The organism is Empedobacter sp. UBA3239 (assembly GCF_002362875.1).
Taxonomy (GTDB): domain Bacteria; phylum Bacteroidota; class Bacteroidia; order Flavobacteriales; family Weeksellaceae; genus Empedobacter; species Empedobacter falsenii_B.
This window is the reverse complement of sequence record NZ_DEVJ01000090.1, coordinates 1-57671: the sequence shown is the minus strand read 5'-3', so window position 1 is coordinate 57671 and position 57671 is coordinate 1. Positions and strand designations below refer to the sequence as shown.

At 31.9% G+C, this 57671-nt stretch carries 55 protein-coding genes and 1 pseudogene (1 of these 56 running past the window's edge); 28 read left to right on the top strand and 28 right to left on the bottom strand.

The window, feature by feature from the left end; translation table 11 throughout:
* Positions 1 to 188, top strand: partial view of an NAD(P)-dependent alcohol dehydrogenase gene (locus B4G36_RS13740; protein ID WP_291064360.1) — the end only. Its footprint begins 862 nt before the window's first position; 188 of the gene's 1050 nt are visible here — the last part of the coding sequence; its start codon lies off the left edge, out of view; its stop codon occupies positions 186 to 188.
* A 61-nt stretch (positions 189 to 249) separates the two neighbouring features.
* On the opposite strand, the gene B4G36_RS13735 is transcribed toward B4G36_RS13740, so the two are convergent.
* Both B4G36_RS13735 and B4G36_RS13730 read right to left on the bottom strand, forming a co-directional pair.
* Complete coding sequence (locus B4G36_RS13735; protein ID WP_221854094.1) at positions 250 to 471, bottom strand: hypothetical protein; 222 nt, start codon at positions 469 to 471, stop codon at positions 250 to 252.
* 30 nt (positions 472 to 501) lie between these two features.
* Positions 502 to 759 (bottom strand): hypothetical protein, encoded by a 258-nt coding sequence (locus B4G36_RS13730; protein WP_286495840.1) that lies wholly within the window; start codon positions 757 to 759, stop codon positions 502 to 504.
* Positions 760 to 1064: 305 nt separating this feature from the next.
* Here B4G36_RS13730 and B4G36_RS13725 point away from each other — a divergent pair, with 305 nt between their 5' ends.
* Both B4G36_RS13725 and B4G36_RS13720 read left to right on the top strand, forming a co-directional pair.
* Positions 1065 to 2147, top strand: a complete 1083-nt coding sequence (locus tag B4G36_RS13725) for a hypothetical protein (RefSeq protein WP_291064359.1) — start codon at positions 1065 to 1067, stop codon at positions 2145 to 2147.
* The gene (locus B4G36_RS13720) at positions 2131 to 2760 is read left to right on the top strand and encodes a hypothetical protein (RefSeq protein WP_291064358.1); all 630 of its coding nucleotides are present in this window, start codon (positions 2131 to 2133) and stop codon (positions 2758 to 2760) included. Before B4G36_RS13725 ends, B4G36_RS13720 begins: the two co-directional genes overlap by 17 nt.
* Here the strand turns inward: B4G36_RS13720 and B4G36_RS13715 are convergent.
* The 7 genes from B4G36_RS13715 to B4G36_RS13685 all read right to left on the bottom strand — a co-directional run bounded on the left by B4G36_RS13715 (position 2700) and on the right by B4G36_RS13685 (position 10408).
* On the bottom strand, positions 2700 to 3257 hold the full coding sequence (locus B4G36_RS13715) for a 5-formyltetrahydrofolate cyclo-ligase (protein WP_291064357.1): 558 nt from the start codon (positions 3255 to 3257) through the stop codon (positions 2700 to 2702). The two genes, B4G36_RS13720 and B4G36_RS13715, sit on opposite strands and share 61 nt — an antisense overlap.
* A 30-nt stretch (positions 3258 to 3287) precedes the next feature.
* Positions 3288 to 4301, bottom strand: coding sequence for a radical SAM protein (locus tag B4G36_RS13710; RefSeq protein WP_291064356.1), 1014 nt, complete (start codon positions 4299 to 4301; stop codon positions 3288 to 3290).
* 384 nt (positions 4302 to 4685) lie between these two features.
* A complete protein-coding gene (locus tag B4G36_RS13705; RefSeq protein ID WP_291064355.1) occupies positions 4686 to 5594 on the bottom strand; it encodes a hypothetical protein in 909 nt (302 codons plus the stop codon).
* 35 nt (positions 5595 to 5629) lie between these two features.
* Complete coding sequence (gene rnhA, locus B4G36_RS13700) at positions 5630 to 6103, bottom strand: ribonuclease HI (RefSeq protein ID WP_038336544.1); 474 nt, start codon at positions 6101 to 6103, stop codon at positions 5630 to 5632.
* A 3-nt stretch (positions 6104 to 6106) separates the two neighbouring features.
* Positions 6107 to 7957 (bottom strand): M1 family metallopeptidase, encoded by a 1851-nt coding sequence (locus B4G36_RS13695; RefSeq protein WP_291064354.1) that lies wholly within the window; start codon positions 7955 to 7957, stop codon positions 6107 to 6109.
* On the bottom strand, positions 7954 to 8700 hold the full coding sequence (locus tag B4G36_RS13690) for a lysophospholipid acyltransferase family protein (RefSeq protein ID WP_291064353.1): 747 nt from the start codon (positions 8698 to 8700) through the stop codon (positions 7954 to 7956). Before B4G36_RS13690 ends, B4G36_RS13695 begins: the two co-directional genes overlap by 4 nt.
* A 55-nt stretch (positions 8701 to 8755) precedes the next feature.
* Positions 8756 to 10408 (bottom strand): alpha/beta fold hydrolase, encoded by a 1653-nt coding sequence (locus B4G36_RS13685; protein WP_291064352.1) that lies wholly within the window; start codon positions 10406 to 10408, stop codon positions 8756 to 8758.
* Positions 10409 to 10545: 137 nt separating this feature from the next.
* Between B4G36_RS13685 and pgi the strand changes: the two genes are divergently transcribed.
* Positions 10546 to 12198, top strand: a complete 1653-nt coding sequence (gene pgi, locus B4G36_RS13680; RefSeq protein WP_291064351.1) for a glucose-6-phosphate isomerase — start codon at positions 10546 to 10548, stop codon at positions 12196 to 12198.
* 46 nt (positions 12199 to 12244) lie between these two features.
* Here the strand turns inward: pgi and B4G36_RS13675 are convergent, their stop codons facing one another.
* The 8 genes from B4G36_RS13675 to B4G36_RS13640 form a co-directional block, all read right to left on the bottom strand.
* A complete protein-coding gene (locus tag B4G36_RS13675; protein ID WP_291064350.1) occupies positions 12245 to 13483 on the bottom strand; it encodes an MFS transporter in 1239 nt (412 codons plus the stop codon).
* Positions 13483 to 15216 carry a thiamine pyrophosphate-dependent enzyme gene (locus B4G36_RS13670; RefSeq protein ID WP_291064349.1) on the bottom strand — a complete coding sequence of 578 codons (1734 nt, stop codon included), beginning with the start codon at positions 15214 to 15216 and terminating at the stop codon, positions 13483 to 13485. The genes B4G36_RS13675 and B4G36_RS13670 overlap by 1 nt, the downstream gene beginning before the upstream one ends.
* A gap of 233 nt (positions 15217 to 15449) precedes the next feature.
* Positions 15450 to 15971: a plastocyanin/azurin family copper-binding protein gene (locus tag B4G36_RS13665; RefSeq protein ID WP_125349193.1), complete on the bottom strand. Its 522-nt coding sequence runs from the start codon at positions 15969 to 15971 to the stop codon at positions 15450 to 15452.
* A 96-nt stretch (positions 15972 to 16067) separates the two neighbouring features.
* Positions 16068 to 16715 (bottom strand): 7-carboxy-7-deazaguanine synthase QueE, encoded by a 648-nt coding sequence (locus tag B4G36_RS13660; RefSeq protein WP_052217917.1) that lies wholly within the window; start codon positions 16713 to 16715, stop codon positions 16068 to 16070.
* A 4-nt stretch (positions 16716 to 16719) separates the two neighbouring features.
* Positions 16720 to 17595: a bifunctional 5,10-methylenetetrahydrofolate dehydrogenase/5,10-methenyltetrahydrofolate cyclohydrolase gene (locus B4G36_RS13655; RefSeq protein ID WP_125349219.1), complete on the bottom strand. Its 876-nt coding sequence runs from the start codon at positions 17593 to 17595 to the stop codon at positions 16720 to 16722.
* A 149-nt stretch (positions 17596 to 17744) separates the two neighbouring features.
* Positions 17745 to 18167: a hypothetical protein gene (locus B4G36_RS13650; protein WP_291064348.1), complete on the bottom strand. Its 423-nt coding sequence runs from the start codon at positions 18165 to 18167 to the stop codon at positions 17745 to 17747.
* Positions 18168 to 18290: 123 nt separating this feature from the next.
* Positions 18291 to 18704, bottom strand: coding sequence for a hypothetical protein (locus B4G36_RS13645; protein WP_038336563.1), 414 nt, complete (start codon positions 18702 to 18704; stop codon positions 18291 to 18293).
* A gap of 1 nt (position 18705) precedes the next feature.
* The gene (locus B4G36_RS13640; protein WP_291064347.1) at positions 18706 to 19707 is read right to left on the bottom strand and encodes an NAD(P)H-dependent glycerol-3-phosphate dehydrogenase; all 1002 of its coding nucleotides are present in this window, start codon (positions 19705 to 19707) and stop codon (positions 18706 to 18708) included.
* Between the two features lie 96 nt (positions 19708 to 19803).
* Between B4G36_RS13640 and B4G36_RS13635 the strand changes: the two genes are divergently transcribed.
* The 8 genes from B4G36_RS13635 to B4G36_RS13600 all read left to right on the top strand — a co-directional run bounded on the left by B4G36_RS13635 (position 19804) and on the right by B4G36_RS13600 (position 28624).
* A complete protein-coding gene (locus tag B4G36_RS13635) occupies positions 19804 to 21222 on the top strand; it encodes a lipopolysaccharide biosynthesis protein (protein WP_291064346.1) in 1419 nt (472 codons plus the stop codon).
* Positions 21223 to 21224: 2 nt separating this feature from the next.
* A complete protein-coding gene (gene dut, locus B4G36_RS13630; protein ID WP_291064345.1) occupies positions 21225 to 21659 on the top strand; it encodes a dUTP diphosphatase in 435 nt (144 codons plus the stop codon).
* A gap of 98 nt (positions 21660 to 21757) precedes the next feature.
* On the top strand, positions 21758 to 22780 hold the full coding sequence (locus B4G36_RS13625) for a sugar nucleotidyltransferase (RefSeq protein ID WP_291064344.1): 1023 nt from the start codon (positions 21758 to 21760) through the stop codon (positions 22778 to 22780).
* Positions 22781 to 22785: 5 nt separating this feature from the next.
* Positions 22786 to 23574 (top strand): DUF4292 domain-containing protein, encoded by a 789-nt coding sequence (locus B4G36_RS13620; protein ID WP_291064343.1) that lies wholly within the window; start codon positions 22786 to 22788, stop codon positions 23572 to 23574.
* Positions 23574 to 25241 (top strand): murein hydrolase activator EnvC family protein, encoded by a 1668-nt coding sequence (locus B4G36_RS13615; protein ID WP_291064342.1) that lies wholly within the window; start codon positions 23574 to 23576, stop codon positions 25239 to 25241. The genes B4G36_RS13620 and B4G36_RS13615 overlap by 1 nt, the downstream gene beginning before the upstream one ends.
* Before the next feature lie 37 nt (positions 25242 to 25278).
* Positions 25279 to 25461 (top strand): twin-arginine translocase TatA/TatE family subunit, encoded by a 183-nt coding sequence (gene tatA, locus B4G36_RS13610; RefSeq protein ID WP_291064341.1) that lies wholly within the window; start codon positions 25279 to 25281, stop codon positions 25459 to 25461.
* Between the two features lie 81 nt (positions 25462 to 25542).
* Positions 25543 to 26154 carry a DUF4254 domain-containing protein gene (locus tag B4G36_RS13605; protein ID WP_291064340.1) on the top strand — a complete coding sequence of 204 codons (612 nt, stop codon included), beginning with the start codon at positions 25543 to 25545 and terminating at the stop codon, positions 26152 to 26154.
* 268 nt (positions 26155 to 26422) lie between these two features.
* Positions 26423 to 28624, top strand: a complete 2202-nt coding sequence (locus B4G36_RS13600) for a M1 family metallopeptidase (protein ID WP_291064339.1) — start codon at positions 26423 to 26425, stop codon at positions 28622 to 28624.
* 498 nt (positions 28625 to 29122) lie between these two features.
* On the opposite strand, the gene B4G36_RS13595 is transcribed toward B4G36_RS13600, so the two are convergent.
* Positions 29123 to 31261: a S9 family peptidase gene (locus B4G36_RS13595; protein WP_291064338.1), complete on the bottom strand. Its 2139-nt coding sequence runs from the start codon at positions 31259 to 31261 to the stop codon at positions 29123 to 29125.
* A gap of 9 nt (positions 31262 to 31270) precedes the next feature.
* Positions 31271 to 31618, bottom strand: a complete 348-nt coding sequence (locus tag B4G36_RS13590) for an arsenate reductase family protein (RefSeq protein ID WP_038334703.1) — start codon at positions 31616 to 31618, stop codon at positions 31271 to 31273.
* A gap of 110 nt (positions 31619 to 31728) precedes the next feature.
* Here B4G36_RS13590 and rluF point away from each other — a divergent pair, with 110 nt between their 5' ends.
* The 3 genes from rluF to B4G36_RS13575 all read left to right on the top strand — a co-directional run bounded on the left by rluF (position 31729) and on the right by B4G36_RS13575 (position 36011).
* Positions 31729 to 32643: a 23S rRNA pseudouridine(2604) synthase RluF gene (gene rluF / locus B4G36_RS13585; RefSeq protein ID WP_291064337.1), complete on the top strand. Its 915-nt coding sequence runs from the start codon at positions 31729 to 31731 to the stop codon at positions 32641 to 32643.
* Between the two features lie 114 nt (positions 32644 to 32757).
* Positions 32758 to 35202: an alpha/beta hydrolase family protein gene (locus B4G36_RS13580; RefSeq protein ID WP_291064336.1), complete on the top strand. Its 2445-nt coding sequence runs from the start codon at positions 32758 to 32760 to the stop codon at positions 35200 to 35202.
* A gap of 86 nt (positions 35203 to 35288) precedes the next feature.
* Positions 35289 to 36011, top strand: a complete 723-nt coding sequence (locus tag B4G36_RS13575) for a GLPGLI family protein (RefSeq protein WP_114998385.1) — start codon at positions 35289 to 35291, stop codon at positions 36009 to 36011.
* A gap of 54 nt (positions 36012 to 36065) precedes the next feature.
* Here B4G36_RS13575 and B4G36_RS13570 read toward each other — a convergent pair whose 3' ends face one another.
* The 3 genes from B4G36_RS13570 to B4G36_RS13560 are packed head-to-tail and all read right to left on the bottom strand — an operon-like array spanning position 36066 to position 38887.
* Entirely contained in the window at positions 36066 to 37010 is a 945-nt protein-coding gene (locus B4G36_RS13570; protein WP_291064335.1) for a pseudouridine synthase, read from the bottom strand.
* 10 nt (positions 37011 to 37020) lie between these two features.
* Positions 37021 to 37944, bottom strand: coding sequence for a UbiA family prenyltransferase (locus B4G36_RS13565; RefSeq protein ID WP_291064334.1), 924 nt, complete (start codon positions 37942 to 37944; stop codon positions 37021 to 37023).
* 25 nt (positions 37945 to 37969) lie between these two features.
* On the bottom strand, positions 37970 to 38887 hold the full coding sequence (locus tag B4G36_RS13560; RefSeq protein ID WP_291064333.1) for a mevalonate kinase family protein: 918 nt from the start codon (positions 38885 to 38887) through the stop codon (positions 37970 to 37972).
* Positions 38888 to 39130: 243 nt separating this feature from the next.
* Here B4G36_RS13560 and B4G36_RS13555 point away from each other — a divergent pair, with 243 nt between their 5' ends.
* The 8 genes from B4G36_RS13555 to rfbD all read left to right on the top strand — a co-directional run bounded on the left by B4G36_RS13555 (position 39131) and on the right by rfbD (position 46980).
* Positions 39131 to 39787: an HPP family protein gene (locus B4G36_RS13555; protein WP_114998381.1), complete on the top strand. Its 657-nt coding sequence runs from the start codon at positions 39131 to 39133 to the stop codon at positions 39785 to 39787.
* Positions 39787 to 40671, top strand: a complete 885-nt coding sequence (locus B4G36_RS13550) for an NAD kinase (RefSeq protein WP_291064332.1) — start codon at positions 39787 to 39789, stop codon at positions 40669 to 40671. Before B4G36_RS13555 ends, B4G36_RS13550 begins: the two co-directional genes overlap by 1 nt.
* 118 nt (positions 40672 to 40789) lie before the next feature.
* Positions 40790 to 41581, top strand: coding sequence for a DUF6089 family protein (locus tag B4G36_RS13545; RefSeq protein WP_291064331.1), 792 nt, complete (start codon positions 40790 to 40792; stop codon positions 41579 to 41581).
* Between the two features lie 7 nt (positions 41582 to 41588).
* Positions 41589 to 42338, top strand: coding sequence for an isoprenyl transferase (locus tag B4G36_RS13540; protein WP_291064330.1), 750 nt, complete (start codon positions 41589 to 41591; stop codon positions 42336 to 42338).
* Positions 42339 to 42358: 20 nt separating this feature from the next.
* Positions 42359 to 44881: an outer membrane protein assembly factor BamA gene (bamA, locus tag B4G36_RS13535; RefSeq protein ID WP_291064329.1), complete on the top strand. Its 2523-nt coding sequence runs from the start codon at positions 42359 to 42361 to the stop codon at positions 44879 to 44881.
* A gap of 61 nt (positions 44882 to 44942) precedes the next feature.
* Positions 44943 to 45530, top strand: a complete 588-nt coding sequence (locus B4G36_RS13530; RefSeq protein ID WP_286495463.1) for an OmpH family outer membrane protein — start codon at positions 44943 to 44945, stop codon at positions 45528 to 45530.
* Positions 45531 to 45556: 26 nt separating this feature from the next.
* A complete protein-coding gene (locus tag B4G36_RS13525; protein ID WP_291051903.1) occupies positions 45557 to 46072 on the top strand; it encodes an OmpH family outer membrane protein in 516 nt (171 codons plus the stop codon).
* Between the two features lie 53 nt (positions 46073 to 46125).
* Positions 46126 to 46980 (top strand): dTDP-4-dehydrorhamnose reductase, encoded by an 855-nt coding sequence (rfbD, locus tag B4G36_RS13520; RefSeq protein ID WP_291064328.1) that lies wholly within the window; start codon positions 46126 to 46128, stop codon positions 46978 to 46980.
* 69 nt (positions 46981 to 47049) lie between these two features.
* On the opposite strand, the gene serS is transcribed toward rfbD, so the two are convergent.
* From serS to B4G36_RS13495, 5 genes are all read right to left on the bottom strand, one after another.
* Positions 47050 to 48318: a serine--tRNA ligase gene (gene serS, locus B4G36_RS13515; protein WP_225539597.1), complete on the bottom strand. Its 1269-nt coding sequence runs from the start codon at positions 48316 to 48318 to the stop codon at positions 47050 to 47052.
* Between the two features lie 315 nt (positions 48319 to 48633).
* The gene (locus B4G36_RS13510; RefSeq protein ID WP_291064327.1) at positions 48634 to 48921 is read right to left on the bottom strand and encodes a hypothetical protein; all 288 of its coding nucleotides are present in this window, start codon (positions 48919 to 48921) and stop codon (positions 48634 to 48636) included.
* Between the two features lie 21 nt (positions 48922 to 48942).
* Positions 48943 to 50067 carry an ATP-binding protein gene (locus tag B4G36_RS13505; RefSeq protein ID WP_286495459.1) on the bottom strand — a complete coding sequence of 375 codons (1125 nt, stop codon included), beginning with the start codon at positions 50065 to 50067 and terminating at the stop codon, positions 48943 to 48945.
* An 18-nt stretch (positions 50068 to 50085) separates the two neighbouring features.
* Positions 50086 to 50763: a copper homeostasis protein CutC gene (locus B4G36_RS13500; RefSeq protein WP_291051890.1), complete on the bottom strand. Its 678-nt coding sequence runs from the start codon at positions 50761 to 50763 to the stop codon at positions 50086 to 50088.
* Positions 50760 to 51440, bottom strand: a complete 681-nt coding sequence (locus B4G36_RS13495) for an isoaspartyl peptidase/L-asparaginase family protein (RefSeq protein ID WP_409410934.1) — start codon at positions 51438 to 51440, stop codon at positions 50760 to 50762. The genes B4G36_RS13500 and B4G36_RS13495 overlap by 4 nt, the downstream gene beginning before the upstream one ends.
* 430 nt (positions 51441 to 51870) lie before the next feature.
* Between B4G36_RS13495 and B4G36_RS13490 the strand changes: the two are divergent.
* From B4G36_RS13490 to B4G36_RS13475, 4 genes and pseudogenes are all read left to right on the top strand, one after another.
* Positions 51871 to 52792 (top strand): annotated as a pseudogene (locus tag B4G36_RS13490) (IS982 family transposase).
* Positions 52793 to 53012: 220 nt separating this feature from the next.
* On the top strand, positions 53013 to 53291 hold the full coding sequence (locus B4G36_RS13485) for a hypothetical protein (RefSeq protein ID WP_291064326.1): 279 nt from the start codon (positions 53013 to 53015) through the stop codon (positions 53289 to 53291).
* 82 nt (positions 53292 to 53373) lie between these two features.
* Entirely contained in the window at positions 53374 to 53790 is a 417-nt protein-coding gene (locus B4G36_RS13480; RefSeq protein WP_291064325.1) for a Fur family transcriptional regulator, read from the top strand.
* A gap of 58 nt (positions 53791 to 53848) precedes the next feature.
* The gene (locus B4G36_RS13475; RefSeq protein WP_291064324.1) at positions 53849 to 55783 is read left to right on the top strand and encodes a heavy metal translocating P-type ATPase; all 1935 of its coding nucleotides are present in this window, start codon (positions 53849 to 53851) and stop codon (positions 55781 to 55783) included.
* Between the two features lie 32 nt (positions 55784 to 55815).
* Here B4G36_RS13475 and B4G36_RS13470 read toward each other — a convergent pair whose 3' ends face one another.
* Positions 55816 to 56571 (bottom strand): tyrosine-protein phosphatase, encoded by a 756-nt coding sequence (locus B4G36_RS13470; RefSeq protein WP_221857002.1) that lies wholly within the window; start codon positions 56569 to 56571, stop codon positions 55816 to 55818.
* Between the two features lie 177 nt (positions 56572 to 56748).
* On the opposite strand from B4G36_RS13470, the gene B4G36_RS13465 reads away from it, so the two are divergent.
* Complete coding sequence (locus tag B4G36_RS13465; RefSeq protein WP_291064323.1) at positions 56749 to 57591, top strand: siderophore-interacting protein; 843 nt, start codon at positions 56749 to 56751, stop codon at positions 57589 to 57591.
* Positions 57592 to 57671: the final 80 nt, after the last annotated feature.

Below are 57671 nucleotides of genomic sequence, written 5' to 3'. Positions count from 1 at the left end.
TGGCAGGATCTTTAATTGGAGGAATCAAGGAAACACAAGAGATGTTAGATTTTTGTGGAGAACACAATATTGTATCTGATGTCGAAATGATCGATATTCAAAATATTAATGAAGCATACGAACGTATGATGAAATCTGATGTGAAGTACCGTTTTGTGATTGATATTAAATCATTGAAAGAATCTTAATCTTAGGTATAGAAACAAAAAAATCCGCTTAACGAGCGGATTTTTTTTTAGTTTTTAAGTTCTATTTCGCAACAGAATCTTTTGTTGTTCCTGCTGGATTTACAGTTTTCGAAGAATCTACCGTAACTCCTTCTACAGAATCTGCCGCAGGAATCTCTGCTTTTTCAACATTTACAGAATCTTCAATAACTGTTGTTGGTTCTCCTACACTTGTTGGTTCTTGTTTACAAGAAATTGCTGTGAAAGAAATCGCTGCGAAAGCGAATAACGCTAATTTTTTCATTTGATTTTTTTGTTTAATCTATTCTACAAATTATTTTTTCTCTGTTGTTGTAGTCGTAGTTGTTTCAACTTTTACAGGAGTTTCTTTTACAACTGCCGAATCTTTGATAACAACAGAATCTTTTCCTACAGAGTCAATTTTTACAGAATCTTCGATTGTTGTAATCGTGTCATTTTTTACTTCTGTTTCAGTTTTTGTTTCTTTCGATCCAAATAAATTACAAGATGTTAGACCAAATGAAGTTCCGATTACTCCTAATACGATTACGTTTAATGCTAATTTTTTCATAACTTTAATTTTTTAAATGTTTAATTGATTTTTTTTTCTTGATTTTTTCAATCATTTTGTTGAACCAAAGTTAAGCAGACATCAAAGTTTTTTGAAGTAAAATAGTTGTAAGATGATTGTAATCCAATCATCTAATATTCAACAAATGTTTTACAACAAAAGAAATCATTTAATAACGCATTAATAAAGAAATACAACTCAACATATCAAAAAAATTATTTTATTTGTAGTTGTATTAAAAGACAATTTGTAAAATCGAAATTATTTTACAAAATACTGAAAACCAACTTTATAAATTTATTTTTTTGAGCAAATTTACAGATATAGAAATTTTCGAAATTCTGAAAAAAACGATTTCAAATCGATTTTTAGAAGAAAATTCTGCTCAATCCGAAAATATCTCCGATTGGAAGGGGCAAGAAATTACATCTTTTCAAGACGATTTATTCAATAAAACCAGATCTACCGTAAGTGAAAAGTGGTTTTATACGTATTTTAAGTCAGATTTTAAGAAACTTCCTCGTATTGATATGCTGAATCTTTTGGCGCAATATTGTGGATATAAAAATTGGGCACACTTTCTTAATGTTCAGAAAATCGAACATTTTGGTCCAAATAAGACTGAAGAATCGACGATTGAAGCAACAGAAAACGAAAATTTTTCATCACAACATATAATTCCTGAAGAATCTGAAGTAGAGATTCCAGTAGATGTTAAACCATCAACAGAAAAAGAAATAATTCAGTTAAAAGAGAAAGTTGCTAAAACAAAACCTAAGCTAAAATTGATTTCAATAATAGCAGCTGCAGTTGTTTTGTTGAGCGGAATTGGCGCAACTATTTATTTTTCAATTTTTGGTCAGCGAGAATATGAATTTTGTTTTGTAGATTCGGATAGACAAGCTGCAATTATCAATTCTGTTGAGGTTACAATTATTAGAGATGGTTTTACGCCACTTTATTTATCAACGAAAACAGGTTGTATCAAATTTGAATCGCAAAAAGATACAATCAAGATGTTTGTGAGTTCGCCTTATTATAAACAAGATACGTTTAAGGTTAATTTACATCAATATAATCAGCCTGAAAAGCTATTGTTAGAGCCAGATGATTATAAGATTATGCTGTATTATTATTCGAATTCAGCAAAAGATTTGAAACAACGAATTTCTAAGCTAAATCAAATGATTGCGGATGATGCGTTGATTTATCAAGTGTATGACAATGATTTTTTTGGTGTAGAGATTCTTTCGAAACAACAATATATCAATTTAGTTACAATGCCTACGACATCGTTAAAGAATTTTTCTTTGATCGAATCGGAAAGGAAAAATGGAAAAATTGTGAAATTAAAATTTAAAATCCAGCAAGATGAGAACGATAAGTAAAATAGTTCAGTTTAGCATGATATTGCTGATGAGTGTTTGGATGATATTTTCGTGCAAAGACGATAAATATAAAGGAGATTATAACCCAGAAGCGATAAAAGGTTACAAAAACGAAGCATCGACAGTAAGTAATAAAATGGATTCGGTAGAAGCTGTAAATTTTATTGCAAAGCAAAAATTGCGCGAGTTTTTCGAGCTTTCGGCGCTGGCATCTAATACCAATGATACGGTTGTTGATAGCTTGTTGAGAGATCAATTGTTATCTTATTTTCCTAAAAAAGATACGACCGAAATATTTTCGTTATTGAGAGAACTTCGTTCAAAAAAAGTAACATTTACTTCCATTTCTAAATTTGCAATTTTACCAAAAGATTCGATTACACCAGACTCTATCAAGCGAATTGCGTATACAATTAATTATTTCAATTCGGATAAAAAGTTAATCGAAACCAATAATCATGTTGGTGTATTTGTGTTAAAACAAGAGCCGATCAAATTTCAGCGAGAGTTTAAATTCTATTTCAGAACACTAAATGATAAAAAAGACTCGATTCAGAAAGATTCAATTCCATCTGGAGTAATACAAAAATCAAGAGGAAAATCGCCGAAATAAGCGTCTTCAATATATTCAATAGGTCTAAAATAAGTTAGACCTATTTTTTTTGAATCAGCTCTACATCTTGCCAAAAATTTATCATAATATCCCCCGCCGTAACCTACACGATTTCCTTTTTTATCGGCAACAAACATTGGAATAAAAATAACATCAATCGCTTTAGAATCAATTTCTGAATACTGAGTGGGTTCTGGAATTTGAAGTGAATTTAAAACCGTTTCGAAACCTTTTTCTACTTTACAATTAATCATATCATCGCCAACAACCAAAGGCAAAACCACCTCTTTTTGCTGTTGAAATAGCCAATTTATGATTGGATAAGTATTGATTTCGTTATTTTTTTCGATAGGTAAGAAAATATGAAATGTCTGATCTGTAGAAAAATCTAACTGTTTGATATGTTCAAAAATTTGATCACTCAAGTCATCCACTTCTTCTTTAGTGAATGATTTTCTCAACGTTCGGTAATATTTTCTAGCTTCAGATTTTGTCATTTCTTCGTAGTTTGATACGAAGTTAAGATCTTACTCAATAATATTATAATTTAAAGAAGTTTTTGTTTTGAGTTTATCCATTTGTTTTTTACTCGAAAAAGCATTTCTCAAAAGTTCTTTTGATAGACCTATTTTTTTAGAGAAATCATTAAAAGTATCCTTTTTGTAATCAAATTCATCTTTCCACGTATAACCAGGTCGTATGTAACAATAGGTATAATTATAAACTAAACTTTCTACGTTTGTTGCGTTTACTAATTCATCGTAAGTTGAAGTTGCTAATAAAGTCATTTCTCTATTCTTTGATTTAGTTTTAATTTCTCTCAAAACCGAATCATAGCTATCTTTCAGGCTCGAAATATCTGTATCTTGATATTCGGTATCACCCATGCTTTTCATTGGACGAATTTGAAGAATATTTGGTTCGTATTTTCCGTATAATGAGAAAAAATCCCTTAGTTCTAAGAAATTATCTTTATTGAAAGTATAATTGATTCTCAAAATAAGATTCGGATTATTTTTCTTTTCTTCATAAATTGCTTGCAAAGCTTCGTGAAATTTATCGAAAGAGGCTTTTCCCATAAAGTTTTCGTAAACTTCTTGATGTACACCATGCAACGAAATAGTGAATTCATTCAATCCATTACCTACAAGTTCTTTTACCTTTTCTTTGGTTAACAAATTTGCATTAGTTGTAAGCGATATATAAGGAACCTTGTGCGTTTTTCCTAAAGAAACAATTTGCGCTAGATCTTTATACAAAGTAGGTTCTGTACCACAACCAATTTGCAGTTTAAGAGCTCTGCCAAACATTTTATCAGCTAAAATTGATAAATCTTCTTTTGGAAAAATACCTTTAGTTTTCTTTACATAATTTTCATCTGTAAAATAACACATTTTGCAACGTAAATTACAAGCCATCACAGGATCAAAATTGACAGCAATATATCTTTGATTTGTTTTATGCAAAAGATACATTCCTAAAAATTTTATCCGATGATTTTTAATTAACCAATTTAATTTTAAAAGCTTGTAAACGTTCATATCTTAATAGTGTAATTTGATTCTTACAAATATACTTTAAAACGAACGTGATGAAGAATTATTTCTTTTTCTTTGAAAGAACTTAATTGTAATTATTTTAAGAAAAATACGACAAAAATAAAACAAGCGATTGCCATAAATAGTAATAAGTTTACCGGTTTTACTTTCATTTTACTGAATAAAGACTTTTTGTAAGTTTTGTGAATTCTTTTCGGTTTAGACATTTTCAATTTCATTACTAATTCTACAATACAGATGCAAATTTCTTAAAAAGGTTGCCTATAGAAAAGTTAAAAAATACAAATAACAAGTATACTTCTGTTTCTCAATTAAATAAAAATGTTAAAAAATGCTTTCAGATTCTGAAAGCATTTTTTTGAGTTATCAACTAAATTTTTTCATTCTCTTTGCAGCTTCGTCCAACCAAGGTTGATAATTGCAGTGTTTTTGTATCGCTTGATAAATTCCGTTGCTATTCGGATCTTTTGGATCAAGTTCATAGATTAATGAATTAATAAAACCATTTTTAATTGACTGACTTTTGATATTTTCTAACAAAGCATCAGCAGAAATTCCTTGATATAATTTTTCTTGTAAGTTTGTTAAGACAATATTACGGTAACTCTGATACGTTCTATAATCCTCGTCATTATCTAGATCGATTTCGTCTAATTCTGTCAAAAAATTAACAGGTAATTGCTGAGAAGCAGGATTGTAGTAAGTGTAAGAATCCTTGTACATGTACAACAAATTGATAAAATCGTAATCTAAATTCGTTTTTTCCGTTTTGATGAACGAAGAATTAACTTCTAATTTCTCTAAATCTTTGAAAACTTTTTGATGAAACTTTTTGATTTGATTTTTGAAATCTGGCGGAGCAAGTTTAAATAATTCGGTATGTTCAGTTAAGAATTTATCCATTTTAAAACTTTTGTCAACCAAATAATTGTTTCGATTTTTTCCTATTCCAGAGAATTTGAAATTATTCTCCAAATGTTTTAAATCTGTATTTAGAATCAAACTATCACCTGGAATCAAATAAATTGTAAACTCTTCGCGCTCAATAGAAAGTGTTTTGTAGCCTTCGTCAACTAACTGAACTGTATCCGAAAAATTTCCATCAAAATCTAAAGCAAAAGCCTTTTCACGATTATTCAATAATAGGTAAATGCTATCTGTTTGTGCATTGGCGATTCGTCCACTAAAGTAGACAAGTTCACCTTTTTCTTTTTTAGGCGAACAACTGTAAATTGTAATTAAAATTAGTGGGAGAAATCTCCACAACTTCTTCATTTTCATTTTCCTCTCTGCCTCACAAAAGTAGAAAATTATTCTTCGTTTTGATGAATTTCGAAGTAAGAATCTATCTTAAAATTTTCTGGTTTATTTGCTGCTGCAACCGCCAATTTATCAGCTTCTTCGTTCCAATGATGTCCAGCATGACCTTTTATCCATTGAAATTTTACGCGATGAATTTTATAAACTTCTAAAAATCTTTTCCACAAATCAGCATTCTTCTTTCCTTTGAAATTCTTTTGCACCCAACCAAAAACCCAACGTTTTTCCACAGCATCTACCACATATTTAGAATCGGTCACAATAGTAATCTCCGTGTTGGTGAACTTTAGCGTTTCCAAAGCCGTAATAACTGCCAACAATTCCATTCGATTATTGGTCGTTAGTCGAAAACCTTGAGAAATTTCTTTTTTGACTTTTTTCTCGGTTTCCAACAAAATACAACCAAATCCTCCTGGACCAGGATTTCCCAACGACGAACCGTCTGTATATGCTACAATCGCCATGTTTTATGGTTTGTAATTTAACATTGTATCAATTGTTTGACGCGCAACAAAATGATAATTTGGACGCGCATCTTTGTAAATATTCTTCGCTAAATCCAATTGATTAGATTCTTTTAAAGCTAAGTATAAAGGCTCTAAAAATTTACGACGACCAACATTTACCAAGAATTCTTTTGCATTTGTATTAACTTTATCGTAGTGCATTAAAAATGCTTTTTCGTACCAAGCACATTCAATTTCTGGATTTTTTGAATTTGTAAAATCATAAATAGCATCCAAATAAGCAAAATCTTCTTTCGTGTTTTTAGTCGTATCAATTTGACGAATAAAATGAACCCATTCGTTTGTAGATCTCGTAGATATCGCCACTTTTTTCGGAGCAACTTTATTTCGCCCGTTTTTAATATCTTGCTGTAACTGTGCTTCTGCTAAATCGAATAATTTTGAAGTAGGTTTTTTCAAATCTTTTGGCCAACCTGTGTTATAAATCCATTCTTGAACAAAAGAATCGTCTCCATTTGTCAAATTAGTTTTCAAATACTCCACAAATTTTTCTGTCGTCATCGTTTGGAAAGCGTGCGAAGAAAAATATTGATTCAAGAATTTATCAAATTTTTTACGACCATATTTATCTTCTAACATTTTCAAAAATAAATAACCTTTATCGTACGGAACATCAGAAAAAGCATCATCAGGATTTGCACCTTTCATGTTCACTTTTAATGAAGTATATTTTTCTGGAATATTTTTCATCGACGTTTCCAAATCTTGAAAACCGATTACCGAAATCATATCTGCATAATCTTTTCCTTCTAATTCTTCCATAATTCTACGTTCGAAATAAACTGTAAATCCTTCATTTACCCAGAAATCATCCCAAGTAGAATTCGTTACTAAATTTCCAGACCAAGAATGCGCCAATTCGTGTGCAATCAAATTCGTCATCGAACGATCACCTACAATTGCAGTTGGTGTTGCGAATGTTAAACGCGGATTTTCCATTCCACCAAAAGGAAACGAAGGTGGTAAAACCAATACATCAAATTGTTCCCAAGGATATTTTCCGTACAATTTCTCGGCAGCCGTTACCATTTTTCCCATGTCGGCAAATTCCCACGCAGCAGCTTTCAATAAGCCAGGTTCTGCATAAACTCCCGTTCTGTTATCGATTGGTTGATATTGTACATCACCAACAGCCAAAGCAATCAAATAAGGTGCAATTGGTTGAGGCATTTTGAACGTGTAAACACCTTCTGCATTTTTCTCTTTCGGATTGATTGCACTCATCAAAGGCAACAAATCTTTTGGCGTTTTTACTTTTGCATCATACGTTAAGCGAACACTTGGTGTATCCTGAATTGGAATCCAAGAACGCGTTAAAATCGCTTGTCCTTGCGACAATAAAAACGGATGCTTTTTATCGTGAGTTTGTTGTGCATTTAACCATTGTAAGGCATTTGCGTCTGGAGAAGTTTTGTAGAAAACTTTTACAATTGTATCATTTGGCGTAACATCAATGATTAAGGCTTGACCTTTAATAGAATCTTTTTCACCTAATTTGTATGTTGTTTTTTTTCCATTCGCTAATAAAACTGAATCAATTATTAGTTTTTCGGTATCTAAAATCAATTGTTTTGCTTGATTATTTTCGAATGTATAAGCCGCAGAACCTTTAATTTGATGCGTATCAAAATCGGTTTCGATATCCAAACTCAAATGTTTGATGCGAGCTTTATCTAAATCAGCAAAAGTTTGATTATCCTTTGCTTCTATTTCGGTAGATGATGAAGTTTGTTTATTACAACTTGCCAGCGTTAATACAGTTCCTATTGCAATATAAACTAAATTTTTCATTGTTCTAAATCTTTTAAAATCATGTTGTAAGCAGCTTCTTTCAGCGCCACTTTATCTTTTTTAACGTCTAAATCTTTGGTTTCGAAAGTAGCTAATAATCGAACTTTTATTTTCCCTGGATATCCTCGAAACCAATTGAATGGAAACATTTTATTAACACCATGAATCGCCAAAACAGCCAAAGGTGTTTGTGTTTCAATCGCAATGTTAAACGCTCCATCTTTGAAAGGATCCAAATAAATTTTGAATTCTTTGTCGTTTGTAACGCCGCCTTCAGGAAAAATAAAAATACTCAGATTTTTGTCTAACTTTTTCTTTGCTTCGGGATAAACAAGTGCTTTACTACGTGCACTTTTTCGGTCGACAGGGATACAAATTCGTTCGAATATTCGTCCAAAGATAGGGATTTTGAGTAACTCTGCCTTGCCTACAAATACGATTGGATGATGTTTTAGAATCGTCAACATCAACATAATATCCATCACCGAAGTATGATTAGCTATAAAAACATAATTTTCTTTCGGCTCGAGTGGAACAAGTTTTTTGTAATCTATTCTAAATCCTGTTCCATACAAAACAAATTTTCCCCAATATCTTATAAATGGGTAGATGTAAGGAAATGTTTTATCGAAGTTTGCTAAAGGTAATACGATAAAAACACCAATTGTTAGGACATAAATTGCGGCTAATAAAATCATCCAAATGCGCCAAATAAGGACGAAGAAACCTGTGATGTATTTCATTGAGTTGGTTTAGTTGGGTAAAGATATGGAGAAAATGAAAACTAAACCTATGTTCCTATTTTTTCAAAAACTTCAAAATGGCTTCATTTAATACTTTTGGTTGCTCGAAAGGAACATAATGTGTCGAATTTGGAATAATCAATAACTCTGCTTTTGAAATATTTTGTTGAATTTCTTTAGTATGACTCTCTTTTACTTCATCTTTTTCTCCAGCAATGACCAATACAGGATTTTGAATTTTATTTAATTCTAGTTTAGTAATTTTTGGTTCATTTAACATCAATTTGATTAAGCGTAAATTCGTATTTTCTGAAGATCTATTTACTAAACTTTTCAAATTCTCAATCAGTTCTTCGCTTACTCCATTTGGATTAAGAACTGCTCCAATTGTTATAATTTTATTAACTAATTCAGGATGTTGAGTATTGAAAATTAAAGCTGTGTTTCCACCATCACTCCAACCAACAAGATTTACTTTCTTTAGATTAAGTTTTTGTATCACTTGAAGTAAATCGTTTGAAAATTCTTCATAAGTGTAAGGTGTATTTGTCAAATCTGTACTTCTCCCTTGTCCGCGCGTATCAAGAACAGTTACTCGATAATGCTTGGCAAAAAATGGAATTTGTCGATAAAAATCTTCTATACTTCCGTTATTTCCATGTAAAAAAATCAAAGGCTCACCTTGTCCATATTCTTCATAATAAATCTTTGCATCGTTTATGTCAATATATTTTCCTAACTTATTTTTTCCATAAATCAACTTTTTAGCATTCTCTTTATGTTGATAATATGAAATTAATTCTTTTGTTTTTGTATCAATTTCTACAGGCTTTTCCTCATTTATAGTCAATTTATCTTTTGAATATAAAAGATCTAAGTTGGCGATAAAAACGCCTTCGGAAGCTTCCCAATTACCTTGACTTTGATACCTAAACAATAAATCTTTTGCTAAAGATTTTTTAGCCGAAACACCAAAAACAAAATCTTCTTGATCTAATTTTTTATAACCAACTAATTGTAGTGTTACAGCAATTTGATCAACATTTTTGAATCGAAATTTATAAGGTGTTAAATTAATTTTTTGCCATCCTGTTGTAGAAGTTTTATAAATAATGTTTTTATCTAAAATGGATTCTACGGGTAACCCATTTTTGACCGAATAAATATTTACTTTCAGCGTTATTTCTTCAAATTTAGAACTTGGAATAATATGAAAATTAAACGCATTCAGTTTTGTAGTTGGGTAAATTTCAAAAATATTTCCTTGTTCAATTGTAGGTACATTTTCATCAAACATTTTAGAAAAAGTAAGCATCGGACGAGTTTTTTGTCCAATAATTTTCTCTTTCATTTTTTCTGTTTTCAGTGTCACCTCTGACAATGAAATTGATTTTTCAGTTAATATAACAACAGAACTTTGTTGAATATCATGAACCGATTTTGAAGTTAAATTATAACCTGACGCATCAAAAACTAAATGAGTTTTAGTTAAATTTTCGGGAATTTCGATAGAAAATTGACCATTTTCATCTGTAATTGCTCCAACTTCTGAATTTTCTATTCCAATAGAACAGTATGAAATTGGCAAATTATTACTGTCTTTTACAGTTCCTTTCACTTGAATTTGGGCTTGAACGATTGTACAAATACTTAAAATTAATCCAAAAAAATAGTTGCGCATGACTTTGTTGTTTGCTATATGACGCATTGTTTTTAAAAAGGTTACATGATAAGATAGATAATTATTTCTTAAAATTTTTCTGCTACAACGTTATCGTGATAATATTGATTTTGACATGAATTTGAAATGATTAAATTTGTTAAGGAAAGAATACTAAAAATATTATGGCTTTAAATACAATCAATCCAACAACTACAAAGGCTTGGAATGCGTTAGAGAAACATTTTCAAACGATTCAGCATACATCAATCAAAGAACTATTTGCTCAAAATTCAAATCGTTTTGAAGAATTTTCGATTCAATATCCTTCATTATTAGTGGATTATTCGAAAAATAGAATTAATGCAGAAACGATTCAACTTTTGGTTGATTTGGCGAAAGAAATGGATGTTGATACGGCAATTCAGCAAATGTTTGAAGGAGATGTCATCAACGTAACAGAAAAACGTGCTGTTCTGCATACAGCTTTACGCAATCGCTCTAATGAAGAAGTTTTGGTTGACGGAAAAGATGTGATGCCTCAAATTAATGAGGTGTTAGATCAGATGAAATCATTTTCGGAGAAAGTAATTTCTGGTGAATGGAAAGGTTTTTCAGGAAAAGAAATTACAGATATTGTCAACATCGGAATTGGTGGTTCGGATCTTGGACCTGTGATGGTAACGGAAGCGTTGAAACATTATAAAACTCGTTTGAATATTCATTTTGTTTCGAATATTGATGGAACGCATTTAGCAGAAACTTTTAAAGAAATAAATCCAGAAACAACCTTATTTATTGTTGCTTCAAAAACATTTACAACGCAAGAAACGATGACAAATGCTTTTTCAGCAAAAGAATGGTTTTTGAATTCTGATGCTCAAGAAGCTGATGTAGCGAAACATTTTGTGGCGTTATCGACAAATGCAGAAGGTGTTGCTAATTTCGGAATTGATACGGCAAATATGTTCCAATTTTGGGATTGGGTTGGTGGTCGTTATTCATTGTGGAGTGCGATTGGTTTGAGCATTGCTTTGGCAGTAGGTTTCGATAATTTCGAAGAATTGTTAGAGGGAGCGCATGAAATGGATGTGCATTTCAAAACAGAAACTTTAGATCAAAATATACCAATAGTTTTGGCGCTTTTAGGAATTTGGTACAACAACTTCTTTGGTGCAGATTCGGTTGCTTTGTTACCTTATGAACAATATTTATCGCGCTTTGCAGCATATTTTCAGCAAGGAGATATGGAAAGTAATGGTAAATATGTTGGTCGTGATGGAAAGAAAGTAGATTATGAAACGGGACCAATTATTTGGGGAGAACCAGGAACAAATGGACAACATGCTTTTTATCAATTAATCCATCAAGGAACAAAATTAATTCCAGCCGATTTTATTGCAGGAGCTAATTCGTTGAATGTTTTAGGCGACCATCATGCAAAATTATTATCAAACTTTTTTGCTCAAACAGAAGCTTTAGCTTTTGGAAAAGATGAAGAAACGGTTGTTGCTGAATTAGAAAAAGCAGGGAAATCGAAAGAAGAAATTGATTTCTTAACTGCTTTCAAAATTTTTGAAGGAAATCGTCCTACAAACTCAATTTTATATCAAGTATTGACTCCAAAAGTTTTAGGAAATTTAATTGCGATGTACGAACACAAAATTTTTGTGCAAGGTGTTATTTGGAATATTTTCTCTTTTGATCAATGGGGAGTAGAGTTAGGAAAACAATTAGCAAATGTGATTTTACCAGAGTTAGAAAATGATGAACAAGTTACTTCTCATGATGCTTCTACAAATGGATTAATCAATGCTTATAAATATTGGAGAAAATAATTTATCAATATAATTACTCAAAAATCCGCTCAATGAGCGGATTTTTTTATGAATTTTTGTGACCAGTTTCTTTTAAAAATAAGGTTAGAATAATGGCAATAAATATTCCAATGATCCAAAACCAAATTGCTTGATGATAATGTACAGTTTTATCTGTAACATTTACAATTTCGTTTCCATATAATTTAGCAAAAACAGGATTAACTAGAGAAGTTACACCAAATGTCAAAAAGTTTTGAACTCCAGTTGCAGAGCCTTTTACATAATCTGGATTAGCTTCTTTGCTAACCGAATATGGGATCATTGCGACTCCAGAGAAAAGCCCAAAAATGAAAAATGTAACTTTTATTGGAATTAAATCTGAAAGATAAATGAGTTGTAAAAACATCAGGATCATTCCGATACAACCAAAAAGAATAACAGGTTTTCTTTTTCCTATTTTATCCGTTATATAACCCATTAATGGACATCCAACTACCCAGCCTAGTGACGCCATAGCAGCAGTCATAGCAGCATTGTGAGCATCAAAACCTAAGTCTAATTTGAAAAAAGGAACAGCCCAAGTCATGGCAAAAATTGTTGTCGGTATAAATAATAATCCAGAAATAATACCAGTTAACCAAGAATTTGGATTGCTGAAAATAATTTTGAAAGGTTCAATAAAAGAGGTTTGTTTACTTTTTTCGATCTCTTCTTCAGACGATTTTGGAGTTATGAACAGCATTGCTACAGCTGGAATTATACATAAAACTCCAGCAATTATCCAAAATGTTTTATATCCAAAACCATTTTCTAATAATGGCGCAACCACAAATTGTCCTGCCGCTCCACCAAGCATTCCTATACATTGAGAGAAGCCTATTGCTGTTGCTAAAGATTTTGATGAGAATCCTTTGGTTGCTAAATAGACACAACCAGGAAAAGCAAATGCGCTACCTGCTCCTTGTAATAATCTGCCTGTTGTTCCAGCGAATTGGGAGGAAGCGATAAATAAAATACATCCTATTCCGAGTATAAAACATCCTGCAAACATCGAATATCTTGCACCAAATTTGTCTAAAAATATTCCAGCAATTAAAGCGAATATCGAATAGGTGTAATAATATGTTCCAATGAGAGAAACTAAATTTTCTTTAGAAATGTTGTAATTCTGAGCCAAATCTGTGATCATTAATGAAGGCGCAGAACGAGTTGCGTAATCAATGAAATAAAAGATTAAGCCTAAAACCCATGCAATGATGAAAAGTTTTTTACTTGATTGTGTGATAGATGATGGTTGATTCATTATAAATCTTTTAAATGTTTATAATTGGATTTAATCGTTTCCATTACCTCATTCATTTTTCCACCTAACATTAGTTTCGCCATAGATTTTGTCATTCCAATCATTTGATCAAGATCTACTTTTGGAGGCATTGCTAAAGCGTTTGGATTTGTAAATACATTTAATAAATACGGTCCATTATACGCAAAAGCTCTTCCGATTGCATCAGGTAAATCATCAGGATTTTTAACCGATTCGCTTTCTATTCCCATTGCTTTTCCAATCAAAGTAAAGTCAGGATTTTCCATATCTGTTTCATTGTCAGTTAAACCAGCAACTTCCATTTCCAATTTAACCATTCCTAATGTTCTATTATTAAAAATAATTAGTTTAACAGGTAGATTATATTGTTTGATGGTTGCTAAATCTCCTAATAACATTGAGATTCCACCATCTCCACACATCGCAATAATTTGTCTATCAGGATATGCCATTTGTGCACCAATCGCTTGAGGCATTGCATTTGCCATAGAACCATGATTAAAAGATCCTAACATTTTCCTTTCCCCCGTACCCGTTATATAACGTGCTCCCCAAACACAACACATTCCTGTATCAACTGTAAAAATAGCATCTTTTGTAGCTAACTCATCTAATAAATAAGCTGCATATTCGGGTTGAATGGCATTTTCTTTTCCTTTTTCATGAACAAATGTCATTTTGCTTTCAAGAACTTTCTTGTACATTTCTAATTGACTATCCAAAAAATCTTTGTCTTGCTTAGGTTCTAATAACTCAATTAATTCGTTAATTGTTTCTTTTGCATTTCCGACTAATCCTAAATCAATTTTAGCTCTTCGTCCAAGTTTAGAGCCATCTGAATCAATTTGAATGATTTTTTTATCTGTTGGAATAAAATCTTTATAAGGAAAATCGGTACCAATCAAAATAATTAAATCAGCTTTGTGCATAGCATGATAAGCAGATGGTTGACCAAGTAATCCTGTCATTCCTATTTCATTTGGATTATTGGGTTGAATACTCATTTTTCCTTTGAACGAATATCCAACTGGAGCATGCAAATGACGAGAAAGTTTTATAACTTCTTCATTTGCTTGAGATGCGCCAATTCCACAGAATAAGGTAATATTATTAGCATCATTTATAATAGAAGCAGCTTCTCTTAATTCAGTTTTATTTGGAGTAATAATAGGTTGATTGAAATAGAAATTCGAGGTATAATTACTTTCAACGGCTTCCATTTCTGCAATATCTCCTGGAAGTCCAATAATTGCAACATCTTTTTTTGAAATAGCATGTTGTATTGCTGTTTGTACCATTCTAGGAACTTGTTCTGCTCGAGTAATAATTTGATTATAACAACTACAATCATCAAAAAGTTTAATAGTATTCGTTTCCTGAAAATAATCTGTACCAAATTCTATTGTAGGCAGAGTAGAGGCAATTACAACTAAAGGAGTTCTTGATTTATGTGCTTCATAAACTCCGTTGATCAAATGTACATGACCAGGACCAGAACTTCCAGCGCAACATCCAATCCCATTCAATTCTGATTCGGCAGTAGCAGCTATTGCTCCAGCTTCTTCATGTCTTACATGAACCCAATCAATTTTGTCACTTTGTTTAACTGCAATATTAAAAAAATTGAGACTATCACCAGTTACTGCATAAACACGTTTTATATTCGTTTTTTCTAGTAATTCTACAATTTGATGTGCTACATTCTTTCCCATAATAAAGTATTTTTTTGATTGTGACTAACAAGTTATGAAATTATAGAATGAAAATATTTGGAATAAGTGTTAAATATTTGAACAATAAATTTTTGTAAAATAAAAAAGCCTGTTAAGAAACAGGCTTAAAATTAACACATGAGGACAAAATTTACTCTACTAAATCTTATACGATTAATATAATTCAATATTTGTGCCAATATTATATTTGACATAAAAAATAATTGCACAATCTATTTAACCGCTTTTATTTTTCCATTCATTGTGGCAAAATGACCAGGGAAAGAACATAAGAAATCGTATGTACCTTCTTCTAAAGTAAATTTGATTTGATCATTTTCTTTACCACCTAACAATTTTGTGTGCGCAATAATTTCTGATTGTAATTCGGTCGGAATATAATCTGTCGCCTTAGCAGAAGCCGCTGTATTTGCAAAAGCAGAAGCATCAGAACCTGGTTTTAATAAAATAAAATTATGTCCCATTGCTTCTTTTGACATTTCACCAGCATTCATTAAGATTAAAGTTACTTCTTCACCAGCTTTTACTGTAAATTCAGTTTTATCGTAGCGCATATCATCACTCGCTTTCAAAACAATATGATTGTTTGTAGCAGGCGTAGCTGTAGAAGTTTCAGCATCTTCTGATGGAGCTGTACTATAATCTATTTCTGGTTGAGTTGATTCATCTTTCTTAGAATCTCCGCAGCTCATCATCAAAATTGCCGCGAAACTCATCAAAGCTATTTTTTTCATTATTTCAATTTTTTGTTTGATGTAAAAATAATGAAATTCAGTAACTTAAAAAAATTTACTCAGTCTAAATAGAACTGATTTTAAACAGATAAATTTCTAAGGAATATCCAAATATTTGTGTGTTTGTAAAGAATAACGCCATTTTGGATTTTCTTTTACATATTCCACAATCAATGGAAGGTTTTTGTCGCGTTTGCTCCACTCTGTTTGTAAGAAAAGCGTACAATCTTTTCCAACTCGAGCAGCTTGTTCTTCAGCAAATTGAAAATCGTGATTATTGAACACAATACATTTCAATTCATTTGCAGCTTCGCAAACTTCGTCTAACGGCAACATTAATTTCTTCGGAGAAAGACAAACCCAATCAATTTCTCCGCTCAACGGATAGGCACCCGAAGTTTCAATATGGATTCTTGCACCTTTTTCGTGTAGTTTTTTTGTCAAATAAGTCAAATCCCACATCAAAGGTTCTCCTCCTGTAATGATGATTGTTTTGGCTTGAGAAGTTGCCAAATCCACCAATTCATCAACATTAGTTAAGGGATGCTTTTCAGCATCCCAACTATCTTTTACATCGCACCAATGGCAACCAACATCACAACCTCCTAATCGAATAAAATAAGAAGCCACACCTGTGTACATTCCTTCACCTTGAATTGTGTAAAAATGCTCCATAACAGGCAATAATTTCCCTTCTTGTATCAATTGTTGTTCTTCTGCAGTTGTTGATGCAATGTGTATCATAATTTTATTTTTTGTTGTTGTATGCCAACAATGTGTTTTTTAATAACATAGCGCGTGTCATTGGTCCAACTCCTCCTGGAACTGGCGTTATCCACGATGCTTTTTCTTTTACATTATCAAAATCTACATCACCAGCTAATCTAAATCCTCGTGGATTAGTTTCGTCATCAACGCGTGTAATTCCTACGTCAACGATAACCGCTCCAACTTTTACCATATCAGCTTTTAAGAAACCAGGAACACCTAATGCAGTGATCACAATATCAGCTTCTTTTGTAAATTGTTCTAAATTTTGAGTTTTCGAATGAGTTAATGTTACTGTACTGTTTCCGGGATTTCCATTTTTACTCATCAAAATACTCATTGGGCGACCAACGATGCGAGAACGACCAATCACAACTGTATGTTTACCAGCTGTATCAATGTTGTAACGCTCTAACATTTCCATAATTCCGTAAGGTGTAGCAGGTAAAAATGTTTCCATTTCTAACGCCATTTTACCAAAATTCATCGGATGAAAACCATCTACATCTTTCTTAGGATCAATTGCATTGATAACCGCTTCTTGATCGATGTGTTTTGGTAATGGCAATTGCACGATAAACCCGTCCAATGTATCATCATTGTTCCATTTTTCAATTTCTGCAATCAAATCTTCTTGAGAAATTGTATCAGGCAAACGTAATTCTGATGACTCGAAACCTACAAAATGACAATCCTTGATTTTATTGTCAACATAGGTCTGAGAAGCACCATTACTTCCTACTAAAATTGCACCCAAATGTGGTACACGAACTCCTTGGTCTTTGTAATTCTGCACCAGCTCCTTGATCTCTTGTTTGATCTCTTTTGCCAGTTTAATACCGTCTAAAATTTGCATTGTTTTGTTGTGTTTGCGCAAAGATACGGACAAATTGGAAAATAAATCATTAAGTTTTGAGTTGATGATTTTCTGATTAAATAGAAAAACCACTTCGTTGTGAAGTGGTTTTAGATTATTGATATTTTTTCTGCGATTCTTTTAAGTAATTAAAAACTTGTGTTGTGTTCATTTTTTTTAGAATTTATATTAAAAATAAACATGCCAGTTTCGAAATTGAAATAATAATCTTTTTCTCCATTTTTCAATTGAAACCATTCCAACAAACCATTTGTAAGATTAACACCAATCCAATTGATTTGTGAAGTTTTCAGATCGAAAATAAAATTATCATTCGGATTATTTGTGGTGATATAATGTGTTTTGTCGTCCAAAACATATAAAACACCACTTCCTTGAAACGCTTTCATTTTTAAGAATTTTGATTGTAGATTTCCAAAGTTATAACGCAAAACTGCTTTAAATTCTACATTTGGAGGAACTTGTGTTAACAAAGCATTTTGTTTCTTTTCGCGTGATTTACATGCCCAAAAAGTTATTCCAAGAAGTAGTGCAAATGGAGAAAAAAACAAAATAATGATGATAGTAATGAAAGAATGTTATCCATAGTAGGTTGATTTAGGTTGTGTTAAGATACAAAAAAAAGCTGTTAGTTTTCTAACAGCTTTTTTGAAATTTTATAAAGTTTGATTTTATTACAAATTACTCATTTTTTCTTCTACAACTTTTCGTTCTTGTACAATCAAATGATCTTCTTCTGTCGGAAATTGAAAAATTCCAGAATTGATGCTTTCAATGCGTTTCAAGACTTCGTAAGATGCTTTTGCTTTTGTAAAATCTTCTCGATTGAGATAAATACGAATCGCTTTCATAAACGTCAAAATATTTTTCTTTTTCAATTCATCTGCCAACAAAAATTGATCGCGTTCTTCGTTTGCTTCCAATAAAGTCGACAAATTATTATCATCAATTTTGTAATACGATTGTAACATTTGATTGAAAATAATCAAAAAACCTTCATCTGCATTTCCAACTTCTAACGAAATGATTCGAGCCAATGTTTTGTTTAATTCTTGAATATATTTTGAAATAAAATCTTGTTTAATCATCTTAATTTAATTTTTTAGACAACTTTTCGAAAGTTTTTTTTGCGTTTTTATCTTCGTATAAAATCTTATGAACAGCGTTGATAATTGGCGCTTTTATTTGGTATTGCTCATTCATAATTGCCACACCTTTTGTCGCATAGTAACCTTCGGCAACCATATTCATCTCCAAAATAGCAGATTTTACGGTGTAACCTTTTCCAATCATATTTCCGAACATTCGATTTCGTGAAAAGAACGAATATCCTGTTACTAACAAATCGCCTAAATAAGCCGAATCGTTAATTTTACGCTTCATTGGACTTGCAGTTTTTAAAATATGATTCATTTCTCGAATCGCATTACTCATCAAAACTGCTTGGAAATTATCTCCATAACCCAAACCATGCGCTATACCTGCTGCAATCGCGTAAATATTTTTCAATACCGCGCCAAATTCAGTTCCGTAAATATCGTTTGAAAGTTTCGTTTTGATAAAATCACATGCTAAACAATCCGCAACAACTTGTGCTTTGTTTTCGTCTTGCGCCGCAATTGTTAAATAAGAAAGACGCTCCAAAGCAACTTCCTCAGCGTGACAAGGACCACTTACAATTCCTAATTGTTCTTCTTTTACATCGAATTTATCAAACAAATATTGCCCAACCAATTGATAATGATCTGGAATAATTCCTTTGATTGATGTTACTACAAATTTATCTGTCAACGGAACAGTTAATTTACTCAAACAATCGGCAACGTAAATAGATGGCACAACCAAAAAGATTATATCCGAATTCATGACAACTTCGTTGATATCCGTTGAAATTTTAAGCTTTTCTGACTTAAATTCGACATCAGTTAAATAATTTGGATTGTGTCTATTTCGCTCCAAATATCCTTTTACGTATTCATCTTTTACCCACCAGTTGAAAGTTTCAAGGTTTTTATTCAGCATTTTTGCAATCGCAGTTGCCCAGCTTCCGTTCCCTATTAATCCAACTTTACGATTAGATAACTCTATCATAATATATGTATTGAACAGACAAAGTTAATTAATTTGTAGCTTAGGTATTTTGAATTTTACGAAAAGAAACTCAATTTTGTAAAAATTTTAACGACTTTGTATAAAAAGCTTTTTAGTGAGACCATTATCTACGGTATTGGCTCTATATTGCCGAGGGTAATTATTTTAGCATTGAATTTTTTTATTATCAAGCAAGTTGATAATTCAGATTTTGCAATGTTTTCTCAATTATATTCTGCGGTTTCTTTCCTGAATGTCATTTTAACATTTGGTTTCGAAACAGCCTTTTTTCGTTACGCAACCGAAGAAGGAATGTATCAAAAAGTGTTGAATACAGCTTTTTGGTTTATGGTGATGAGTTCTACTGCGATGCTCGTTTTGGTTTTTCTTTTTTTACAGCCTTTGGCAGATTTTGCAAATTATAGCGATCACCCAGAATATATTTTGTGGTTTGCGTGGATTGCGTTTTTTGATGCAATTTGTGTGATTCCTTTTGCGGTTCTTCGTTTTAAAAATCGACCAATATTATATACAGCAATTCGCGTAATTCAGAATGTTTTTCAAGCAGTTTTGACAATTGGTTTGTTGTATTATGTTTCGAAAGATTTTATGCTAAGCCTTGGTTTTGATAATGCGATTTCGTATCCGTTTATTGCAAATTTATTAGCGAGTATTTTAGGTTTTGTATTATTAATAGGCGTTGTACGCCATGTTCAATTCAAATTTGATCAACCTCTTTTCAAGCAAATGTTTTTGTACGGATATCCGATTATGATTGCTGGTTTGGGTTATATTTTGAATGAAAATTTCGATAAATTAGTTCAACGACAATTAATAGATCCAGCAGCAGCGGGTTCTTATGGTGCTTGTTACAAATTAGCAACATTGATGACGCTTTTCGTTACAGCTTATCGAATGGGAATAGAACCATTTTTCTTTAAAGTTGCTAAAAAAGGAGATGCAAAACAGACGTATGCGAATATTCTGTTCTTTTTCAGTATCATTTGTAATATTGTGATTCTTGGAATTTTAGCAAATATAGATTGGATTAAGAAAATATTTGTTCCAAATTCAACGTATTGGAATGCTTTAGATATTGTACCAATTATTTTAATTGCGAATTTATTTTTCGGAATTTATTACAACCTTTCAACTTGGTACAAAGTTACAGATAGAACAAGTATCGGAACTATAATTTCATTGGTTGGTGGTGCAATCACTATTATTTTGAATGTTTTTTTATTGCCAAAATATGGTTTTATGGTTTCTGCTTGGACAACTTTATTAGCGTATGGTGTAATGATGGTGATTTCGTACATTTGGGGGCAGAAAGTTTATCCAATTCCATATAAGGTGAATAAAATTCTACTTTACATGGGAATTGCAATTGCTCTAGCATGTACAAACTACTATATGCTCGATTCTAATTTGATTATTGGTAATCTGATTCTAATCGTGTACATTTCGTTTATTGCGTTTGCGGAAAAAAACACACTTAAAAAACTAAGAAAATAAAGATGAAAGTAAAAGTTATCAACATCTCGAAACACGCTTTACCAGAATATAAAACAGCTTTATCTGCTGGAATGGACTTAACAGCTAACATTGATGCACCAATCGAATTAAAACCTTTGGAAAGAAGATTAATTCCAACAGGATTGAGCATTGAACTACCAGCAGGTTACGAAGCACAAGTTCGTCCTCGTAGTGGAATGGCATTAAAATATGGTTTAACTTGTTTGAATTCTCCTGGTACAATCGACGCAGATTATCGTGGAGAAATTGGTGTTATTTTAGCGAATGTTTCAAACGAAGCAGTTACAATCGACGATGGTGAGCGAATTGCACAATTAGTAATCGCAAAACATGAAACGGTTGAGTGGGAAGAATCAAACGCTTTAAATGAAACTGAACGCGGAGCTGGAGGTTTCGGAAGTACAGGAAAACAATAAATAATATTTTTTGTTATTCTGAGCCTGTCGAAGAATCTAAAAAAGAATTAATCCAATAATAAAATATCAATCTAACAAAAAATATTTTTAGAAATAAAATGAAAATTATTATCCCAATGGCAGGACGTGGTTCACGTTTACGCCCTCATACATTAACAACACCAAAACCATTAATTCCAATTGCTGGAAAACCAATCGTCCATCGTTTGGTAGAAGATATTGCAAAAGTTTGTTCAGAAAAAATTGACGAAATTGCTTTTGTGATTGGTGATTTTGGAGCTGAGGTTGAAGCTGATTTAATTGCAATTGCAGAAAAATTAGGAGCAAAAGGAACAATTTGTCATCAATTGGAGCCGCTTGGAACAGCACATTCTATTTGGATGGCAAAAGAAGCTTTGGATGGACCAACAGTTGTGGCGTATGCAGACACATTATTCCGTGCAGATTTCAAATTAGATATGGAGTCGGATGGCGTTGTTTGGGTAAAACAAGTTGATAATCCTTCGGCTTTTGGTGTAGTGAAATTGGATGATAATAATGTTATTACAGATTTCGTTGAAAAACCAAAAGAATTTGTTTCTGATTTGGCAATTATTGGGATTTACTTTTTCCGTGATGGGCAAAAGCTATATAAAGAAATTGAATATTTATTGGAAAATGATATTCAAAAAGGTGGAGAATATCAATTGACAGATGCATTAGAAAATATGCGTGCTGCGGGTGATAAATTTACGCTTGGAAAAGTGGACGAATGGATGGATTGTGGTAACAAAGCAGTTACAGTTGATACCAATACACGTGTGTTGAATCTGGATAAAGAAGATTTCAAAACGATTCATTCTTCTGCAAAAATTGACAATTCATTAATTATTGAACCATGTTTTATTGGAGAAAATGTCGTGATTAAAAATTCGAAAATCGGACCTTTTGTTTCATTAGGAAATGGAACGGTTGTTGAAAACTCGAATATTGATAACAGTTTGATTCAAGAAAATTCAATCATCAGTAATGCAAATCTTACAGATACTATGATCGGAAATAATGCCAAATATTATGATGTTTCGCGAAGTATCAGTTTAGGAGATTATTCAGAATTGGATTTCAAATCACACAAAGCATAAAAATTATGATCAAAAAATTAACGTATATCTTTTGTTTAGGGGTTCTTGCAACAGCTTGTAACACTCAGAAAGCAGCAAAAGTAGATAAAGATAATACAGAAGTTGTTTCGGCTTCTTCAAAAATTATTCAGCAAACCTTGTTAAAAAAATCATCATTCAAAGATGTTATTGTTAGAGGTAAAGCTTCTACAGATTTAGGAAATGTTAATGCAACTATTTCAATAAAAAATGGACAAAAGATATCAGTTAATTTGTCAAAATTAGGATATGTTGGTGCCAGTGCATTAATTACACCTGAAGGTTTCGCTGCTTATGAAAAATTAGGTAAAACATATTATGAAGGAGATTTTTCTATTGCAAATAAATTATTGAAAGTTGATTTTATCGATTATCAAAAATTACAAAATTTGATGTTAGGAAAAGTTTTCGTTGATTTAAATCCAACAGATTATACAGCGACTTTTGCGAATAATCAATATACAATTACATATAATAAAAATCAAGCGATTGCAACTTCTGCAAAAGAAGGCGAATACATACAAACATATGTTTTTGATAACGGTTTCCGATTGAAAGAAGCACATCTGAAAGATCCAAAACGAAAAATGGAAGTTGATTTGGCTTACGACAATTGGGTAAAAGCTGAAGCAGAGGAATTTCCGAAAAATGTTAAAATTATTATAAAAGAGAAAAAAACGCGTCAAATAGACTTGGAATATAATAGTTTTACGTTTCAGGAAACGAACACACCGTTCTCAATTCCAGATGGGTATAAGAAAAAAGAAATAAAATAATGAAGTTTGTTTTATCAACTGTACTTTTAACGTTGTCATTATCAGTGTTTGCGCAGGTTCCGTACAATAAAGCGAACTTACAAAAACAGAATGCTCAGCTTAAAAAAGAGATTATAAACTTAAACAAACAACTCGAGTTTAATAAGCAAAATTCGAAGTTAAATGTTGATTTTGTGCAGAATTTGACGAAAAAAATTCAGGTACAAACAAAATTAGTTAACAACTTATCGAAAGAAAAACGCTTTATCGAGGACGAAATTTATTTAACTCAATTAGAGATTAATAAACTTTCGCGCGAGTTGGTTGAGCTAAAAAAAGACTACAAACAGGTTTTGGTTCGAGCATATAAGAACAAATCTGTTGAAAATAAATTACTTTTTGTGCTTTCTTCTAAAAGTTTGGGAGAAGCATATCGTCGTATCAAATATTTAGAAAAATATTCGGCTTTTCAATTAGGACAAGCAAATGAAATTATCGGTAAACAAACTGATATTCAGACGAAAAAAGCAAAAAAAGAAAAAGCGAAAGACGAAAAAGAAAAAGTACTTTCTCAGCAAACTTTGTTTAGTCAAAATCTTGAAAAAGAACGATTAACAAAAGAGAAAGCGGTCGAAGAATTCCGTAAAAACGAAGGTGTTATTGCTGCTGAAATTAATGCAAAAGAAGCACAACAACGCCAAATTGATGCACAGATTAAAGCAATTATTGAAGAAGAGATTCGACAAGCGAAAATTCGTGCAGAAAAAGATTTAAAAGATTGGAACGAAGCCAAACGAGGAAATACAATTGCATCTTATAATGAGTATTTAAGAGATAACCCAAAAGGAGATTATGCGAAATCAGCTCGTACAGCTATTTTAAGAATTGAAAATGATGCCAAAGCATGGAATATTGCACGTTCAGCGCATACAAAACAAGCGTATCAATCTTATTTAAATCATCATCCAACAGGAAGTTTCGTATCTACAGCAAAAACAGAAGTTGCTAAATTTGAACAATTAGAACGCGAAGCTGAAGCAGAACGTCAACGCATCATTGCACAACGTAAAGCAGAAGAAGATGCTCGTCTAAAAGCTCAAAAAGAAGAAGATTCTCGTAAAATTGCAGCAGCTAAAGCTGAAGCTGAGCGTAAAGCGAAGATAGAAGCTGAGCAGAAAGTTGTTGTAAAAGTGCCAGAAAAAGAACGTGTTGTAAAAGTAGATGCAGTAAAACCGGCTGAGACTTTTGCAGAACGTCCAGATTCTGAAGGTATTTCGGGAGAATTCTCATCAAACAAAGGTCGTCTACCTTGGCCTGTTGATAAAGGAACGGTTGTAAGTAGATTTGGAGCTAATTCACACCCAATTTTATCTAATATTACAACTATGAATAGCGGTGTTGATATTTCGAGTTATCGCGGTGCTCATGCGCGTGCAGTTTATGAAGGAGTCGTTACAAAAGTGATGGCTGTACCAGGAGGAAATAAATCTGTTTTAATACGCCATGGATCTTATTTCTCTGTGTACACAAATTTATCAAGCGTAAGTGTTTCGCAAGGAGATGAAATAAAACGAGGTCAATCTATAGGAATAATTGATACAACTCCTAATGGTGAAACAGTCATGAATTTCCAAATTTGGAGCGGAATAACAAAACAAAATCCTGCTTCTTGGGTAGCGGGAATGTAATAAATTAATTATATATTTGCATTAAAATCAATTCAGTATGGGATTAGGAGGTAAAGAATGGATCGTAATCGTACTTGTTGTGTTATTATTATTCGGAGGAAAGAAAATTCCTGAATTAATGAAAGGATTAGGTTCTGGATTAAACGAATTCAAGAAAGCAACAAAAGATGATAACAAATCAGAAGCTACAAAAAGTACTTCTGACAAAAAAGAAAATTAAAATATATTTTTAATTAGATAATAGAGCATTGTAGTTGCGTATACAATTACAATGCTTTTATTTTATAAACTAAAACAAAACATGAAATTCACAGATAAAGCTTGGTCTATTTTTAATCAAAGTATCAATGATTATCACAAATATGATGATGTAAATCGTCAAATCGAAAATCCATATAGCGAAGAAGATTTAATCGCTCATTTATTGTACAAAAAAAATTGGATTGATACAGTTCAGTGGCATTTAGAAGATATTATTCGTGATCCACAAATTGATCCTGTTGAAGCACTAAGTTTAAAACGTTGGATTGATAAATCAAACCAAGAACGTACAGATATGGTAGAATATGTGGATAGCTGGTTTTTACAACAATATGCAAATGTTGATGTAAAAGCAGATGCAACATACAATACAGAATCTCCTGCGTGGGCTGTAGACCGTTTTTCTATTTTATCGCTTAAGGTTTATCACATGAAACAAGAGGTAGAACGTGAAAATGCAACACCGGAGCATAAAGCAGCTTGTCAAGTGAAATTAGATGTTTTGAATCAACAACATCAAGATTTATCAACAGCGATTGAAGAATTGTTGGCTGATTTTGAAGCAGGTAAAAAATACATGAAAGTGTATAAACAAATGAAAATGTATAATGACGAGGATTTGAATCCAGTTCTTTATGCAAACAAGAAATAATTTTCAGAAAAATTAATAAAATATAGAAAACTCATCTTTTTTAGATGAGTTTTTTTATTGCCTACAAATGTGTTAATTTCATCTAATCAAAATATTAGAATGGAAAAACTGAAATTTATTACTTGCTTTACCTTATAATCAACCTAAAAATTAACACCATAAGAATTTAAAAAGCTTCAAACTAAAAATTTTAAAATAATTATAAAGTTGAAATTACCTCATATTGAAAAATATGAGGTAATTTTATAATTACTGTAAAATTTTACACATGAAGAAAAATTATTTCAAACCCTTACTTTTAGGAATAAGTTTATTCTCGATTTCGGTTTTTGGTCAACAAGAAAAACCAAAATACGATTATCAAGAAGCTTTCAAACCATTTTTTTATCAGAATAATGCAACAGAAACTCGTTCGGCGAGTGGAAAACCAGGTCATAATTATTGGCAAAATCGTGCAGATTATAATCTGAATGTTAGTTTGAATGAAGAAAAAAATGAAATTTCGGGAACATCTGAAATTACATATACCAACAATAGTTTTGATGATTTAGACTTTTTGTGGTTACAATTGGATCAAAATTTATTCAAAAAAGAGTCTCGTGGAAGCGCTTTATTACCGATTTCTGGAAGCCGTTATGGCGATTCAACTTCTGAATTTGAAGGAGGTTATAAAATTAAATCTGTTCAAATAGACGGAAAAGAAGCGAAATACAGTGTTTCGGATACACGCATGCAAATTGATTTGATTAATCATTTGAAAGCTCGTGGAGGAAAAACAAAAATAAAAATCGAATATTCATTTGTTTCACCAGATTATGGAGCCGATAGAATGGGTGTAGAACCAACTAAAAATGGAAAGATTTTTACGATGGCGCAATGGTTTCCTCGCATGGCGGTTTATGATGACATTATGGGATGGAATACGTTACCATACTTAGGACCAGGCGAATTTTATTTAGAATATGGAGATGTAACAGCAAATATTACAGTTCCATCAACGCATTATGTGGTTGGTTCAGGAGAATTATTGAATGAAAACGAAGTCTACTCGAAAGAAGAAGTGAATCGTTGGAACAAAGCAAAAGCGAGTGATAAAACCGTTATTATTCGTTCTGCTGATGAGGTAAACAAAGCGACAAAAGTTGCAAAAGGAACAAAAACGTGGAAATTTAAAATTCAGAATACACGTGATTTTGCTTGGGCTTCATCATCTTCGTTCATCTTAGATGCAGCAAAAATTAATCTTCCAAGTGGTCAAAAATCGTTGGCAATTTCGGCTTATCCAGTAGAAAGTGACGGAAATGATGCTTGGGGAAGATCGACAGAATATATAAAAGCTTCTATTGAGCATTACTCGAAACAATGGTTAGAGTATCCTTATCCAGCGGCGACAAATGTGGCAGGAAATGAGGGTGGAATGGAATATCCCGGGATTGTTTTTTGTCATATGACTTCGAAAGGTGAAGGACTTTGGGGTGTTACAGATCACGAATTTGGACATATTTGGTTCCCGATGATTGTTGGTTCTAATGAGCGTGTTCATGGTTGGATGGACGAAGGTTTTAATACGTTTATCAATGATATTTCGACGAAGAATTTCAACAATGGCGAATATTACAAAAAGCAATCTGCACAACGAATGGCGGGTTATTTATTCAGCGATAATCTTGAGCCTGTAACGACTCAACCAGATAATATGCGCGAAAGAAATATCGGTGCATTGTTGTATTATAAGCCAGGTGCTGGAATGAAAGTTTTGCGTGAAACAATTTTGGGTGAAGAAAAATTCGATAAAGCATTGCGCCAATACATCAAATATTGGGCATATAAACATCCAACGCCAGAAGATTTTTTCCGCACGATGGAAAATGTTTCAGGAGAAGAATTATCTTGGTTTTGGAGAGGTTGGTTTTTGAATAAATGGACAATTGATCAAGGAATTAACAGTGCAAAATATGTAGATGGAGATTACAAAAAAGGCTTGATTTTGAAAGTGGAAAATTTTGGACAATTACCAATGCCAACTACTGTTCAAGTGAACTTTAAAGATGGGACTTCTCAAGAAGTTAAATTACCGATTGAAGTTTGGAAGCGTAATACAGAATGGACATTCAAAGTGCCTTCAACAAAAGAAGTTTCGACGATTAAATTGGATCCAAATGGAGCTTTACCAGATATTGATTTAAAGAATAATACATATAATATGGGTGATGCAAAACCTGTTGAAAAGATTAATCCAAAAGAATATGAAGGTACATTTACGAACAAACAAATCAATGCAGAATTTGTGTTGAAAGCTGAAAACGATAAATTGAATTTAGTTTTTGGAGGACAAACTATTCCGTTAGATTATCAAGGTGATGGTAAATTTGTGAATGAACAAGGTGGTTTGGAATTGACTTTTGCAAAAGATAAAAAGACATTTTCTGTAGAAGAAGCTGGACAAAAATTCGAGTTTACAAAGAAGTAAATTTGTTCTAAGTTCTAAGTAGTCATGCTGAACTCGTTTCAGCATCGCATCAGAAACTTGTTGATAATATTATTTTTTGGGTTTTGAATTTATTAAATTTTCAATTTGAAAAACTATAAAACAAATATTTTATTTATTATAGCATTATTCTTTTTGGTATTTTTTCTACCAAAAATTGTTGAGATCTATAGAATATCTGATTATAATTGGATTTATAGATTAGGAATTTTTAGTACTTATATTTTTCTTTATATAAATATATTTTTAGCAATTTGGAATGTTATATTAATTATCCTTAATAAAGAAAGTAGAATAAATAAATTAGTTTTTATATTAATATCATTATTGCCAATTTATGATATTTTGTATCTTTCTATTAAAAACTGAGTATAATATTAATTGAAGTAATAACACTACATTTCTAAATAAAAAAATTGATATTTTTCAACATAAAAATAACAAAAAACCACTTCGCAAGAAGTGGTTTTTTGTTGACTATTATTTTTGAGATGGAACTTCTGGTTTAAGATATAAATCGAAGTAATCTGTAATTTTTTGCATCAAATGAACGCGGTCTTTTCCACGAACATTATGCTCATGTCCAGGATAAACAAAGTAATCCATTTGAACACCATTTTTCACTGCTTCGCGAATAAAATCAATTGAATGTTGCCAAACAACCACATTATCTTGCGCTCCGTGAATCATCAATAATTTACCTTTTAAGTCTTTTACACGATTAATTAAATTTGTGTTTTTGAAACCTTCAGGATTATCTTGTGGCGATTCCATGTAACGCTCTGTGTACATAATTTCGTACTGTGTCCAATCTAAAACTGGTCCACCAGCAACTCCAACTTTGAAAACGTCAGGTTTACGCAACATGAATGATGTTGTCATAAATCCACCATAAGACCAACCATGGATTCCCATACGTTCCGCATCTACGAAAGGTAAAGTTTTCAAGAAATCAACACCTTTCATTTGGTCATTCATTTCTGTTGTTGCTAAATTTCCGTGAATCGCTTGCTCAAATTTAAGACCTCTATTGGCCGATCCGCGTCCGTCCATTGTAAATACAACATAACCTTTTTCCGCTAGGTGATCGTACCAAAGATTTCCTGTTGCAGGAAAACGATTCGTGATTAATTGCGCGTGAGGACCATTGTACAAATAAACGATAACTGGATATTTTTTCGAAGAATCAAAGTTTGTAGGATAAATCAATTTTCCATACAAATCTGTTCCATCATCTGCTTTTAATGTTACATTTTCAACTTTCGCTGTGTTGTAATTTGCTAAAGGATTTTGAGCAGTTAAGATATTTTGTTTGAATTTTCCATTCGCATCCAACACATCAATCTTACGCGGCGTGTTATCATTGCTCCAATTATCAATTGCATATTCTCCGTTCGTTGAAACCGAAACATTGTGCGTTCCTCCATCTGTTGTTATTTTACGCAATTTTCCATTCTCCCAATTCACAGCATATAAATGACGATCTTTCGGAGAATCCTTTGTTGTCATGATTAAAAATTCTTTTTTCTTCGCATTTTCTCCAACAAGATCTGTTACAATCCAATCTCCTTTTGTGATTTGGTTTAATAATTTTCCATCTGTATTGAAACGATATAAATGCATAAAACCATCACGTTGCGACCACCAAACAAACTCGTTATTTTTTCCTGGAATAAAATGTAATTCATTTTGAGGTTCTACATATTTTGCATCATCTTCTTTGAATAATGTTTTAATCAATTTCCCTGAAACAGCATCATATTGATTCAATTCCATGTGTTTTTGATTACGAGAAAGTAACGCGATATAAATATGTTTTTCATCTGGTGACCACGTAACCGAAGTTAAATAATGATCAACCTCTGGATGAGTTTCTAAGAAAGTCGTTTTTTGAGTGGTTGGATTATAAACGCCTAACGTAACGATATGATTTTTTGTTCCAGCAAATGGATATTTGATGTTTTTGTTCACTGCAGGTTGTACCGACCAATCGATAATTGGATAATCTATAACCGCTGTTTGATCCATTCTATAAAACGCCACTAAATTTCCTTTTGGCGAAATAAAAATTCCTTTGTGAATCCCGAATTCATTTTGATGAACCGATTTTCCATTCACGATTTCATATTTTCCATCTTTGGTAATTTGATGCGTTTTTCCAGCTTTATCAACAAAAAATAAATTGTTATCAACCACATATCCAACTTGATTATTTGTTGCATCAAATTCTACATTTTCTGCATTATCAGGTAATTTCAACCAATCATTTTGTTGACCAGCAGTTGTAATTGTTTTGTAACCCGTTTTTGTAGAAAAATAAGCTTGCTCATCATTGATCCAATTCAAAGAAGGAATTCTTTTATTCTCAAATTGAGAACTTCTAAAAATTGTATCCGTTTTAAGAGATGGAACTTCTTTCTTGATTAAAGCTTCTCCGTATGATGTTTTTACATTTTGCGTGTACGCATTTTGATTCGGAATCCATTGTACTTGATTTAGATTTTCGATACGTAAATTCGTCGATAATCCAAGTACAGCGTCTTCCATTGTGACGTTCTTTTTCTGAGCTAATAAACTCGCGCTCATCAAAAGTGTACTCAATAAAATTGTTTTTTTCATGTGTGATTTCTATTTCAAATATTGCCCAAGGGCTTCTAAGTTTTTCTTTTCGTTCCCAATAAAAATTTTGTCTCCGTCTACAACCACAGGACGTTTTAGGAAAGTATAATCTGATAAAATATAATTTTTGATATCATCTTCAGAAAGCTGTTGATCTTTCAATCCTAATTTTTTGTAATTCTGTGCACGACGTGAAAATAGAGCTTCGTAGTTGCCAGCTAAATTCTTCATTTCTTCTAATTCTTCTGCTGTTATCGCAGTCGATTTTATTTCATGCAAATCAAAACCTGTAAAATCAAACTCTTTCATAATACGTTTGCACGTATCGCAAGTTTTCAAAAAAAATATTTTTTTCATTTCTCAAAATCTTTGGTTTTGTAAAGATAAATAAGTTTCATCGTTTTGCAGAATGATAAAGAATTTTGTCAAAATATATTTCAAATCGATAAAAAACTATCTTTGCAAGTATGGAAGAAACTAATTTTTTGCGTTTAAACAAATATATTAGCGATAGTGGTTTTTGTTCGCGTCGCGAAGCAGATCAATACATCGAAAATCGTTTGGTACAAATTAATGGACGAGTTGCTAAAATTGGGCAATTTGTAGGACCAAATGATGTGGTGACTGTAAAAGGTGTCGAAATAGAACCGCGCGAAAAGGAGCATGCGGTTTATATTATGCTGAATAAACCTGTGGGCGTTACGTGTACAACAGATCCTACAGATCCAGATAATATTATCGATTTTCTTTCGTTTGGAGAACGAATTTTTCCGATTGGTCGTTTAGATAAAGATTCGCAAGGATTGATTTTATTGACAAGCGATGGCGATATTGTGAATAAGATTTTACGTGCAGGAAATAATCACGAAAAAGAATATATCGTAACCGTTGATAAACCAATTACGGATGAATTTTGCGAAAGAATGTCGAAAGGTGTTCCGATTCTTAACCAAGTTACGAAGAAATGTAAGATCGAAAAAATAAGTACAAATGTTTTCAAAATTACATTAATCCAAGGTTTGAATAGACAGATTCGTCGTATGTGCGAATATTTTGGATATGGTGTAAAAAAATTAGAACGTGTTCGAATTATGAATCTAACATTGAATGTAGGAATTGGTCAACACCGAGATTTAACAGCAGAAGAATTAGCAGAAATCAATCGCTTGACGAAAGATTCGGAAAAACACGAAGAAAAGAAACCAGCTTCAAAATCAAAAAAATCATCAACGAAAAAAACAAAAGAAATTTCTCTAGATTTTAAAGATTCGAAAGGAAAATCAATTAAAAAGCCAGTAAAAAAATCAACAACTCAAGCCAGAGTAGGAAAAAGTAAACCACCTACAAATACGAAAGGAGGTAAATTTGGTAAAAGAAGATAAAATCTAAAGACGAATATTTTTCGTCTTTTTTTATACATTTTGGTCAAAACTAACTTCTATCATATCATTTTACCAAAGATTCAATATCTTTATAAAGTAAAATCTTAAAAACACATGAAGAAAATTGTTTACTCGTTGCTTTTTATAGCGATGACTTTTGGTGCGTCGGTAAAAGCGCAAGAAAATGTTACTTATCAATTGCCTCCGCAAGAAATTTTACAATTGGCAGACGCGGATATGCCACCCTCAATTAGTACAGATCGCAAGGCAGAAAATGCATTTTTGTCTTATAGAAGTCGTTACAAAACGATTAATGAATTGTCAGAAAAAGAATTACGTTTAGCTGGATTACGAATTAATCCAGTGACAAATATTAATTCGCGTGAAACATTCAGTGAGAAAATTACTTATTTTGATCTGAAAACTTCAAAAGAAAAAACAATTGCTGGTTTACCTGCAAAAGGTCGTTTTTCTAATCAATCTTGGAATACTTCTCAATCGAAATTTGCCGTTACAAATACAACAAATAAAGGTGTAGAACTATGGATTGTTGACGTAAAAATGCAAGCTGCCACAAAAGTTTATGATGATAAATTAAACGCAAACTTAGGTCGTCCTTTCAATTGGATTTCAGATACAGAATTAATTGTGAATGTAATTCCAGCTTCTAAAAAAGCTTTGATTGATACGAAAGACGCAATTGCGACTGGACCTACAGTTTCTGTTGCTGATGGAAAAGAAGCGCAAAACAGAACCTATCAAGACTTATTGCAAAATAAAAATGATGAGTTTAACTTCGAACAATTAGCAATTTCTGAATTAGTAAAAGTTAATATCGAAACAGGTGCAAAATCGAAATGGAAAGATGCTGCGATGTACACGGATATTTCGACTTCTCCAGATGGACAATATGTTTTGGTAAACGAAATCAAAAAACCTTTTTCATATTTAGTAACGTACAATAGTTTTCCTTCAACTGATATTGTGTATGATATCAACGGAAAATTAATAAAAGAAGTAGATCATAAAGAGTTACAAGAAGTTGTTCCGAAAGGTTTTTCTTCGACGATTATGGGAAAAAGAGGTTTGAATTGGAGAGCAGATAAACCAAATACTTTATATTGGGTTGAAGCTTTAGATGGTGGTGATGCAAACAAGCCTGCGGAATATCGCGATGCGCTTTATCAAGTTGCTGCGCCTTTTACAGCGAACAAAGAGTTGTTGGTAAAAGTAAAAGATCGCTATAGAGGAGTGACTTGGGGGAATGATGAGGTTGCGATTGTGAGAGATGCTTGGTATAATACACGTAACGAAAGTAGTTATTTGTTCAATCCGTCAAATCCAGCTCAAGAACCAACACGTTTTTTTAGTAGAAATTCGCAAGATGCTTACAATAATCCTGGAAGTTTTGTAACTGAAATGAATGATTATGGTTACAATGTTTTAGCGATTAACAAAGGAAAATTGATGTTAGTTGGAGAAGGGGTTTCTGCTGATGGAATCTTACCTTTTGTTGATGATTTTGATATCAAAACGCAAAAAACTTCTCGTTTATGGAGAGCACAAAAATCAGATAAATTAGAAACAATTGCTCGTGTTATCGATCCGAAGAAAGGAATCATTTTAGAGCAAATTCAATCGAAAACAGATTATCCAAATTTATATGTTCGTAATATTTTTCAGAAAGGAGGAAAGCCAAAACAAGTGACGTTTACAAAAAATCCTTTTGAAGCAATGAACAAAGTTTCGAAAGAGTTAATTACGTACAAACGAGCTGATGGTGTAGAATTATCAGGAACTTTATACTTGCCACCAAATTATGATAAAACGAAAAAGGAAAAGTTACCAATGTTGATGTGGGCTTATCCTCGCGAGTTCAAAGATGCATCTACGGCAGGTCAGGTTACAACTTCTGAGAATAAATTTACTTCTCCTTCTTACGGAGGTCCTATTTATTGGGCGTTGAGAGGATATGCGGTATTAGATGATGCGGCTTTCCCAATTATTGGAGAAGGAAAAGAGGAGCCAAATGATACGTTCGTTCCTCAATTAGTTGCCAATGCAAAAGCAGCGATTGATGCAGTAGATAAATTAGGTTATATCGATCGTGAAAGAGTTGCGGTTGGTGGACATTCTTATGGTGCATTTATGACAGCGAATTTGTTAACGCATTCTAATTTATTTGCGGCAGGTATTGCACGTTCAGGTGCGTATAACCGTACATTGACGCCGTTTGGATTCCAGTCAGAACAACGTAATTATTGGGAAGCTCCAGATGTTTACAACACAATGGCGCCTTTCCAAAATGCAGATAAAATGAAAACACCATTGTTGTTAATTCATGGTGAAGCAGATAATAATACAGGAACTTTCCCGATGCAATCTGAGCGCTATTTCAATGCATTGAAAGGCTTGGGAGCTACAACTCGTTTGGTTTTATTACCAAAAGAATCTCACGGATATGCAGCTAGAGAAAATATTCTTCACATGTTGTGGGAACAAGATCAATGGTTAGAGAAATATGTGAAAAACAAAGGAAAAAATTCTGAAAAGAAATAATTCTAAATATTACAAAAGCGATTCAAAATTGAATCGCTTTTATTTATTGTAAATAATTATTATATTTAGTTCATAATTAATCAACTATGAAATTAAAAGCTTTACTCTTCTTTCTAATGATTTTTTCTCCATTTCTATTTGCTCAAAATTTGTGGAAAGTAGAATATGAAACCTATGATAAAATGTTTTTTGACGAAAAAGATCCTGTTTTTAAGGCAGAATTAGATAAAAACAATTCTACACCAAAATACTATCAATTACTTTTTAATGAAAATCAGTCGTTTTTTTCTGAAATTGTAAGAATTGATAATAGTCAAAATCAATCATCTATGTCGATGAGTACAATTGATGATAATATTTACATCGATTATAAAACTTCACAATATAAAATTGAAGGAAATTATGTGAACAAGAATATTTTAATAATAGATAATTTGCCTAAATACACTTGGACAATTAGTAGAGAATCAAAAGAAATTTTGGGAATTAAAGTAAAAAAAGCAATAACCGAATACAAAGATTCTAAGATAGAAGTTTGGTTTGCGCCAACTTTACAACCAAAAGGAGGACCAATATTTTTCAATGGGTTACCAGGTTTAATTTTAGAATTGAAAGCTGTAACAACAATGAAAGACGAAAGTTATGAAACGATTTTCAGAGCAATTAATATAAAAGAAGCATCTAAAAACGAAGTGATTAAAATTCCATCAAAAGGTCAGAAAATGACACAAATTGAGAAAGATGATTTTGTGAAAGAAGCAAATAAAAAGATGATGGAAGCTTATAATAACAAGGTTTCGAAAGATTAAAACATAAAAAAACCACTTCTAAAGAAGTGGTTTTTAAATTTTATAGCTGAGGTATTATAACATTTTCAAGAAGTTAACTTCTAATTCCGTTAATCTTCTAAAATCACCTCTTTGTAAAGTTTTCTTTGTAAGTCCTGCAAAAGAAACGCGGTCTAACGCTTCTACTTCGTATCCTTTTGTTTCGAAAATACGACGTACAACGCGGTTCCAACCAATATGTAATTCTACACCAACTTCATTTTTCGGTCTACCTTCGATAAAAGAAATTTCGTCAACAACTGCAATTCCTTCAGGAATTAAACGAACACCTTTTTTGATGTCAGCTAAATCATTTGCTGTTAACTTTTTGTCCAATGTAACGTGATATATTTTTTTGATATCATGACTTGGATGCGTTAATTTCTTAGTTAAATAACCATCGTTTGTAAACAATAAAACTCCTGTTGTTTGTCTATCCAAGCGTCCTACTGGGAAAATTCTCGCTGTAGTTGCTGTAGACATTAAGTCCATTACAGTTTTACGTCCTTTTTCATCATTTGATGTAGAGATAAACCCTTTTGGCTTATTCAACACAAAATATACATTTTTCTCTGAAGAGATTTTACGACCATCGAAACGAACTTCATCATCGGGTTGTACTTTATAACCCATTTCAGTAATCACTTGACCATTCACTGTAACGATTCCAGTTTTGATCAACTCGTCGGCCTCTCTTCTGGATGCAATCCCTGCATTCGCTACATATTTATTTAAACGAATAGTCCCGTCATCAACTGGTGCTTTTTTCAGTCTTTTAACAAATGGTTTTTCACCAGGTTTGTTAAACGGTTTCTTTGGTCCAAAACTTTTCTTTCCTTCTTCTGATGGTTTTTCACCAAAAGTTGGTTTTCCTTTCCCTGAAGATGGTTTAGAAGAAGAATTTCCTCTTGCTCCACCTTTTCCACGATTGTTCCCGCCTTGGGAATTTCTGTCGTTGGATTGATTTCGTCTGTTATTCATCTGAATTTGATTAATTTATGCGCTGATTAAAATTTTGCGCAATAGTTTGCAAAGTTAAGGGATTTATTTCGATTAATACGATACTAAATACACCCGCAACAATCATTCCCTTAAAAAAATAATGTAAAATCTTATATGCTTGTGTCGATTTTATTCTCCAAATGATAAATAAAATCACTGTGAAAGCGATATTCGCAGCAATAAAAAAGTACTTCATCGCACCAACATCATTTTTCATAATGATAATAATTCCAATGATTAATTCTGTAATAATTAAACATGAAATCAAAACTTTTGTAAAATCGATTCCATATTTAATTGGAATTGAATCATAATTATAAATCAAATCTGCTTTTTGAGAACTCAAATCTTTTACAATATCAGTAATCAATAATAAAATACTCAAGAAAGTAGCATGTAAAGCCAAATTGAACGTGAAATGATCAAAATAAACCAATAAGGCAAAAAATGGCATGACACGAATAACAACCAAGTAAAAGTTTTTGATCAATGCAAAACGATTGATTTTGTGACTATAAAACCAAACTAAAAATTGATAAACCAAAAAGAAAACGAAAACTTTCCACGAAATTAAAGCTGCAATAATCAACGCTAAAGCATTTAGAACAATGTAAACGGTTAGTTTGAAACCTTGCGAAACTTGTTTTTGAAGATAAACTTGTAAAGGACGTTTGAGTTCGTCTTTTTCTAAATCGTAAAAATTATTGATGATATATCCCGCAGCCACACAAAGTATCGAACAAAGAATAAGCCCGTCCAACTTTGGATTTGTCAACAATTGACGATGACCAACTTCTGGCGCAAAAATAAAAAGCGCAGCAAGATATTGTGCCAAAATAAGCACAATTAAATTATAGCCACGTACAACAGAAAATAATGCAAAAACTTTTAAGATTATTTTCTGAACGTTCATTGATTATATTTTTATAAATTATTTTTTAGAATTTGTAAATAACTTCGGTCTGGAAGTCTTTTAAGTAGCTTTTCGCTTTGTCATAATCTTGTGTAAAACCAAGAACATAACCGCCTCCGCCAGAACCACAAAGTTTTAGATAATACGTATCTGTATCAATTCCAGTTTTCCATGCGTTCACTAATTTTTGAGGAATCATAGGTCTAAAATGTTCATAACCCCAAGCTGACAATTTTTGAAGATTTGCAAAAAGTGGATTGTATTCACCTTTCACAAAGTTTTCTATACATGCGTTGTTGTATTTAATAAACTCTTCTTTCAATGTTTTACGGAAACCTTCTTTTTTCATTTTTTCAAAGAAAATATGAATCATTGGTGCCGTTTCTCCTGGTGTACCAGAATTGATTAAGAAAACAGCTCCTTTTCCGTCAGCATTTGCAGAAGGTAAACCAATTGTCGAGATATCATTTTTTGATTGAATTAACAAAGGAATATTCATATAACAAATCAAAGGATCAATTCCAGAACTTTTTCCATGAAAATGAGATTCTAAATTTCCGAAAAGCGCTTTTAATTCGCTGATTTTTTCTTTGTTTAGATTTTGATTGATATCAATTTTATTCAAGGCATATTTGTCATAAATAGCGGCAACCAAAGCGCCAGAACTACCTACACCATATCCTTGAGGAATGTTAGAATCGAAGTACATTCCGTTTGCAACATCTTCCGAAAAAGATTTTGTATCAAAAGTATCAGCAAAATTTTCTTCCAAAAATTTTGCATAATTTTTCAAGTGAGCATTTGATGATTCTGCTATTTCAGAAGGCTCAAATTTTAATGCACCTTGGTAAAAATTATAAGGAATTGTTAATCCTTTCGAGTTCTCAATAATTCCATATTCGCCAAAAAGTAAGATTTTGGCATAAAATAATGGGTTCTTCATTCAATGCTAAAATTGGTACTGCAAATCTACAAAATTTAAGCCATACTTTTTTGAATTTGAGGAAGAGTTTTGTTTTAAAAAATTGTAAATCAAATTATTTTTTGATTATTAGTAGATTTTGGAATATATTTTGACTAAATAATTTAAAATAAATTGGTTAAATTTCAATTAATAATCAATGATTTTAACCGAATTAGCATTAAAAATAGAGAATTAATGTATTAAAATATATAAATTTGTGCCATGTATATCACCGAATATCTATCGAATGAGATAAAACCAGGGAAAGTTAATTCTTCTCCAAGTCAGCTTTTAGAAGTTGTGCAAGAGAATAAATTGACGCATTTACCTTTGTTTAAAGGGTTGGATTTTGTTGGAAATATCTCGGAAGAAGATTTGATTGAATTATCAATTGATGATGAAAAAGTAGATTATACTTCATATTTGGAGAGTTTTTATCTTTCTGAATCGAGTACGCTTTTAGATGCAATTCAGATGATGTACACGAATCAGGCGAATATCTTACCGATTATTAACGAACAATCGCGTTATGTTGGTTTTATTACGGAAACGGATATTATCAACACGTTTGCAAATTTCCCTTTTGTCGCTGCACAAGGCGTTTCGATGTTAGTTTCGATTGCGGAAAAAGACTTGTCGATGACGGCGATTTCTAATATTATAGAAGTGAATAACGGAAAAATATTGGGAATGATGATTGTTGGAAATAAAGAAGATAGCGTTTATGTTTTGCTGAAATTTAGTTCATCAAACTTGTTAACAATTGGTGAAACATTTGAGCGATATGGATATCAAGTGATTCAAAAATTTTATAACGACGAAAAACAAGAACTTCTGCAAAGTCGTTATGCACAATTGTTAAAATACATGAATACCTAATGATAAAAGTTGCACTTTTTGGACAAAAAACAAGTACGTCTTTAACGGATATTATTCCACCATTTATTAATTATTTAATTCAGAACGAAATTGCTTTTTGTGTTGAGCAAAATTTTCTTCAAATCTTAAAAGAAACAACTGATTTTGAACCTGATAATGTAGAAACCTATACTTCTCATGATGATTTAGACAAATCGGTTAAATTCTTATTCAGTTTTGGTGGAGACGGAACAATTTTATCAGCAACTACAATTGTTAGGGATTCTAATATTCCAATTATTGGTGTAAATACGGGACGTTTAGGCTTTTTAGCAACAATTAATAAAAGTGTGTTATTGGAGCAAATGGATAGTTTTTTCAATGATGATTATAACATTATTCCACGAACTTTATTAACCGTTAAAAGAAGTGATGGTGTAGAAATTGAAAATAATTTTGCGATTAACGAAGTGACTGTAGTTCGCCGTGAAACAACGAGTATGATTACGGTTGATGCTTATTTAAACAATGAATTTTTAAATTCTTTTTGGTCTGATGGTTTGATTATTTCTACGCCAACAGGTTCTACAGGATATTCGTTAAGTTGTGGTGGACCAATTGTTCATCCGTCTAATCAAAATTTTGTCATCACCCCTGTTGCGCCACATAATCTAAATGTGCGTCCATTAGTTGTGTCAGAAAACGAAAAAATTGACTTAAAAATACGTAGTAGAGCTAATGAATATTTCCTTTCGTTAGATTCTCGTAACTTTCCTTTAACAACTGACGTGGAATTGACAATACAAAAAGCTGACTTCAAAATCTTAATCGTTGAAGCTATTGACGCGACTTATTTCACAACATTGAGAGAAAAAATGCTTTGGGGTTCAGATAAAAGGAATTAAAATTTACAATAAAACTTCTTAATTTTTGTTAAATCAGTTACGTTGAATTGACTTTTGTTTATATTTGTTCGAATTTAAAAGAAGATAAAAAGCAAAAGCCGAAAAAATAACACAACTTATGAGGAGATTATTTTTGTTTGTTTTTATATTATGTTTTTCGCAATTAACTTTTGCGCAAAGACATGAACTCGGAATTTTTGCTGGTGGAGCAAATGTGATTGGAGATGTTGGTAAAGCCAGTTATATCAATCCATTTCCTACGAAAACAGAACCAGGTGGGAAAATTTATTTACCAATTTCAATAGGAGCATTGTATCGTTTTAATATAAATCCGCAAATGGGTTTTAGAGCAAATATCTCTTATTCAAAAGTTGGTGCAAGTGACCACCGCTCGAAAGAATATTATAAATTAGAAAGAAATAAAAATTTTCGAAATAATATTGTAGAAGGATCTTTGATGTTTGAGTATAATTTCTTTAATATCAATGATGATCAAGAAAAAGCGCAATCACCTTATATTTTTGTAGGAGTTGGAGCTTTTTCTGCAAAAGGAAAAGAATATGATTATGATTCAACAGTTTCAACAGAATACCCAAGTGGAAAAATTATAAAAAAATCAAAATACAAAACCAATTTATCTCTTCCTTTTGGAGTAGGATATAAAGTAAGGTTTAATTACAGTTGGATTTTGTCTTTCGAAACAGGTATTCGTTATACAAGTGTCGATTATTTAGATTACAATGTAGGTGAATTTTCAACAAATTTTACTGAAGCAATAGATAATGGAGATTTATCTTCTGAAGAGTATAAAAAAAGAATATTTGGAAATACATCGAATAAAGATTGGTATGTATTAACAGGAATTTCCTTAACGTATAGTTTCGGACGACCTGCATGTTATTGCGATTAAAAATAAAATGAAAGACAGTTTAGAAGAACAAATAGATAAAAACAATCTACCTCATCACGTTGCAATCATAATGGATGGTAACGGAAGATGGGCGAAGAAGAACGGAAAGGAAAGAACTTTCGGACACAAAAATGCGTTGGGAGCTGTACGATCTTCAATAGAAACTTGTCGAAAATTAGGTATAAAACATCTTACACTTTACGCATTTTCTACTGAAAATTGGAACCGTCCAAAATTAGAAGTCAATGTTTTAATGACTTTATTAAGTTCTGCAATTAAGGACGAAATAAATGAATTACATAAAAATGGAGTTCGCTTGAATGTGATTGGAGATTTATCAAAATTACCAAAAAAAGCATTCAAAGATTTGACTCAAGCAATGGAAAAAACGAAAGACAACACAGATTTTGTTTTGACTTTAGCATTAAGTTATGGTTCGAAAGAAGAACTATTACACGCGATGAAATCTATTGCCAAAAAATACAAAGACGGAGAAATATCCGACAATGATTTTAATGAAGAATTAGTTCATCAAAACTTATATACACACGATTTACCAATGGTAGATCTTATGATTAGAACAAGTGGCGAAACCAGAATTAGTAATTTCTTGTTGTGGCAAATTGCTTACGCAGAATTATATTTTACAGAGGTTTTTTGGCCTGATTTTAACGAGGAAGAATTTTATAAAGCAATTTTAAATTACCAAAATCGAGAACGTAGATTTGGTAAGATAAGCGAGCAACTAACGAACTAATCGAACTGAAATAGAGGATTATGAAGAAAATTTTTTGGACAATGTGTATGCTTGGAGCTTACATGGCACAAGCGCAAGTCGTAGATTCTACGAAAACCATTGATTCAACACAACAAGATAATTTTGTCTTAGATTATACCAATGCACGAACTTTCAAACTGAAAGATATCGTTGTAACAGGAGATTCTAAATATTCTAAGAATCAAATTATCCGTTATGCAGGTTTTGCTATCGGTGAGGAGATAGAATTACCAGGTACGAAGGTAAATAATGCTGTAAAAAAATTATGGAGATCTAATATTTTCTCTGACATCGACTTGTATGTAGATAAAATAGAAGGTAACGAAGTAACATTAGAGCTTGCCTTGGTTTCAGTTCCTAGTTTAGGAGAAATTAAGATTAACGGCGTGAAAAAATCACAACGCGAAGATTTAATCAAACAAAATAAATTAAATCCAGGTGTTAAGATTACGCAAAGTTTAATCAATACGACAAATAATAAAATCAAAGATTATTATACTGGAAAAGGTTATCCTAATACAACAATTAATGTAGAACGTCAACCAATTGCTGGTAAAGAAGACGAAGAAAACATTACATTGAATGTTAATCGTGGAGAGCGTGTAAAGATCAAGAAAATCATTTTCGAAGGAAATGAAAACTTAACTGCTGCTCGTTTACGTAAAAAAGGGATGAAAAATACCAAACAGAAATCTATCAATATTTTCAAGTCATCTAAAATGATTCCTGAAAAATTCCAGGAAGATTTAAAAACTTTGGTTGATGAGTACAAATCTGTTGGTTTTAGAGATGCTAAAGTTGAGTCATACAACATCGAAAAAGTTGATGATAAAAACTTATTAGTTAAAATTAAAGTTAACGAAGGGAAACCATATTTCTTAGGAGATGTAACGTTTTCTGGAAACTCAATTTATACTTCTGAACAATTACAACGAATTTTTGGTTACAAAACAGGAGATCGTTACGATGCAGTAGGTATCAATAAAAAGATTTCTGGATCAGAAAAAGACGATGATATTTCTACGTTATATATGGATAGAGGGTATTTGTTTGCTCGTGCTATTCCTGTAGAAAAAAGTGTAAACAATGATACAATCGATCTTGAAATTAAAGTTTTCGAAGGTACACAAGCTACACTTAATAAAGTAACGATTAACGGTAATACAGAAGCACACGATCATATTTTATACCGTGAGTTAAGGACTAAACCAGGAGATTTATTCTCTAAATCGGACATTAAGCGTACGATGATGGAGTTAGCTTCTTTAGGATACTTAGAGCCAACGCAAATAGTTCCAGATATTCAACCAAATCAAGATAATAATACAGTTGATGTGGAGTGGAAAGTTGCGCCAAAATCATCTTCTCAAGTAGAATTACAAGGAGGATATGGTGCAGGGACTTTCATTGGTACATTAGGATTAACTTTTGGAAACTTCTCATTGAAGAATTTTTTCAATAAAAAAGCTTGGAAACCAATTCCAATGGGAGATGGACAACAATTATCATTAAGAGCACAAGCTGGTAACGGATATAAAAATTATAGTTTATCATTTGTTGAACCTTGGATTGGAGGAAAACGCCCTACAGCTTTATCAACGTCTTTTTATTATTCGCAATATGATTACCGTGATAATTATGGAGAAAAAGCGAAATTGGATATCTTAGGAGCTTCAGTTGGGTTAACTAAGTTATTAACTTGGCCAGATGATTATTTCCGTTTATCAAACTCAATTTCTTATCAGTTATATAACTTCGATAATTATGCGATGTCTGTTGGTAATATGCAATATGAAAATGGTTCGTCAAACAACTTAAACTACACATTAGGTTTAACACGTAATTCTGCTGGACCAGACCCTATTTTCCCACAATCAGGATCAGAAATTAGTTTATCGTTTACGACAACATTTCCTTATTCAGCTTTTAATAACAAAGACTATACAAACATGTCTGACGTAGAAAAATTCAAATGGTTAGAATATTATAAATTCAAAGCTAAAGCATATTTCTACAAAGAATTAACGGGTAAATTAGTTTTAAAAGCGGGTGGAGAATTTGGAGTTTTAGGAACATATAACCGTAAAATTGGAACAATTCCTTTCGAACGTTTTTACTTAGGAGGAACAGGTCTTACACAAAATCGTTTCGATGGACGTGAGATTATTTCATTAAGAGGTTACGAAGATGCAACAAATTCTGGTGGACAAACAGGAGATATTACGCCAGAAGGAGGTGGAACAATTTATAATAAATATTCATTAGAATTGCGTTATCCAATCACAATGAGCCAAACAGCCAAAATTTATGCATTAACTTTTGCAGAAGGAGGTAATGTTTGGAACAATACAAGTGAATTTAAACCGTTTGAATTAAAACGTTCTGCAGGGGCAGGTGTTCGTATTTACATGCCAGCATTTGGTTTATTAGGATTCGATTTCGGATATGGATTCGATAAAGGATTTGGACAAACAGAACGCTCAGGATGGCAAACTCACTTTATTATTGGACAACAATTCTAATAAATTGATTAATTTTGCTTAGAACGTTTTGGCATAATTTTAGAATTAACACATCACAAATATGAAAAAATGGATTAGCTTTATAGCATTGTTCTTTGGATTAGCAAGTTTCTCTTTTGCGCAAAGATTTTGTTATGTAGACAGTCAGTATATTTTAGAAAATTTACCAGAATATACATCGTCTCAAAATAAATTAAAATCTCAAACAGAGTCTTGGCAAAAAGAAATTGAGCAAAAACAAGAAAATTTAGCTAAATTACAAGCCGAATTCGAAGCCGAAAAGATTTTATTAACGGCAGAACAGGTGAAAGAGCAAGAGAAAAAGCTAGCTGATGAAGTAGCGGCTGTAAGAATTTTGCAAGATAAACGTTATGGACCAAATGGTGATTTAGTTAATCTGAGAAGATCAATGGTAAAGCCTTTACAAGATCAAATTTATAATGCGACAAAAGAAGTTGCAGATAAAAGAGGATATGGTTTTGTATTTGATAAAGGAAGTGATTTAATCATGATTTACACAGATCCAAAGTTTGACATAAGTAGAGAAGTATTAATGACTTTAAGACCAGAATTGAAACCAAATAATTCAAAAACATCAACTTCCGGAAATAATAAAACTAGCAATAGTAGCAATAAAACAAGAAAATAAATTTTAAAAAACAAATTAGACTAGAAATGAAACAAATTAGATTGATAGCAGTATTTACAATGATGGTTTTCGGAAGCGTTTTATCTTACGCTCAAGAAATTGCACATATAGATACGCAAGCAGTAATTGAATCAATGCCAGCTTACAAAAAAGCAGAGGCTGATTTACAAGCATTAGGTAAAAAACACGAAGATGCTATCGCAAAATTACAAGCAGACTATAAAACTTTTATGGAAACTGCTCAAAAAGATTTAGCTGGTAAATCTCAAGAAGAAGCTCAAAAATTAATTGCAGCGAACAAATACCAAGAGAAAGAGCAAGAAATGCAAAAGAAATACGAAACTTATGCAAAAGCTGCTCAAGATGAAATGCAAGCAAAAGAGAAAGCTTTAATGGATCCAATCGAGAAAAGAGTAATGGATGCAATTAATGCTGCTGCTGCAAAAAAAGGAGTTAAATATGTTTTACCTGCTGGTGTTTTAGTTTACAAAGCTGGAGGATACGACTTATTAAACGATGTGAAAAAGGAATTAGGATTATAATTTTAAGAATTATTAATATCTTCAAGCCACTATTTTAGTGGCTTTTTTTATATATGAAAAGAATTTTAGTTACCGGAGCGAATGGTCAGTTAGGTCAATCGATCTTAGAGCAATCAAAAAACTACAAGGAAATTGAATGTTTTTTTGTCACTCGAAATGAATTAGATATTACGAATGAAGAATTAATTAATCATTATTTCGAAAATAAATCATTCGATTTTGTTGTCAATTGTGCAGCTTATACAGCAGTTGATAAAGCAGAAGATGATCAAGAGAATGCTTATTTAGTAAACGCAAAAGCAACAGAATTTTTAGCAAAAATAACGAATCAAAAAGGAATTCCTTTTATTCACGTTTCGACAGATTATGTGTTTGATGGGACTGAAGCTCAACCTCGTTTAGAAACTGATCAAACAAATCCTATAGGGGTGTATGGTCAAACAAAATTAGATGGAGAGAATTTAGCATTAGAAAACAATCCTAAAACGATTATTTTACGTACAGCTTGGGTTTATTCTCGATTTGGAAATAACTTCGTTAAAACGATGCTTAGGTTGTTTAATGACAAAGATTCAATATCTGTTGTGGCAGATCAAATTGGTTCGCCAACAAATGCAATAGATTTGGCTGATGCAATCTTAACGATTATTTCGAAAGATGATTTAACGTATGGAATTTTTAATTATTCGAATGAAGGAGAATGTTCTTGGTTTGGATTTGCACAAAAGATTAAAGAATTTTCTAATTCGACAATCGAAATTAATCCTGTTCCTACTTCAGCTTATCCAACAAAAGCGAAGCGTCCTGCGTATAGTTTATTGGATAAATCAAAAATAAAAGAAGTGTATCAATTTAATATTCCGACTTGGGAAGATAGTTTGAAAGAAGAATTGAAGTATTTGATTTAGTTTCAGTTTTAATAACATAAAAAAAGCTCGAGAATTCTCGAGCTTTTTATTTATCTGAAAGATTATTAATTAATCTAAAATCTCAAAACGAGTATAAGGTTGCAATGCTTTCGGAATTTTTACTGTTCCATCAGCTTGTTGGTGATTCTCTAAAATTGAGGCTAAAATACGTGGTAAAGCCAAAGCAGAACCATTTAAACTATGTGCTAATTGAGTTCCGTTTTCATCTTTGTAACGTAATTTCAAACGATTTGCTTGGAAAGTCTCAAAATTAGAAACAGAAGAAACTTCTAACCATTTTTCTTGCGCCTCAGAGAAAACTTCAAAATCATATGTAATTGCAGATGTAAATCCTGTATCACCACCACAAAGTCTTAAAATACGGTATGGCAATTCTAAATTTTCTAAAATTCCTTTTACGTGCTCAATCATTCCTTCTAAAGCAGCGTAAGAATTTTCTGGTTTTTCGATACGTACAATCTCAACTTTTTCAAATTGGTGTAAACGATTCAATCCTCTAACATCTTTTCCATAAGAACCCGCTTCACGACGGAAACATGGTGAATATGCAGTCAACGTAATTGGTAAATCTTCTGCTTTTACAATTGTATCACGGTAAATATTCGTCACAGGAACTTCCGCAGTAGGAATCAAGTACAAATCATCTTCTCCAATATAATACATTTGTCCTTCTTTGTCTGGTAACTGTCCAGTTCCATAACCAGAAGCCTCATTCACAACGAAAGGAGGAACAATTTCTGTATAGCCAGCATCAGAATTTTTATCTAAGAAAAATTGTGTTAAAGCACGTTGCAAACGAGCACCTTTTCCTTTGTAAACAGGGAAACCAGCACCAGTAATTTTAACACCTAATTCAAAATCAATGATGTCAAATTTCTTAGCAACTTCCCAGTGTGGCAAATTGTTTGGTTTTGCAGTTGCATCTCCGTGTTCAAAAACGATTTCATTATCATCAGCATCTTTTCCTGCTTTTACGATTTCGTTCGGAATATTCGGGATTTGATACAAAATATCTTTAACGGAGGTTTCGTAAGACGATAATAAATCTTGTAACTCTTTTGATTGAGTTTTTAAATCAACCGTTTTGATTTTTAATTCATTAGCCTCTTCCGATCTTCCATCTTTAAACAAATTACCAATTTCTTTTGCTAATTTGTTGGATTCAGCTAATACATTATCTAATTCAAATTGTGTTTTACGACGAAGTTCATCCACATTTAAAACTTCATCAACAAGATCTAATTGTTTGAAGTTACGTTTTTTAAGTCCTTCAATTACACGATCTTTGTTTTCTTGAATGTAAGAAACTACTAGCATACTTTTATTAAATTTATACAAATGTATAAATAATTAATTTTTTTAAATAAAGATTAAATGATTTAGGATCAAAAATTAATCAAAATCAATTAATTTTTAAATTTAACTGTCTTCATTAGATAAATAATTAACACAATGTTTTTTACAAAAAATATTCAAAAATTGTAAAATAATTTATAACATATTTAAAATCAATTTTTTAAATTTTATTTATTGAGAATTGATTAATACAATTATATTACATTGATTTTACATGCTGTTGTTTACGTTTCGAAATACATTTGTCAAAGAAAATTAATCGAAAATTATTAATAATTAAAACAATAAAACAATGAAAAAATTTTTCGCAGTAGTTGCAGTAGCAGCTTTATCTTTAGGAGCAGTATCTTGTGGTGAGAAAAAAGCAGAAGAAGCACCAGCTAACGTTGATTCAGCAGCAGTAACAGTTGATTCAGCAGCAGCAGTAGTTGATTCAGCAGCAGCAGTAGTTGACTCAGCAGCAGCTAAAGTTGATTCAGCAGCAACTAAAGTTGAAGGTGCAGCTAAAGAAGTAGCTCCAGCAAAATAATTTGAAATAACATTCAAATCATATAAAGAAACCACTTGTTAGATAAGTGGTTTTTTTTATGCTGTTTTGCGATGTAAATAGCGAGTTAACTTGATAGATAAATCTAAAAGTATAATTTTAGAATTACCATTTCGCTCAATATGATACGATGCTTCATTAATTTCATTTAAAATATCTTCGATATTTGCTCCATGTATAAAAGGTGCAAAACCTTGCCATTTAAAACCTTCTGCATTAATTTGCAAGAAAACTAAATCATCAGATTGATACGTTTTTAATAAAGCTTGACGAAAAATCTCGGAACAATAATTTAAAAAATCTTTTTGTTCACTTCTCGACCAACTTGCAATTTGATTCGACCAATCAATCAAATCCTTTAAAACGGTTGGAGTTTTGGCTGCCATAAACGCTTTTCGAACCCAAGTCACAAAATATTTATCAAATAAATACTCATCATCATTTAATTGATGTAATGCTTCTCGTACATTTCCTTGCGATAGAAAAGCAATATGTTGCGCTTTTTCTGGATTAATATTTTTCTTCTCAACCAAATAGTTCTTTACATCCGATTGTGATAAACGTGGGATTTTTACTAATTGACAACGAGAAATAATGGTTTGTAAAATTAAATCTTCGCGTTCTGTTACCAATAAAAAAAGTGTTTTTTGAGGCGGTTCTTCAATTATTTTCAACAATTTATTCGCAGCTGCAGTTGTCATTTCCTCAGCTTGCCAAATAATCATGATTTTATAGCCTCCTTCGTAACTATTTAGCGCTAATGTTTTGACGATTTCATCCGCTTCATCAACAGGAATAACGCCTTGTTTTTTCTCAATTCCAAGATGAGACATCCAATCCGTTAAATTTCCATAGACATTTTCGTCTACAAAAGTTCGCCAATCGTTTAATAAATACTTAGCAAGTGGCTTTTTTACACTTTCTGTTGCTGAATAAGGAAAAGAAAAATGTAAATCGGGATGTTGTAATTTATCAACTTTCAGATTGCATTGTTCGTTATTCAAACCACACAAAACCTCACGTGCATAAGCAATTGCCAAAGCCAAAGTTCCCGAACCTTCTGGACCAGAAAAAAGCTGAGCATGACTTATACGACCATCTTTTATAGATTGTTGAAGCTTGTTTTTAATCTCCTGTTGTCCAATTATATTTTTCCAAAGCATAAGCCAAAGTTACTATTTTTATTTTTCAGAATTAATCAAACTTTTTAAATGATTGATTTCTTCTAAATTAGCAATTCCAGAATTATCAATCATCGCTGATGAATGAAAGTAAGTAGCGTTTGTATATGAATCAATTTCTTCAATATTTGTTGAGCGCAAACCACCTCCTGGCATAATTGTAATTTGATTTTCTGCTTTTTTAACAAGGTTTTTTAATTCACGTTTTCCATCATCAACATTACTATCTAAACCAGAAGTTAAAATAGTTTTGAATCCTAAATCAATCACGATTTGAAGTGAATTTTCGGCATCAGAAGTTCTGTCAAAAGCGCGATGAAAAGTACAAGGAAAAGGTTTTGCAAGTTCAATTAATTCATGATTTCGTTTAAAATCAATTTCGTTGTCTTCATTCAAAATTCCAAAAACAAAACCATCAATTCTAAAATTTTTAATCATAATAATATCAGATTTCATTTGTTCAAATTCTTCATTAGAATAACAAAAATCTCCACCACGGGGGCGAATCATCACCATAATATCTTTGTCAGTTTCTTTTCGCAATGTTTTGATATCTTCAAAATCTGGCGTAATTCCACCTGAAGAAGCATCAGCGCATAACTCGATTCGATCTGCATTTGATTTTGCTGCAACTAAAGCTGATTCTAAGTTGAAACAAGCGATTTCTAATTTTTTCATTTTATAATACATTTTCCGTCAATCAAACGATTTCCAGTTTCGTCATAAACCGCAAAGTTAAAGCCTAGATGAATACAATACGAACCATATTCACCTTGTATATTAATCGCAATAAAACCAACTTGAATCGCCGATAAATCTTTTTTACGCGATTTTGTTAACTTAATAATTCGATGAACAGCTTCTTTACACGCATTTTCTGGCGAATAACCTTGACGCATCAATTCCATAACCAAATGACTTCCCGCAATACGAATTACTTCTTCACCGTGTCCAGTTGCTGTCGCTGCACCAATTTCGTTATCAACATACAAACCTGCGCCGATAATTGGTGAATCTCCAACACGACCATGTATTTTGTATGCCATTCCACTTGTCGTACAAGCTCCAGAAAGATTTCCGTGCGCATCTAATGCAATCATTCCAATTGTATCATGATTTTCGATATTGATTGGCATTTGATAGTTGGTGTCTTTCAACCATTCTTTCCATTCTTGTTCGGAAACATCAGTCAATAAATTCTCCTTTTTGAAACCTTTTTCCTGAGCAAATTGTAGCGCTCCATCTCCAACCAACATGACATGTGGAGTATCTTCTATCACTTTTCGCGCAACAGAAATCGGATGTTTGATATATTCTAAACCTGCAACAGATCCAATATTCGCCTGATCGTCCATAATACAAGATTCCAAGGTTAATTTCCGTCACTACTTGGACATCCACCATAACCAATACTTTGTTCATTTGAATCTGCTTCTACCAATTTTACACCTTGTTCTACAGCGTTTAAAGCAGTTCCATTTTTTCCTAAAACTTTCCAATCTTCAATGTTGGCTTCAAGACAAAAATGCCATATAGAAAGAACAATTGGCTTATTGATTTTTATTGAAGTATCTTATTTTGTATATTTAGTTTGCGCACTAAGATCAAGTTTCGTTGCACCTAAAAGCAAGCCTAGTGCACCTAAATTTTTTATGATATCCAAGTGTTTATCGATTTCTAAATTGTGTTAAAAAAGATATAATCAACCCGTTTTACATTTTGATTAATAAACAATAAAGTTGTTCATTTAATTGAAAATCATTAAATTGTGTTAAGCAACAAAACATTTACAATGCACAACTTCCTTGCAAATTACTAAAGAATATTGGAAGTTTTACGAAAACGTTAACTGATACACTTTCAATTCATCAACGTAGAAGACCTATTTTTTTGATTTAGAACTCGTAAGTCATGTCTTAACAGCTGAATTTATGGATATTGATAGTGAAAAATATTTATTTCTAAACCTTCCAAAAGCGCAAATTTGTTAAATTGAGCGAAGTATTTACAATCGTAGATAACGTAGATTATCAGACGAAATTATTAGTATTCGCCTCAAATAAGCGAAATAATTTAATTAATTTGAAAATTGTATTATCGATGATAGTATGCCGTTGCAGGTGAGTATAATAGTAAGAATTAATCGCTCGAATATTTGTAATTAACACCAGTATAGTGCACCAAATAGGTTTTTTGTGCTTATCAACGAATGTCTTTTTATGGCTATAAATTGCATACAGTTTGTTCTATAAATGCATTTTTTCAAAATTATGATTTAACTCCTGTATATGTTCATGACATCCATTATTTAAACGATTTATAAACACAACTATCAAATTCTTTGATACTTGGTGATAAAGGTTATTTTTCTCAATCTTTTCAAATTGATTTATTTACTCAGGTAAATATAAAATTAGAAACCCTTTAAAGAACGAATCAAAAAGACTATTAACCTCAGTTTTATATATTAAAAAAGTATCGAAAAAGAATTGAAACTTAATTTTCTTAACTATGAGATAAATTTATGATTAGACGCAATTATGCAAAAACTTTTGAAGGGGGTAAAACCAGAATTCTAGATGAAATTACTGCACTAATAGTAATTCAGTACATTAATAAAACATACTTTAATCGAAATATTAATAATCTAAAAAACTCAAATTATTTAAAATGCACAACAGGTAAAGTTATTTTTTTTAAATACTAGCTTAATTTTAGGTCTTAGATGTCCACTTTTTGCTGAAAATTTATAATTCTGCCTATTAAATAACACAATATCATGTAGTTGGTCCACAAGGCTTTTTGGAAGGAATACTTGGAGATAGTAATTGAAAAAAGGCGATTGGCAAGGATATTATGACCAAGATTTTGAAGCAATTGTTGACATGAAAAAAGCAAAATCAGTTTCTTCTGTTTAAATTAATTTCTTGCAAGATTCGCGTTCTTGGATTGTACTTCCTACTAAATTAGAAATTTATACATCTAAGGATAATCAGAATTTTAAATTGGTTGGAATGTTAGAAAAACAAGTTGATACATTTGATAATAATGTGTTTTCTGATTCATGGAAAGTTCAGTTCAAAGCAGAAAAAGCACGTTATATCAATGTAAAAGCGACAAATTATGGTGCTTTCCCGAAAGGTCATTTAGCAGAACCTTTTCAAGGAAAATCCTATATTTTTGTTGATGAGATTATGATTAAATAAGATAATTTTTAAACTTATATAAAGAGGTAAATCAATACGATTTGCCTCTTTTTTCGTAACTTTATATTCGAAATTAAAGAAAATGCAAACAGAAATTTTAAACAAAACATTACAAAATCGTTCTATTAATCCGACTGCGATGAGATTGTTGGTCTTGGATAAATTGATGAATGCAGAAGTTGCGCTGAGCTTGGCTGATTTAGAAATTGAAATGGATCAGGCAGATCGAGTAACAATTTATAGAACATTAAAAACGTTTGAAGAAAATAAATTAATTCATTCAATCGAGGACGGAACGGGTTCTATAAAATATGCGCTTTGCGAATCGAGTTGCAAATGTACGCCCGAGTTTACACATGCTCATTTTCATTGTAACAATTGTAATAAGACGTTTTGTTTGAGAAATATTCATTTGCCAGAAATCAATCTACCCAAAAATTTCGAAGTCGAACAATCTTCATTTATTCTGAAAGGAATTTGCGATCAATGTAAATCCTAAACTTTGCAACCAGATTGCAGCAATAACTTTATAATTTTGAAATATAAATTTTTGAATTATGTCTAAAGCTTGTTGTAGTACGTCAAATGACAAACATAAAGATACTCATGATCATAATCACGAAGGTCATGACCACGAACACAATAATAGTAAAATTTTATTAGGTGCCAGTTTAGCTATTTTCTTTGCCGGAATTTTTGTTCAATATGTTTTAAAACCAACTTGGTTTGTTGATAATCAAACTATTCGTTTGATATGGTTTGGCATTTCTTATATTTTAGTAGCATTTCCTGTTTGGGGAGAAGCGTTTAAATTAGCAAAAAAAATAGATTTCTTCAATGAATTTTCGTTGATGGGAATTGCGACTTTAGGTGCTTTCATTATTGGCGAATATCCAGAAGGTGTAGCGGTAATGTTGTTTTATACAATTGGCGAAATGTTTCAGGAAGCGGCGGTTAATAAGGCAAAAGGAAATATTAAAGCCTTATTAGATGTTCGTCCAGATACAGCGCATGTTTTACGAAATGGTAATTTCGAAACAATAAAACCACAAGATGTGGCAATTGGAGAAACAATTCAGGTAAAAGTTGGGGAAAAAGTTCCGTTAGATGGAATTATGATTTCAGATAAAGGAAGTTTTAATACTGCGGCTTTGACAGGAGAAAGTAAACCTTCAACGTATAAAACTGGAGAAACTGCTTTGGCAGGAATGTTAAATCTTGAAAATGTAATCGAAATTCAAACGACTAAAAAATTTGAAGATAGTTCGATTGCAAAAATTTTACAAATGGTTCAAGATGCAGCTTCTCGCAAAGCTCCAACTGAATTATTTATCCGAAAATTTGCAAAAATATATACGCCAATTGTTTTCTTTTTAGCGGCTGCTTTGGTGATTATTCCTTATTTCTTTGTTGATAATTACGATTTTAATGATTGGTTATACAGAGGTTTAGTTTTCTTGGTTGTTTCTTGTCCTTGTGCATTAGTAATTTCGGTTCCATTGGGTTATTTCGGAGGAATTGGGGCAGCTTCACGCAACGGAATTTTAGTAAAAGGTTCTAACTTTTTAGATTTAATGGCGAAAGTAAACACAGTTGTGATGGATAAAACAGGAACAATGACGGAAGGGGTTTTCGAAGTTCAAAAAATTGAAACTAATCTTCCTGAAAACGATTTTTTAAATCTTGTTTCGGCTTTAGAAAAACAATCTACGCATCCAATTGCGAAAGCGATTGTGGTAAGTCATCCATCAGAATTGAAAGCGATAGAAGTGGAAGAAATTTCTGGAAAAGGTTTGAAAGGAAAAGTTGATGGAAAAATAGTTTTAGCTGGAAATACTAAATTATTAGATCATTTCTCGCTTCAATATCCACAAGAAATTCATGATATTGTAGAAAGTATTGTGGTGGTTGCAGTTGATGAAAAATATGCAGGATATATTACAATTGCTGATAAAATCAAGGAAGATGCGCAACAAGCAATTCAGAAAATGAAAGCTTTAGGTGTTTCGAAAACGATTATGTTGAGTGGAGATAAAAATACCATTACGCAAAAAGTTGCAAAAGAAGTTGGTGTTGATGAAGCTTTTGGTGGATTGTTACCAGAAGGAAAAGTAGAGAAAGTTGAAGCATTGAAAAAATATCAAAATCAAGTGGTGGTTTTTGTAGGTGATGGAATCAATGATGCGCCTGTTCTAGCGCTTTCTGATGTCGGAATTGCGATGGGTGGACTTGGAAGCGATGCTGCGATAGAAACTGCAGATGTTGTAATCCAAACCGATCAACCTTCTAAAATTGCAACGGCGATAAAAATTGGTCGTGAAACAAAAAAGATTGTGATTCAGAATATTATTTTAGCAATGGGCGTTAAAATTATCGTGCTTTTCCTTGGAGCAGAAGGAATTGCCAATATGTGGGAAGCTGTTTTTGCAGATGTAGGTGTTGCTTTATTAGCAATTTTGAATGCTGTTCGAATTCAACGAATGAAATTTTAGATAATAAAAAATAAAGCGATCAATTGATCGCTTTATTTTTTTATGTATAAATCTTTCATCAAATCTAAATCAACCTTTAAAATATCAGTTAAATAATTTTCGACTGAACCAAAATTCTTATTAATCGCTTCATAAGAGCTTTCTAAATATTCAGGTAAAACATCAATTAGATATTTATAATTCGGATCGATCTTTAAGATGTGTGCATATTTTTGTTCCAAAAAGATATTAGAAGCCAAGTAATCATCCATAATTGTATCTAAATCGACTTTCAAAGCAGATAAAATCATTGCTGTTGCAAATCCAGTTCGATCTTTTCCAGCTGTACAATGAAATAAAATTGGCGTTCTATTTTTGTGTTGAATAATATCAAAAAAGCTTTTGTATTGCGTTTGACATGTTTTATCTAAAACAAAATCCTCGTAAATTTTACACATAAATTCTTTCGGATTTGAAATTCCAGCTTTGAATTGTTTCACTAAATTTTCGAAATGTCCAGAAGAAATATCCAAATGAACTTCGTGATTACAACTATTTGGAATGTGATCTTGATTTTTTAAACGTTCGTAAGTCGTGCGTAAATCAATAATTGTTCGAATTGGAAAATCATTTAAAATCTCCAAATCATCATCTGTCAAATTTGCTAAATCATCAGATCGAATTAACAATCCTTTTCTAATGACTTCATTTTTTGTGTTAATTATTCCACCTAAATCTCTGCAATTAAATCCGCCTTCAAGTGGAAGAGTTCTTTGTTCGAGCGAGATTTCGCATAAAGTATTTTCCATTTTCTGTTCGTTTTTTAGGTTATTTTTTAATATGTAAAAGTTAAGGTTAATTATTTAGTTATCATATTAAAATCGTATTAAAAAAAGTATAACTTTTTACTTTAACATTTTATTATTCTTATTCAATCTAAATTTACTTTATATTCGCATAGAATTAGAATAAATCTAAATAATCTGATGGGAGATAAAGTGAAAATTGCGAAGGAGAAGTTCATCTTAAAAAAGAAAGAATTTGTGACACCACATCTTATTCGCGTTCATTTGGAAAATGATGATGTATCTTTTTTTAAGAATACAACGTTGGGCGGAACATGTAAATTACTTTTTCCACCGCTTGGGATCCGTGATATTCACTACGCAGAGTATGATGAAGAGAATCAAAAATGGATTTCGCCATCAGAAAAATTTAAACCAGTTTCTCGTACCTATACGTTGCGCGATATTGATGCAAAAAACAATGTGATTGTGATTGATATTGCAAATCATGGATTGAATGGTCCAGGATCGCGTTGGGCAAATGAGGCGAAAGTTGGAGATATGATTAGAGTTTCGATGAAGTCAAAAAAGAAAGATTTGACTCCAAAAACAGATTTCATTTTCTTGGCTGCAGATTTAACAGGCTTGGCTGTAATTTCAGCAATTATAGAGTCGCTTCCTGCTAAAACAAACGGAATTGTTTGTGTAGAAGTCCCAACAGAAGATGATATTCACCAAATTGAAACGAAAGCAAATTTAGAATTTAAATGGATTGTGAATCAAAATGTAGGAAGTGGAACAGCTTTATATAGTTTGACGAAAAATCAGCAATTTCCGAAACGCAAAGATGGAAAACGTTTTGCTTATGTTGCGGGAGAATCTAAATCTGTAAAGGAAATAAAATCATTTTTTAAAGATGATTTAGAATGGAAAAAAGACGAATTTTATTGTACATCGCATTGGAAAGCTGGAAAAGCAGAGAGAAATGCATTAGAAAATTGTCACGATAAAATAGAACAAGAATTGTTGGTAAGAGTTTTCTAAAAACAAGAGGGATATTTAATCAAAAAGCTTCATCAGAAATGGTGAAGCTTTTTTTGTTATTATTTTGTCCCGTCCTGAAA

Coding starts and splice junctions, on each gene's coding strand:
- B4G36_RS13735 (WP_221854094.1), bottom strand. CDS start 471: ATGAAAAAATTAGCGTTATTCGCTTTCGCAGCGATTTCTTTCACAGCA.
- B4G36_RS13730 (WP_286495840.1), bottom strand. CDS start 759: ATGAAAAAATTAGCATTAAACGTAATCGTATTAGGAGTAATCGGAACT.
- B4G36_RS13720 (WP_291064358.1), top strand. CDS start 2,131: ATGAGAACGATAAGTAAAATAGTTCAGTTTAGCATGATATTGCTGATG.
- B4G36_RS13715 (WP_291064357.1), bottom strand. CDS start 3,257: ATGACAAAATCTGAAGCTAGAAAATATTACCGAACGTTGAGAAAATCA.
- B4G36_RS13710 (WP_291064356.1), bottom strand. CDS start 4,301: ATGAACGTTTACAAGCTTTTAAAATTAAATTGGTTAATTAAAAATCAT.
- B4G36_RS13705 (WP_291064355.1), bottom strand. CDS start 5,594: ATGAAGAAGTTGTGGAGATTTCTCCCACTAATTTTAATTACAATTTAC.
- rnhA (WP_038336544.1), bottom strand. CDS start 6,103: ATGGCGATTGTAGCATATACAGACGGTTCGTCGTTGGGAAATCCTGGT.
- B4G36_RS13695 (WP_291064354.1), bottom strand. CDS start 7,957: ATGAAAAATTTAGTTTATATTGCAATAGGAACTGTATTAACGCTGGCA.
- B4G36_RS13690 (WP_291064353.1), bottom strand. CDS start 8,700: ATGAAATACATCACAGGTTTCTTCGTCCTTATTTGGCGCATTTGGATG.
- B4G36_RS13685 (WP_291064352.1), bottom strand. CDS start 10,408: ATGCGTCATATAGCAAACAACAAAGTCATGCGCAACTATTTTTTTGGA.
- pgi (WP_291064351.1), top strand. CDS start 10,546: ATGGCTTTAAATACAATCAATCCAACAACTACAAAGGCTTGGAATGCG.
- B4G36_RS13675 (WP_291064350.1), bottom strand. CDS start 13,483: ATGAATCAACCATCATCTATCACACAATCAAGTAAAAAACTTTTCATC.
- B4G36_RS13670 (WP_291064349.1), bottom strand. CDS start 15,216: ATGGGAAAGAATGTAGCACATCAAATTGTAGAATTACTAGAAAAAACG.
- B4G36_RS13665 (WP_125349193.1), bottom strand. CDS start 15,971: ATGAAAAAAATAGCTTTGATGAGTTTCGCGGCAATTTTGATGATGAGC.
- B4G36_RS13660 (WP_052217917.1), bottom strand. CDS start 16,715: ATGATACACATTGCATCAACAACTGCAGAAGAACAACAATTGATACAA.
- B4G36_RS13655 (WP_125349219.1), bottom strand. CDS start 17,595: ATGCAAATTTTAGACGGTATTAAACTGGCAAAAGAGATCAAACAAGAG.
- B4G36_RS13645 (WP_038336563.1), bottom strand. CDS start 18,704: ATGATTAAACAAGATTTTATTTCAAAATATATTCAAGAATTAAACAAA.
- B4G36_RS13640 (WP_291064347.1), bottom strand. CDS start 19,707: ATGATAGAGTTATCTAATCGTAAAGTTGGATTAATAGGGAACGGAAGC.
- dut (WP_291064345.1), top strand. CDS start 21,225: ATGAAAGTAAAAGTTATCAACATCTCGAAACACGCTTTACCAGAATAT.
- B4G36_RS13625 (WP_291064344.1), top strand. CDS start 21,758: ATGAAAATTATTATCCCAATGGCAGGACGTGGTTCACGTTTACGCCCT.
- B4G36_RS13620 (WP_291064343.1), top strand. CDS start 22,786: ATGATCAAAAAATTAACGTATATCTTTTGTTTAGGGGTTCTTGCAACA.
- B4G36_RS13615 (WP_291064342.1), top strand. CDS start 23,574: ATGAAGTTTGTTTTATCAACTGTACTTTTAACGTTGTCATTATCAGTG.
- tatA (WP_291064341.1), top strand. CDS start 25,279: ATGGGATTAGGAGGTAAAGAATGGATCGTAATCGTACTTGTTGTGTTA.
- B4G36_RS13605 (WP_291064340.1), top strand. CDS start 25,543: ATGAAATTCACAGATAAAGCTTGGTCTATTTTTAATCAAAGTATCAAT.
- B4G36_RS13600 (WP_291064339.1), top strand. CDS start 26,423: ATGAAGAAAAATTATTTCAAACCCTTACTTTTAGGAATAAGTTTATTC.
- B4G36_RS13595 (WP_291064338.1), bottom strand. CDS start 31,261: ATGAAAAAAACAATTTTATTGAGTACACTTTTGATGAGCGCGAGTTTA.
- B4G36_RS13590 (WP_038334703.1), bottom strand. CDS start 31,618: ATGAAAAAAATATTTTTTTTGAAAACTTGCGATACGTGCAAACGTATT.
- rluF (WP_291064337.1), top strand. CDS start 31,729: ATGGAAGAAACTAATTTTTTGCGTTTAAACAAATATATTAGCGATAGT.
- B4G36_RS13580 (WP_291064336.1), top strand. CDS start 32,758: ATGAAGAAAATTGTTTACTCGTTGCTTTTTATAGCGATGACTTTTGGT.
- B4G36_RS13575 (WP_114998385.1), top strand. CDS start 35,289: ATGAAATTAAAAGCTTTACTCTTCTTTCTAATGATTTTTTCTCCATTT.
- B4G36_RS13570 (WP_291064335.1), bottom strand. CDS start 37,010: ATGAATAACAGACGAAATCAATCCAACGACAGAAATTCCCAAGGCGGG.
- B4G36_RS13565 (WP_291064334.1), bottom strand. CDS start 37,944: ATGAACGTTCAGAAAATAATCTTAAAAGTTTTTGCATTATTTTCTGTT.
- B4G36_RS13560 (WP_291064333.1), bottom strand. CDS start 38,887: ATGAAGAACCCATTATTTTATGCCAAAATCTTACTTTTTGGCGAATAT.
- B4G36_RS13555 (WP_114998381.1), top strand. CDS start 39,131: ATGTATATCACCGAATATCTATCGAATGAGATAAAACCAGGGAAAGTT.
- B4G36_RS13550 (WP_291064332.1), top strand. CDS start 39,787: ATGATAAAAGTTGCACTTTTTGGACAAAAAACAAGTACGTCTTTAACG.
- B4G36_RS13545 (WP_291064331.1), top strand. CDS start 40,790: ATGAGGAGATTATTTTTGTTTGTTTTTATATTATGTTTTTCGCAATTA.
- B4G36_RS13540 (WP_291064330.1), top strand. CDS start 41,589: ATGAAAGACAGTTTAGAAGAACAAATAGATAAAAACAATCTACCTCAT.
- bamA (WP_291064329.1), top strand. CDS start 42,359: ATGAAGAAAATTTTTTGGACAATGTGTATGCTTGGAGCTTACATGGCA.
- B4G36_RS13530 (WP_286495463.1), top strand. CDS start 44,943: ATGAAAAAATGGATTAGCTTTATAGCATTGTTCTTTGGATTAGCAAGT.
- B4G36_RS13525 (WP_291051903.1), top strand. CDS start 45,557: ATGAAACAAATTAGATTGATAGCAGTATTTACAATGATGGTTTTCGGA.
- rfbD (WP_291064328.1), top strand. CDS start 46,126: ATGAAAAGAATTTTAGTTACCGGAGCGAATGGTCAGTTAGGTCAATCG.
- serS (WP_225539597.1), bottom strand. CDS start 48,318: ATGCTAGTAGTTTCTTACATTCAAGAAAACAAAGATCGTGTAATTGAA.
- B4G36_RS13505 (WP_286495459.1), bottom strand. CDS start 50,067: ATGCTTTGGAAAAATATAATTGGACAACAGGAGATTAAAAACAAGCTT.
- B4G36_RS13500 (WP_291051890.1), bottom strand. CDS start 50,763: ATGAAAAAATTAGAAATCGCTTGTTTCAACTTAGAATCAGCTTTAGTT.
- B4G36_RS13495 (WP_409410934.1), bottom strand. CDS start 51,440: ATGGACGATCAGGCGAATATTGGATCTGTTGCAGGTTTAGAATATATC.
- B4G36_RS13480 (WP_291064325.1), top strand. CDS start 53,374: ATGCAAACAGAAATTTTAAACAAAACATTACAAAATCGTTCTATTAAT.
- B4G36_RS13475 (WP_291064324.1), top strand. CDS start 53,849: ATGTCTAAAGCTTGTTGTAGTACGTCAAATGACAAACATAAAGATACT.
- B4G36_RS13470 (WP_221857002.1), bottom strand. CDS start 56,571: ATGGAAAATACTTTATGCGAAATCTCGCTCGAACAAAGAACTCTTCCA.
- B4G36_RS13465 (WP_291064323.1), top strand. CDS start 56,749: ATGGGAGATAAAGTGAAAATTGCGAAGGAGAAGTTCATCTTAAAAAAG.